Below are 57,671 nucleotides of genomic sequence, written 5' to 3'. Positions count from 1 at the left end.
CGGAGAAGCTGCCGTCGGCCGTGTAGCGGGCGATGAGCTTCTTGTACGGCTCGGTGCTGTCCGGCTTGATGTCGATTGCCTTGAGGTAGGCGTCCTGCGAGGCGGTGTCGTCGGAGTTCTGCGCGCCCTGCGCCATCCAGTAGTCGTAGTCGGTGTTCTGCGCGTGGTTGGCGAGCAGCAGCATGCCGCCGGAGAGCGCGAGGCACACGACCGAGGCGATCGCCGTGCCGAGGAAGCCGCGCCACTTGGTGAGCAGCGCGTTGCGGTGGGCGGTGTCCTCCTCGGTGTAGTGGCGCAGCGCGTACGCGAACTCGGCGCACGAGTCGTAGCGCTCGTTCGGATCCTTGCGCGTCGCCTTCGCGATCACGCGCTCCAGGCCCTCGCTCAGTTCCGGACGGATCTGGCGGATCGGCACGATGCCGTTCTTGCGCGGGTGCGAGCCGGTGAGCAGGTAGAACAGGGTCGCGCCGAGCGCGTAGATGTCGGTGCGCTGGTCGACGACGCCGTTCTCGTCGAACTGTTCGGGGGCGCCGAAGCCCGGCGTGCCGAGCTGGCGGTTGTCGCCGATGAGCGGACGCTCGCCCTTGCCGATCTCCAGCGCGATGCCGAAGTCGATGAGCTTGACGGAACCATCGGGCGTGAGCATCACGTTCGACGGCTTCATGTCGCGGAACACGACCGGCGGCTTGCGGCGGTGCAGGTAGTCGAGCACGTCGCACAGCTGGATGCCCCAGTCGACGACGTCCTCCTCCTTCTGCGGCCCCTCCTTCTTGAGCAGGCTCGACAGCGTCTGGCCTTCGACGAAGTCCATGACGACGAACAGCGAGCCCTTCTCCTCGATCAGGTCGACGATGCGCGGGATCGCCGGATGATCGAAACGCTTGATCATGTTCGCCTCGACCGTGAGGCTCTTGATCACCAGATCACGCTGGACGGGGTCGGAGACGTTCCTGATCTCCTTGATTGCCCACTGCTTGTTCAGCGACGAATCCAACGCCAGATAGACGGTCGACATGCCGCCCTTGCCGATCTGCGTCAGGATGCGGTAGCGCTTGCCGACAAGCGTGTTTTCAGCCACCATACGCGCGGCCCCTTCTCAACTTCTCATCTCTAAGTTGCTCGGTCTCCATATGCCTTCACGCCTTCGGCGGCGAGTACGAACAACATCCACGCATACCTCCGGCGACACTGAAGCCAACACTACCCCGGAAAACCGACAAATACGAGGGGCGTAAACGATTACGGACGGCCGCGGTGTCGTTTATGCGACATTCCGTAACACAACGGACCGTCTCGCGTAACGAAACGGGCCGAACCTTCGGACGATCTGTGGACCACCTCGGCCGGTCCGCGGACGGCCCGCCCGGCCCCGCGGACCACCCTCCGGCGCTACGCGCCACCTCCCGCCAGCGGGAGGAAACACCGCCCCCGCCGGCGGGGGCTGTCGGCGAAGCCGACTGGGGGTGGTCCACCACGGCACATAACGAAACAGGCCGGCCCCTCGGACGGTCCGCACCCGCGGACCACCCTCCGGCGCATAACGGAACGGGCCGGGCGGCACATGTGTTGCATGTGCCGCCCGGCCCGTGGGCGGGTTCTCTTATCCGATTCCTATAGGCCCTATATATAAGGACCTATATATAGGACTCGGTTACGAAGACCCGCTCTCAGACGATGGCGGTCGGATCGTCGTCGGCGCCGTTCGCGCCGTCGCCGTCCGCACCGTCGTCACCGGGGAGCTTCAGGTCCGGCAGGTCGACGGAGCCCGAGGCGTCCGCGTCGCCGCCGAAGTCGGCGGAGCCACCCTGATCGTTCAGGAAGTCGTCCGGGTTGAAGTCCTCGCCGAGCTTCAGGTCGCCGAAGTCGATGTTGGAGAAGTCCACATCGTTCATGTCGCCGTCGGTGAAGTCGAGGCCCTCGCCGTCCGCGTCGCCGCCCAGACCGAAGTTCGGGTAGATGGTGTCGCGGATCGCCTTGTCCGGCTCGACCACCGCGTTGCGGTAGCGGGCCAGGCCGGTGCCGGCCGGGATGAGCTTACCGATGATGACGTTCTCCTTGAGGCCCTTCAGGTCGTCGACCTTCTGGTTCAGGGCGGCGTCGGTGAGCACGCGGGTCGTCTCCTGGAAGGAGGCGGCGGACAGCCACGAATCGGTGGCCAGCGAGGCCTTCGTGATGCCCATGAGCTCCGGACGGCCGGAAGCCGGCTTCTTGCCCGCCTGCACGGCGGCCTTGTTGACCTCGCGGAAGCGCTGCTGGTCGACCAGCTCGCCGGGCAGCAGATCCGTCTCGCCGGAGTCGATCACGGTGATGCGACGGCTCATCTGGTGGACGATGACCTCGATGTGCTTGTCGTGGATGTCCACGCCCTGGGAGCGGTACACATTGTGCACCTCCTCCACGATGTTCATCTGGGCGGCGCGCTTGTTGAGGATACGCAGGATCTTCTTCGGATCGACGGAACCCTCGATGAGCTGCGTGCCGGTGGCGACGTGCTCGCCGTCCTTCACCAGCAGCGGGACGCGGCGCGACACGTTGTACGTGATCGGCTTGATCTCGCCGTCCTCGACCGGGGCGCCGGAGTCGGCGTCCGGGGTGAGGATGACCTGGCGGCCGCGGTCGCCGTCCACCACCTTGATGGTGCCGGCGAACTCGGCGATCGGGGACTCGCCCTTCGGCGTACGGGCTTCGAACAACTCGGTGACACGCGGCAGACCCTGCGTGATATCGGAGGCCGAGGCGACACCGCCGGAGTGGAAGGAACGCAGCGTCAGCTGGGTACCAGGCTCGCCGATGGACTGGGCCGCGACGATGCCGACGGTCTCGCCGACGTCGACCAGCTTGTTGGTGGCCATCGACCAGCCGTAGCACTTCGCGCACACGCCGCGCTTGGAGGCGCAGGAGAGCACGGAACGGCACTTGACGAACTCGACGCCGTGGGCGACGAGGTCGTTGAGCACGTCCATCGACAGGGCGTCGTCGCGCTTGTACAGCACGGTCTTGCCGTCGGCCGGGTCGATGACGTCGGCCGCGAGCAGACGGGAGTACGGGCCGCCGTCCGCGTTCTTGACGAGCACGAGGTTGCCGTCGGCATCGCGGTCGGCCACGCGGATGTCGATGCCCTGCTTGGTGCCGCAGTCCTCCTCGCGCACGATCACGTCCTGGGAGACGTCGACCAGACGACGGGTCAGGTAGCCCGACTCGGCGGTACGCAGTGCGGTATCGGCCAGACCCTTACGCGCGCCGTGCTGGGAGATGAAGTACTCCAGCACGGACAGGCCGTCGCGGTAGTTGGACTTCACCGGACGGGGGATGATCTCGCCCTTCGGGTTGGCCACGAGGCCACGCATACCAGCGATCTGGTTGATCTGCATCATGTTGCCTCGCGCGCCCGACTGGACGATGATGGCGAGGTTATTGAGCGGATCGAAGTCGTGCTCGACGGCCTTCGACACCTCGGCGGTGCACTTCGTCCACAGGTCGATGAGCTCCTGACGGCGCTCCTCCTCGGTCAGAAGACCCATCTCGAAGTTGTCGTTGACCTGGGCGGCCTCGTCCTCGTACTTGGCGACGAGGGTGTTGCGCTCGCCCGGCTCGACGACGTCGGAGAACGCGAAGGACACGCCGGACCACGGCGCGCGGGTGAAGCCGAGATCCTTCAGGGCGTCCAGCGAGGCGGCCACCTGGGCGGTCGAGTAGCGGGTCGCGATGTCGTCAACGATCTTCGCCAGACGCTTCTTGCCGACCTGCTCGTTGACGAACGGGTAGTCGACCGGCAGGGTCTGGTTGAACAGCACACGGCCGTAGGACGTGGCGAACAGGGCGGTGCCGTCGTGGAAACGCTCCTCCTTGACGACGGTCTCGCCGTTCTGGGCGTCCGGATCGGCGACCTTGAGCTCGCCCGGCTCCCAGCCGGCGGGCAGCACGAAGTCGGCGGGCACGCGGATGAGCACCTTGGCCTGCATGTCGATCTCGTGCAGATCGAGCGCCATCTCGGCCTCGGCCAGCGAGGAGAACACGCGGCCCTGGCCCTTGACGCCCTCCACCACGGTGGACAGGTAGTACAGGCCGAGGATCATGTCCTGGCTCGGCATGGTCACGGTGTGGCCGTCGGCCGGCTTCAGGATGTTGTCGGAGGCCATCATCAGCGAGCGGGCCTCGGCCTGGGCTTCGGCGGACAGCGGCAGGTGGACTGCCATCTGGTCGCCGTCGAAGTCGGCGTTGAACGCGGCGCAGGCGAGCGGCGGCAGGTGGATGGCCTTGCCTTCGACCAGGATCGGCTCGAACGCCTGGATGCCCAGACGGTGCAGCGTAGGCGCACGGTTGAGGAGCACCGGATGCTCGGAGATGACCTCCTCGAGCACGCCGTACACCTCGGTGTCGCCACGGTCGACCATGCGCTTCGCGCTCTTCATGTTCTGCGCGTAGTTCATGTCGACGAGACGCTTGATGACGAACGGCTTGAACAGCTCGAGCGCCATCGGCTTCGGCAGACCGCACTGGTGCATGCGCAGCGACGGGCCGACGACGATCACGGAACGACCGGAGTAGTCGACGCGCTTACCGAGCAGGTTCTGGCGGAAGCGGCCCTGCTTGCCCTTGAGCATGTCGGACAGGGACTTGAGCGGGCGGTTCGAGGCGCCGGTGACCGGACGGCCGCGACGACCGTTGTCGAACAGGGAGTCGACGGCCTCCTGGAGCATGCGCTTCTCGTTGTTGAGCATGATCTCCGGGGCGCCGAGCTCGATGAGGCGCTTGAGACGGTTGTTGCGGTTGATGACGCGACGGTACAGGTCGTTGAGGTCGGAGGTCGCGAAGCGGCCGCCGTCCAGCTGGACCATCGGGCGCAGGTCCGGCGGGATGACCGGGATCACGTCGAGCACCATGGCCTCCGGCTTGTTGCCGGTGGCCAGGAACGCGTTGACGACCTTGAGGCGCTTCAGGGCCTTGGTCTTGCGCTGCTCGGACGCGTCCTTGATCTCCTCGCGCAGCTCGGCGGCGATGGCCTCGAGGTCGAGGGACTGCAGGCGCTTCTTGACCGCCTCGGCGCCCATGGAGCCCTCGAAGTAGTCCTCGTAGCGGTCCTGCATCTCGCGCCACAGGTCCACGTCGTCGATGATGTCGCCGGGCTTAAGCTTCTTGAACTTGTCGAACACGGCGTTCAGACGCGCGATCTGGTCGTCGTAGCGCTGGCGGATGGCCGCCATGTCGCGCTCGGCGCCGTTGCGCAGCTTGGCCTTCGCGGCGCCCTTGGCCTCGCCGGCCTCCTCGAGCTCGTGCAGATCGGCCTCGACCTTCTTGGCACGGTCCTCGATCTCGACGTCGCGGCGCTTCTCAAAGTTCGCGATCTCGTGGTCGAACTCGTCCTGCAGGTCCGGCAGATCCTGATGACGCTGCTCCTCGTTCACGGCGGTGACCATGTAGGAGGCGAAGTAGATGACCTTCTCCAGGTCCTTCGGGGTCACGTTGAGCATGTAGCCCAGACGGGACGGGACGCCCTTGAAGAACCAGATGTGGGTGACGGGGGCGGCCAGCTCGATGTGGCCCATGCGCTCACGACGGACGCGGGAGCGGGTGACCTCCACGCCGCATCGCTCGCACACGATGCCCTTGAAGCGCACGCGCTTGTACTTGCCGCAGGCGCATTCCCAGTCGCGGGTCGGACCGAAGATCTGCTCGCCGAACAGACCGTCCTTCTCCGGCTTCAGGGTGCGGTAGTTGATGGTTTCGGGCTTCTTGACCTCGCCGTGGCTCCAGCCGCGAATGTCGTCCGCGGTGGCCAGGCCGATGCGAAGCTTGTCGAATGCGTTGACGTCCAGCACTGTTGTTTTCGTCCTTACTTACGCTTGCTTACTGTTCTCGGTTGCTTGCTCGGGGCGGTGCCCGCCGGTCCGTTGCCGGCGGACACCGTCACTGTCGATGCATGATGCGTGTGGCCTGAGCTCACTGGTACTCGGGCTGCGCGGCGGCCTGGTCTTCCTTCGCGGCCGCGTCGGGGCGGGCGCCGATGTTGAAGCCGAGGTCGTCGGAGGAACCGGCCGGATCGTCGTCCTCGTCCTTCATGTCGATGGCCTGGCCTTCGGCGTTCAGGACCTCGACGTTCAGGGACAGGGACTGCATTTCCTTGAGGAGCACCTTGAAGGATTCGGGGATGCCCGCCGGCGGCAGGTTCTCGCCCTTGACGATCGCGCCGTAGACGCGCACGCGGCCGTCCACGTCGTCGGACTTGGTGGTCATCATCTCGTGCAGCGTGTACGCGGCGCCGTAGGCCTCAAGGGCCCACACCTCCATCTCGCCGAAGCGCTGGCCGCCGAACTGCGCCTTGCCGCCCAGCGGCTGCTGGGTGATCATCGAGTACGGGCCGGTGGAACGGGCGTGGATCTTGTCGTCGACCAAGTGGTGGAGCTTGAGCATGTACATGTAGCCCACGGAGATCGGACGCGCGAACGGCTCGCCGGTGCGGCCGTCGAACAGCGTGGCCTTGCCGTCCGGGCCGACCAGACGGTCGCCGTCGCGGTTCGGCAGCGTGGTGGACAGCAGGCCCTTGAGCACGTCCGGCTTGACGCCGTCGAACACCGGGGTCGCGACCGGAGTGCCCGGCTCGGCCTTCTCGGCACCGGCGGGCACGAGCTTCTTCCACTCGGCCTCCATGTTCGGGTCGAGGGAGATGTCCCAGCCGGAGTGCGCGATCCAGCCGAGGTGCAGTTCGAGCACCTGGCCGAGGTTCATTCGGGACGGCACGCCGAGCGGGTTGAGCATGATGTCGACCGGGGTGCCGTCGGCGAGGAACGGCATGTCCTCCTCGGGCAGGATGCGGGAGATGCAGCCCTTGTTGCCGTGGCGGCCGGAGAGCTTGTCGCCCACCGTGATCTTGCGGTGCTGGGCGATGTAGACGCGGATCATCTGGTTCACGCCGTTGGGCAGCTCGTCGCCGTCCTCCTCGGCATCCTCGCGGGTGATCTCCTTGACGCCGATGACGGTGCCGGTCTCGCCGTGGGGCACACGCAGCGAGGTGTCGCGCACCTCGCGGGACTTCTCACCGAAGATGGCGCGCAGCAGGCGCTCCTCCGGGGTCAGCTCGGTCTCGCCCTTCGGCGTGACCTTGCCGACGAGGATGTCGCCGGCCTCGACCTCGGCGCCGATGCGGATGATGCCGCGCTCGTCGAGGTTCGCGACCGCGTCCTCGCCGACGTTCGGCAGGTCGCGGGTGATCTCCTCGGCGCCCAGCTTGGTCTCGCGGGCGTCGATCTCGTACTCCTCGATGTGGATGGAGGAGAGCGTGTCGTCCTGGACGAGACGCTGGGAGATGATCACGGCGTCCTCGTAGTTGTAGCCGTTCCACGGCATGAACGCGATGAGCAGGTTCTTGCCGAGGGCCAGCTCGCCCTTCTCGATCGCCGGGCCGTCGGCCATCACGGTGCCGGCCTCGACGCGCTCGCCGTCGTGGACGATCGGGCGCTGGTTGTAGCAGGTGGTCTGGTTGGAACGCTGGAACTTGGCCAGCTTGTAGGAGCTGGTCGTGCCGTCGTCGTTCATCACGCGAATCATGTCGGCGGAGACGTAGGTGACCACGCCGTCCTTCTCGGACTTGATGACGTCGCCGGAATCGTTGGCGGCGCGCCATTCGGAGCCGGTGCCGACGAGCGGACGCTCGGATTCGATCAGCGGGACGGCCTGGCGCTGCATGTTGGTGCCCATGAGCGCTCGGTGGCCCTCGTCGTGCTCGAGGAACGGGATCAGCGAGGCGCCGAGGGAGACCATCTGGCGCGGGGAGACGTCCATGTAGTCGACCTGGCTGACGGGCACATCGACCGCCTCCTCCTCGCCGACTCGGGCGAGGGCCTCGGACTTGACGAAGTTGCCGTTCTCGTCGAGCTCCTGGTTGGCCTGGGCGATCGTGTGGTCGAGATCGCGGTCGGCGGTCATGTACTCGACCTCGTCGGTCACATGGCCGTCGACGACCTTGCGGTACGGGGTCTCGATGAAGCCGAACGGGTTGACGCGGCCGAAGGTCGCCAGCGAGCCGATGAGGCCGATGTTCGGGCCTTCAGGGGACTCGATCGGGCACATGCGGCCGAAGTGGGACGGGTGCACGTCACGCACCTCCATGGAGGCGCGGTCGCGGGACAGGCCGCCGGGGCCCAGCGCGGAGAGACGACGCTTGTTCGTCACGCCGGACAGCGGGTTGTTCTGGTCCATGAACTGCGACAGCTGGGAGGTGCCGAAGAACTCCTTGATGGTGGCGTTCACCGGACGGATGTTGATCAGGGACTGCGGGGTGATCGCCTCGGCGTCCTGCGTGGTCATGCGTTCACGCACGACGCGCTCCATGCGGGACAGACCGGTGCGCAGCTGGTTCTGGATCAGCTCGCCGACCTGGCGGATACGGCGGTTGCCGAAGTGGTCGATGTCGTCGACGTCGACGCGCAGATCCACGTCCTGGCCGTCGCGCTTGCCCGGGAAGGTATCCTTGCCGTCATGCAGCGTGCACAGGTACTTGATCGTCGCGATGATGTCCTCGCGGTGCAGGGAACGGTCGTTGACCTCGTTCTCCAGACCCAGCTTGCGGTCGATCTTGTAGCGGCCGACGCGGGCCAGATCGTAGCGCTTCGTGTTGAAGTAGAAGGACTCGAGCAGGTTCTTGCCGGCGTCCGGGGTCGGGGTGTCGGCCGGACGGATCTTGCGGTACAGGTCGACGAGGGCCTCGTCCTGGGTCTGGAGGGTCTCCTTCTCCAGGGCGTCGAGCACCAGCGGGTAGTCCTTGAACGCCTCGCGGATCTCCGGCTTGGTCATGCCGATGGCCATGAGGAACACGATCGCGGACTGCTTGCGCTTGCGGTCCACGCGCACCTGCGGCTGGTCCTTCTTGTCGATCTCGAACTCAAGCCACGCGCCGCGCGACGGGATGATCTTCGCGCCGAAGACCTCCTTGTCGGAGGTGCGGTCCTGCTGGCGGTCGAAGTAGACGCCCGGGGAACGCACGAGCTGGGAGACGATGACGCGCTCGGTGCCGCCGATGATGAACGTGCCGTGCGCGGTCTGCAGCGGGAAGTCGCCCATGAACACGGTCTGGGACTTGATCTCGCCGGTCTCGCCGTTCTCGAACTCGGCGTTCACGTACAGCGGGGCGGAGTAGGTGTAGTCCTTCTCCTTGCACTCCTGGACCGTGTGACGCGGCTCCTCGAAGTACGGGTCGGAGAAGGTCAGGGACATGGTCTGCGCGAAGTTCTCGATCGGGGAGATCTCGTTGAAGACCTCGTCGAGGCCGGAGACGTGCGGCGTGGTGACCGTGCCGTTCTCCTCATCCTTCGCAACGCGCGCCTTCCAGCGGTCGTTGCCGATCAGCCAGTCGAAGCTGTCGGTCTGCACGCCCAGCAGGTAGGGCACGTCGATGGGTTCCTTGATGGAACCGAAGTTCACGCGGTCCGACGCCTTGTGCAGGTCGATGTCGTGCTGGTCGGCGCGTGCGGTGATGGTGGTGGTGTTCGTCGTAGCTTCAGTAGCCAATGGACGTTCCTTATCGCTCGCTATGTGTTCGTTTTCCCCGTGAAGCAAGCATGGCCACCATATGCCTATGCGAGCTTCGTCGTGTGGAGGCATGCCCGCAATATGACACACCATATGCAAATTACAAACAATAGCGGTATGTAAGGACTTTCACTGCACTTCGATATTGACCTTCTCACTGGTCACTTTCGGCGCGTTCTTGAGGCTCAGCTGCGCGGTGTACGCACCCCGCTCCACCTTCGGCAGATCGTCCTGGTTCTCCACGCACTCCGACCCCGTGCGGTTCGCCCCCCAGGTGAGCGTCTGCACGTCCTTGTCGCCCTTCGCCATGAGCAGCATCCTCGCGTCCACCGGGCAGGAGTCGGACGTCCACACGGTCTGCCCGTTCGACGTGATCGTGAGCACACGCCCCGAGTCGGACGCGTCGATCAGGCACGAATCCGCGCCCTCATGCGCAATCGTCGCGACGAACTCCATCGAGCCGCCGACCGGCACGGTCGCGGCCTGCGCGGTGAGCGTCAGACGCGTGTCCTTCGCGGAACAGTCCTTCACGCCGGTGCTGCGGTGCGGCGTGGGCGCGGTGTCGCGCTCCAGCGAGGAGCGGTTCACGGAACCGTACGTCGCACGCCACACCGCGCCGACGCCGCGCGAGACGCTGTACCCGCAGAACACGAGCAGCGCGAGCGCCAGCAGCAGCGCGATGCCGACGACGATGCGGCGGCGACGGTAGATCGCCCGCTGTCGTTTGCTCAACTTGCGCTTCGTTCCGCCCATGACATCCCTTCGCACGATGATCGACTGTGGTGAGTTGACGTCCGACGCGCCGATTCCGACGCGCCGCGATGATTTCAGTGTACGAACCCGTCTCCCCGAACATTCACCCCAGTGGCAGCCTGATCGCGCCGCCCGGAAGCATCTCGATGAGACCGTCCTCGTCAAGACTCGCCACGCACCGGTCGAGCTGCGCGCGATCCCTCCACAGCGCCTCGACGCTCGCGCGTTCCAGCACGGTGCCGCCGCTGCCGAACGCGCCACCACCGGCCGCACCGTCGCCGGCCGCACCGTCGCCGGACAGAACACCGCCGGCCACACCACTCCCATCAGGCGCGGCCGCCGCCCGGCGCAACGCGTCGAGGACGATGCCGCGCACCTGACGGTCCGTGCCTTGGAACCGCTGCCTCGGCCGCGTGCGCCGCTCCCCCAATCCGGGGCGGCCGGCGGCGAGAAACGCACAATCGTCGCGTACCGGGCAGTGGTCGCACAACGGATTCTTCGCCGTGCACACCACGGCACCCAACTCCATCACCGACTGGTTCCACGTCACGGAGGCGATGCGCGAGACATCATGTGGAACACCGCGTGAAACGTCACGTGAAACATCACCGGAATCCCGTGGAACATCATGTGAAACATTGCAAGGGGCATCGGCAGCGACGTCATCGCCGACGTCATCGCGCGGCAGGACGCCGCCGGCGAGCGCGCGTTCCGCAGCGCTCGCCGCGCCGCCGCGCGACTCCTCCCCCGCGAACACGCGCGATAGGACGCGACGGACGTTCGTGTCGACGACGGCGATCCTCTCGCCGTACGCGAAACTCATCACCGCGCTCGCCGTATAGTCGCCGACGCCGGGAAGCGCGACCAGCGCGTCGTACGTGCGCGGCAGCTCGTCGCCGTACTCTGCGGCGACGACGCGCGCGCACTCCTGCAGCCGCAGCGCGCGACGCGGATATCCGAGACGTCCCCACATCGCGATCACGTCGGATTTCGGTGCGGCGGCGAGCGCGGCCGCGTCCGGCCACCTCGTCATCCACGCGGTCCAGTACGGCACGACGCGACTCATCTGCGTCTGCTGGCTCATCACTTCGGACACGAGCACTCCCCACGGCGTCGCGCGACCGAACCGCCACGGCAGGTCGCGAGCGTTCGCCTCCCACCATGCGGCGAGGCGCAGGCGCACGCGGGACGCGCGGACGACGGCGGCGCGATCGGTATCGCTGCCGTCGGCGTGCGCGCCGGAGCGGACGGTGTAGGAGAGGCTGGTGCGGGGATTCGGGGTGTCGGTCATCGTCCATATTCTTAGCAGCTATGACGAACGAAGCAAACCAGACGCCGGAGGCCGGCAATCCGGAAGACAAAGTCGAGAAGATGTTCGAATACGGCTACCGCAAGTCGAACTACGGACCGGACGAGCTCGTGACCGACGCGCACGGCAATCCGATCTCCGTGGTCGACGCGATGCTCACCGCCGAGAAGGCGGCCGAGGCGGAGACCGTCACCCCGCACCTGTGCTACTACTCGCCGCGCATCCCCGGCAACACCGGTTCGGCGATCCGCCTGTGCGCGGTGACCGGCACGATCCTGCACCTGGTGGAACCGCTCGGTTTCAACCTGCGTGACACGAAGCTGCGCCGCGCGGGACTCGACTATCACGATATGGCGCACGTGGTATTGCACCCGAACTTCGAGAACCTCGTCGAATCGATGCCGAACTCGCGCATCATCGCGTTCACCGCGCACGCCACGAAGCTGTACACGGAGATCGAGTACAAGCCGACCGACATCCTGCTGTTCGGGCCGGAACCGGGCAACATCCCCGACCCGATGGACATCATGGCCGGCCCGCATGTGGCGGAGCAGGTCCGTCTGCCGATGCGCCCGTCGCTGCGGTCCCTCAACCTCACGAACTGCGCGTCGATCGCCATCTACGAGGCATGGCGCCAGCTGAACTTCGCCGGCGGACGGTAGGTGCCGCTGAGGCGCTGAGGTGCCGGGGCGCCGCTGAGGCGCCGGGGCGGCAGAGCGGCAGGCGGCAGGACGGCAGGGCGCGGCGCGGCAGGGCGGCAGGGCGCGGCGCGGAACCATGCCGGGCAATAGGAAAAGACCCAGGAATCCGGTTGCCCGGCAACAGGCCGTGCCGGACAACCAGGGATTGCCCCATTCAGGCGTTACCCGGCAAACACCCCTGCCACACAACCGGAAAATACCCCATTCAGGCATTGCCCGGCAAACAACACTGCCGGCCAACCGGGGATTGCCCCATTCAGGCGTTACCCGGCAGACAACCCTGCCACACAACCGGGAATCACCCCATCCAGGCACTGCCCGGCAACAGGCCGTGCCGGACAACCGGGGATTGCCCCATTCAGGCACTGGCCGGCAGACAACCCTGCCAGACAACCAGGAATCACCCCATTCAGGTGTTACCCGGCAGACAACCCTGCCGGACAACCAGGAATCACCCCATCCAAGCATTGCCCGGCAAACAACCCTGCCGGACAACCAGGAATCACCCCATTCAGGTGTTACCCGGCAGACAACCCTGCCGGACAACCAGGAATCACCCCATCCAAGCATTGCCCGGCAAACAACCCTGCCGGACAACCAGGAATCACCCCATTCAGGTGTTACCCGGCAGACAACCCTGCCGGACAACCGGGAATCACCCCGTTGAGGGCGAAGACGGCATATCGCGTATGCTGGAAATGGACAACATGCCGGACAGTGGGGTTTGGCTGTTGCGGTACGCCACGAACACGTCGAGGGAGACGGGAGACGGTTATGGACGGGGCACCCTGGCAGCGAACGCAGGCCGGCGAGACGCGGATGCGTCACGAGCCGGCGTCACGAACGGCATCGGCGTCACGCACGGCATCGGTGTCACGCACGGTGATGGCGATGCTGGCGGCCGTCATCATGGCTGCGGCGATGATGATCCTGCCGACAATCGCGCAGGCATCCGGACCGTTGTCGATGCGCATGATCGGCAACATCGATTTCCGGAACTACGAGAGCATCTATATCAGTCAGATGTCCGAGGACGGTTCCGTCGCCATCATCTCCGCCTCGACTTTCAATAGCGACCCCGGCACGGTCTTCATGGTGACGCCGCGGAACGCGTCGATCACCCCGTTGGACGGCCTGTCGAAAGACAACGCCCAGATAATCATCTCGGATGATGCCCAATATGTCTTCTACACCAGCGACGACCATTCGGTGACCATGATGAACGTCGCCTCGAAGCAAACCACCACGCTGCACGATCTGGACTATGATTCGCAGTACTTCTCCGACGACTCCGACGACTCTGCGGACAGCTCGAACGACTCGACCGATGACTCGACCGATTCCGATCACAATCCGTACCCGTACGCCGCGAACGGCGACAGTCTGGTCGTCGGCTACGCGAACGGCTTCTACAACACGTACGACATCGCGCAACAACGGCTGATCTCCACGGTGGATGTCGGCGATGCCGACGACGTGACCGTGGATCCCGATCTGTCGAAGATATACGCGATTCATCTCAAAACGATCGCCACCCCCGGCACGCTGAAGATCTACGATCTGGACAGCGGCATCTCGTCCGACTCGAAGAGCGTCGCCATCCCGCAGGATTCCCTGCCCTCCTCGCATGGCTCGTCAAGCCGAGTGACCCCGATGCTGTACGGCCTATACGGACATAGCCTCCTGATGGCGGTATACGTCACTGATGACCGCGTCGTTTCCGACGATTCGGCCCGTCTGTACCATCTGGATCCGTCGACCGGCGACGTAGGAGCCTTCTCGAAGCACAGCAGCTCCGCAATCTCCGGAAGCATCGACGGCTACCTGCTGCTCGCCGAGAAGGACTCCGGCAACGCCTGGGACCCGCTCCACCCATTCGCCGACGGCGAACGAGGCAAGGTCACCGCACTCTCCGTCAAAGACATCGATACGGGAACGACCATACGCAGCATCACGAACCAGACCACCATATGGCGGATCCTGCAGGAGGGCTCCGACGCCAACGCCATGATGAAGCTGTCAAGGGACGGCAAATACCTGTTTCACGCCTCGTTCTCGGCGATGAAGCGCTCCACGCTCTCCGTCACCGACATGGCGTCCGGGAATACATCCGATGTGACGCTGCCGGAGAGCGACAACGTCAACATCGGCAACAAGGGCTTCAGCGCCATGGAGTTCAGCCTCGACAACAGTACGATGATCGCGGTGACCGACATGTCGGGCAAGGAATCCGGCTCCGGTGAACGACTGATGGTGTACGACACCGGCATCAGCGGCAATCCGTGGGAATGGTCGAAGATGAAGGGAATCCTGGTCACCATCGCACTGGGCGCCGTGGTGGCGCTCATCGTGGTGGTGGTCGTGGTAGCAAAGCGCATCAAGCGACGTCGCGGCAAGGGGAAGGAAGGTGCCGAAGCTCCTGCCGGAGCGCCATCCAAGGCACCGACACCGGCTGGAGCACCGGCAGGTGTGCCGGCGAGCGCACCGGCTGGGGCACCGGCAGGTGTGCCGGCTCCGATGCCGGTGCCGCGTTTCCTGCCTCCGGTACCGCAACCGCCGTCACCGGGGCCATTCGCTCCGGCTTCGGAGGCGCCGACGCAACTGGCCCCGGGAGCACCGGCACGGCCGATGCAACCGAGACCACCAGCACCGGCACCAGCACTAGCACCGGCACCACCGGTACCCACACAACAGGCACCCGCGCAATGGTCGGTGCCGCCATCCGCGCCGGTTCCTCAGGCCGCGCAACGACCCCGGTTCTGCGAACAATGCGGCGCACCGCTGACCGCGACCAGCATACGGTTCTGCACCAACTGCGGCCAGCCGCTGTGGCACCGACCCTCGCTCAGTTCTTGAACGAGTGGATCGGCGCGGGGATGCGGCCGCCACGGGTGACGAACGCCTCGCACGAGGTCTGGTTCACCGGGATGATCGGCGCGTAGCCCATCAGGCCGCCGAAGTTCGCCATCTCGCCGACGCCCTTGCCTTCGACCGGGATGACGCGCACGGCGGTGGTCTTCTGGTTGACCATGCCGATGGCCGCCTCGTCGGCGATGATGCCGGAGATCGTCGCGGCGGACGTGTCACCGGGGATCGCGATCATGTCGAGGCCGACCGAGCACACGCAGGTCATCGCCTCGAGCTTCTCGATGGTGAGGCACCCGTTGCCGGCCGCGTCGATCATGTTCTTGTCCTCGGAGACCGGGATGAATGCGCCGGACAGGCCGCCGACGTAGGAGGACGCCATGATGCCGCCCTTCTTCACCTGGTCGTTGAGCATCGCGAGCGCGGCGGTCGTGCCGGGCGCGCCCACCTGCTCGAGGCCGATCTTCTCCAGCACCTCGCCGACCGAATCGCCCACGGCCGGGGTCGGCGCGAGCGACAGGTCGATGATGCCGAACGGAACGCCCAATCGGCGCGAAGCCTCCTGCGCGACCAGCTGACCCACACGCGTGATCTTGAATGCGGTGCGTTTGATCGTCTCGCACAGGAACTCGAAGTCCTTGCCCTTCGCGGCATCCAGGGCGCGCGAGACGACGCCGGGGCCGGAGACGCCCACGTTGATGACCGCGTCGCCCTCGGTCACGCCGTGGAAGCCGCCCGCCATGAACGGGTTGTCGTCGGGCACGTTGCAGAACGCGACGAACTTCACGCAGCCGTAGGAGTCGATGTCCGCGGTGGCGTGCGCGATGTCCTTGACGATGTGGCCGAGCAGCTCGACCGCGTTCATGTCGATGCCGGTCTTCGTGGAGCCGACGTTCACGGACGAGCAGACCACCTCGGTTTCGGAGAGCGCCTGCGGCAGGGAGCGGATGAGCAGCTCCTCGGCCGGCGTCATCGCCTTCGAGACGAGCGCCGAGTAGCCGCCGATCAGGTTGACGCCGACCTGCTTAGCGGCGCGGTCGAGCGCGTGGGCGATCTTGACGAAGTCCTCGCTCGTCTTGCAGCAGCTCGCGCCGACGAGCGAGATCGGGGTGACGGTGATGCGCTTGTTGACGATCGGGATGCCGTAGTCGCGTTCGATGCCTTCGCCGGTGGAGACGAGGTCCTTCGCGTAGGTGGTGATTTTGCGGTAGATGTTGTCGCAGGTCTCGTCCACGTCGTCCGTGGCGCAGTCGAGCAGCGAGATGCCCATCGTGATGGTGCGCACGTCGAGCTTCTCCTGCTCGATCATCTGGTTGGTCTCGTGGACCTCCATGATATTCAGCATGGTGTGTTCCTTCCGTCCCGGTCCGTCGAGATCAGATGCGGTGCATCTTGGTGAAGATCTCCTCGCGCTGGCAGCGGATGCGCACGCCGATGTCGTCGCCGAGGTCCTCGAGGTTGCCGACCATGGCGCTGAACTCCTTGTCGGAGTTCGCGTAGTCGACGATCATCATCATGTTGAAGTAGCCGTCGATGATGGTCTGGGAGATGTCGAGCACGTTGACGTTGTGCTGCGACAGGTACGTGCACACGCGTGCGATGATGCCGACCGTATCCTGGCCGACGACGGTGATGATTGCCTTGTTCATGGCGCTCCCTGAATGGTTGATGTCCGTTGGTGTCCGATTGGTCTTGGGTCCGGTGCCGCCGGTCCGGTCTGGGGAGCGGCATGCGGATACGAAAAACGGGTGTTCACCAGTATAGGTGAACACCCGTTGGCGTATGGCGGAACGTCCACGGCCACAGCCGGCCACAGCCGGTCACAGCCGGCTCCAGCCGGCTACAGCCAATCGTGAGCCGATCACGTCCGCGGCCGGCTACGCGGCGAGGTTCTCGCCCTTCGCGCCGATTCCCACGCCGGCGGCCTCGTCGACCTCGACCGGGGTCAGTTCCGGTTCGCGGCCCGCGCGTTCCTTCAGCGTGAGCGAGAACGCGACCACGACCACGATGAGCGCGATGCCGAACAGGTAGCCGAAGCGGGAGCCGTCCACGAAGCCCTGCGCCGGGTTCGAACCGCCGCCGTCCGTATACCGGGTCTGGCCGAGGCCGAGCAGGCAGGTGGCGACGGCGGTGGAGATGGCGCCGCACACCTGCTGCATCGTGTTGAGAATCGTGCTGCCGTCGGCGGCCATGCGGCCCGGCAGCGCCTTGAGCGCGGCGGACTGCGTGGACTGCTGGATGAACGGGATGCCGACCATCACGATGATGTGCGCGGCGAGGAACAGCAGGACCGACGAGCCGACGCCGATCGCGTAGAACAGCGCGCCGCCGACCACGGTCAGCCCTGCGCCGATCCACACGAGACGGCGTGCGCCGTGGCGGTCGAACAGGCGGCCTGCCGCCAGCGTGCACAGCGCGTTGACGACGCCGCCGGGCAGCATGAGCAGGCCCGCGACGGTGGAGCTCAGGCCGAGACCGCGCTGCAGCTCCTGCGGCACGAGGTACATGAACGCGAGCGTGCAGGCGAACGAGCAGGAGACCATGATGGCCGGCGTGCGGAATGCGGCGATGCCGAGCGCGCGCAGGTCGAGCAGCGGCGTGGCGATGGCGAGCTGGCGATGCGCGTAGAACGCGAGCACGACGACGCCGACGACGAGCAGTCCGATGACGGCCGGCGAGAAGCCCATGTCGCTCACGAGGCTCACGCCGGCGACGAGGCAGCCGAAGCCGAGCGCGGAGGCGATGATGGAGATCACATCGACGGCCGGACGCGTGCGCTCGATCGGGGTGACGAAGAACAGCGCGGTGCAGACGAGCGCGACGGCGGCAATCACGGCGAACAGCGCGAAGATCGCACGCCAGGAGATCGCGCCGATGAGCGCGCCGGCGACGGTCGGTCCGATGACCGGCGCGAACATGATGACGAGACCGGCCACGCCGTTGGCGGCACCGATTTTCGACGGCGGGAACACACGCATGATGGCCGCGTACAGGGTGGGCAGCACGATGCCGGTGCTCACGCCCTGCACGATGCGGCCGGCGAGCAGCACGGGGAACGTGGTCGCCACGGTGCACACGAGCGCGCCGACGAGGAAGCAGGCAAGCGCGAACATAACGAGCGTCTTCGCCTTGATCCACTTGAGCAGGAAGCCGACGCACGGCAGCACGACGCCGATGGCGAGCATGTAGCCGACGACCATCCACTGCGCAGTGCCGGAGGAGACGGAGAATTCGTCCATCAGATTGGGGATGGCGATGTTCATCGACGTTTCGGACAGCATGCCGAGGAATACGGCGAAGTACAGGCCGAGCATGACGCGGTGCGGATGCGCGAAGCGCGGGGCGGGCGCGCCGCCGGGCACAGGGGTCGCGACCTCGTAGGAGATGTGGTCGAGATGCGGCTGGGCCGCCACGGAACCGGCGGAACCGGCGGAACCGGCGTTGGAATCATTGATGGTTGTCTGATCGGACAACGGAAAACCTCTTCTTGTCTGTATCGATGCGCCGCCGCCGGGCGATCCCCACGCACGCTTCGCCTCCGAGTGTTTCACGGGAAACACACGGGGACGGCATCATCGGCGGGAAGTCGAGCGCCCCTAACGTCCGGGCCCCGACGGCAACGAAAAACCGCATGCCCCATGGCGGAGAATGCGCCGGAGGCATGCGGTTATCAAGTCGAGATGTGACCGTAGTACGTTTTTCGTTTTTTCGTAAGCGGGCCGGGCGTGTCGCGCACGGCCTGAGACGGGTCTCTTCCCCGGTCCGCTGTGCGGACAGCCCCTAGGACCTACCGCTGCGGGGTGCCGGCCTTGGCGGCTGCCGGGCTGACGCCCCGTTCCCGCGTGGTCTCGCGCATCTTGGGGTTCTCCGGGCCTTCGTTCGGCGGCAGCTGGCACAGCCACTCCCCCACGAGACCGACGATCATGTCCGCGAGGCAGATCACGCCGGTCACCGCGCATTCCGTCACCGCCTGCGCGTAGAACTCGGCCTCCATATGCCCGATGGACGGGATGATCTGGCCGAAATACCATCCGGCGAGCGCCGCCCCCGCCAATGCCAGCGCCTTGGCGAGCACGAGCGTGTGGAACGCGAGCGTCGGGTTGACGAACGTGCGCGGCCGTTTGCGCGGGTCGGTGGTCGCGTACTTGTGCACGTTGATGGCGAGCACGAGCACGAGTATGCCGATGGCGACGAGCAGCGCCGCGACGAACCAGGGCGCGCCGATCAGCGTGAGCCCGTACCGTTCGCCCAGTACGGCGACGCCCGCCCCGGCGGCGAGTCCCAGCGCCAGTCCGATCGCCGGCTGCCACCACGGTGTCCTATGCGCCTTCATCCCGTGTCCTTCCGTTCGTTTTCCGTCCGTTGCCGATGCGACACATCGGCTCCCGCAATCACCGCGGTCACCGCAATCACCGTGATTCGCGTATACCCCGCAGCCCCGGACGCTCCGTCATTTCGCGCCGATGATCCAGTTGTCGCTGAGCATGCCGACCATGCCCGCGTCGGGGGCCATGGCGAGCAGGAACGAGACCGGGTCGCCATCGAACGTGGCGTTCGGGTCCATGTCCATCCACGGCGCGAGCACGGAGGCGTGGGTCTTGGCCGACGGCCACGGCACGCGGCAGTCCGGTTCGTCCGCGGTCACGTGCTCCATGTCGACGAGATCGAGGTCGATCGCGCCGTCGTGCGCGTGTTCGATGTCGCCGAGCGCGGCGATCAGGGCGCGTGCGCCGAGTTTCGTTTCGATCTGGATGACGGCGCTCATCGCGTCGGGTCCGTCGAAGCTGCTCACGTGGTAGAGCGGCGAGATGCCGTCGACCTGGGTGCCGGGCAGTCCGTCGATGGCGACGATCGCCTCGCGGAACAGGCGTTCCGCGTCGGTGGAGGTCGAGTCCATCGAGATGACGGCCTTGAGCGGCACCCTCGCGCCGTCCGCGAGATCGTCCGCGACACCATCTCCGACACCATCTCCGACACCATTCACGGAATCGTCCGAGGCATTGCCTCCGTCGGCGGATGCGTCCGCCGTCACGTCGGGTGTCCCATCGGACACCGCCTTGCCAGTGGCCTGCCCTGCTTGCATCCCACAGGATGAGGCCGCGTCGGGTGTCCTATCGGACACCGCCTTGCCAGTGGGGGAGCCGACGCCCGCGCCGTCCGGCAGCACACCGCCGCTCATCCAGTCGTGCGCGACGAGTTCGATCGGCGGCTCGTCGCCGTCCGCTTCGGCGAGCAGTCCTTCGGCGAGCTCATTCACCGGCCCGCCGTGCAGGCCGGGCAGGTCCGCGTGCGGATCGAGAGCCGCCCACGGCACGAGTACGAACGCCCGCTGCCATGCGCGTGGATGCGGCAGTGTCAGGTCGGGTGCGTCGGATTCGACGCCGTCGTAGTCGATGATGTCGAGGTCGAGCGTGCGGCTCGACCAGTGGGTTTCGCGCATGCGGCCGTGGTCGGCTTCGATGTGCTGGAGCGCGTCGAGCAGCGTGCGCGCGTCGAGCGTGGTCGTCGCCTCGACCACCGCGTTGAGGAAGTCGGGGGTATTGTCCGCCATGCCCCACGCGGCGGTACGGTAGAGCGGCGAGACGCCGGTGACCTGCGTGCCGTCGAGCGCGTCGATGCGGCGCACCGCGTCGCGCATCGTCGCCGCGACGTCGCCCTGGTTGCCGCCGAGCGCGATGACGACGCGACGCGACGCGGCCGCGCCGGACGTCGAGGCGTCGGTGCCGGCGGCATCGCGCGAACGTGTGATGCTCACGGCGACGTCGTCGAACGGCACGGTGATCGGCGCGTGCGGTTTGTGCACGGTCACATCGACCGTGCGAATCGGGTCGATGGCGAGCAGCTCGTCGGCGATGCGCTGCGCGAGCCGTTCGATGAGGTCGACGTGATCGCCTTCGATGACGGCGACGATCGCCTTGGCTGCGCGGCCGTAGTCGACGGTGTCGCCGAGCGCGTCGGAACGCCCCGCGGCGGAAAGGTCGAGGTGGAGGGTCGCGTCGACGACGAACGGCTGCGCGCGCTCGTGCTCGAAGTCGAGCACGCCGTGCGTCCCGTTCGCCCGCACGCCGGTCAAAGTGATCGTATCCATGTCCGTTCCTTCCGGGCCTTCCGTCTACTTCGCGTATTCACGCCACGTATTGCCTACGGCGACGGCGGCGCGGCTGCGTGCGACGTCGTGGACGCGCACCGCCCACGCGCCGTGTTCCGCGCACAGGGCGCTGAACGCGGCGGTGGCGTCGTCGCGCGCGTCCATCGTGACGTCCGTGAATCCCGCCTCGTCGAGGGTTGCGGTGACGAAGCGTTTGCGCGACTGTCCGATGAGCACCGGATAGCCGGTCGCGCGGAACCGGTCGAGTCCGGCGAGCAACGGCAGGTTGTGCGCGATGCCGGGCTTGGAGAATCCGAGACCCGGATCGATGATGATGCGTTCGGGGGCGACGCCGGCGGCGAGCACCGCGTCGACCTGACGCATGAGCTCGTCGTGCACGTCCTGCAGTACGCCGTGCTCGTAGTGCGAGGTGTCGGCGTCGGGGGCGCCGGTCTTGGAGCCGGCGAGCCAGCCGCGCCAATGCTGCACGATGTACAGGCAGTCGTGGTCGGCGACGACGTGCGGCAGTTCCGTGTCGAGCGTGCCGCCGGACACGTCGTTGATGATCTGCGCGCCGCCGTCGAGCGCCGCGGCGGCGACCGAGGCGCGCGTCGTGTCGATGGACAGCGTCGCGCCGGCCGGGATGAGCGCCTCGACCGCGCCGGTGATGCGCTTGAGCTCGTCCTCCTCGCTGACGCGCTTCGCGCCGGGACGCGTCGATTCGGCGCCGACGTCGATGATGTCCGCGCCGGCGGCCATCATCGCGCGGCCGTGGTCGGCTGCGGCGCGAGGGTCGAGCCAGAGTCCGCCGTCCGAGAACGAGTCCTCGGTGATGTTGAGCACGCCCATGACGAGCGTGCGATCCGTGTCATGCAATGCCTTGAGATTGGTTTCCGTATCGGTTGCCATGTGATTACCCCCTCAGTCCCGCATCCGCGGGACGGCTCCCCTCAAAGGGGGAGCATGACTCACTTCTCTTGCTCCCCCTTGAGGGGGAGCTGGCGGCCGCAGGCCGACTGAGGGGGTGTACCCCCTCCCCAAGCCGCCTACCTGCTCATGATCAGGCTCATGGCCTCGGCGCGGGTGGCGGGGTTGCGCAGCAGGCCCCGCACCGCGGACGTGACCGTGCGCGCCTCGGACTTCTTCACACCGCGCATCGACATGCACAGGTGCTCGCATTCGGTGACGACGATCACGCCGCGCGCGCCCGCGTATTCGACGAGCGCGTCGGCGATCTGCTGGGTGAGACGCTCCTGCACCTGCGGCCGGCGCGCATACACTTCGACGAGCCGGGCGAGCTTGCTCAACCCCATGACCCCGTCCTTGGCGGGGATGTACCCGACGTGGGCGACGCCGTGGAACGGCAGCAGATGATGCTCGCACACGGAATACAGTTCGATGTTCTTGACGAGCACGAGCTCGTCGGTGTCCACGTCGAAATGCTTCTCAAGCACCTGTTCGGGCGAGGCGGAGAGTCCCGCGAACAGTTCGCGGCCGGCGCGGGCGATGCGGTCCGGCGTTTCGACGAGGCCTTCGCGGTCCGGATCCTCGCCGATCGCCTGAAGGAACAGGCGCACGGCCTTGCGCACGCCCTCCTCGTCGTAGGCGGGACGGTCGCCGCCGCGCGTCTGGCCGGCGGCAACGTGGCCGCGCGGCGACTGCGGCAGTGAGACCTGCAGGACGGAACCGTCCTGCGCGGCGCGGGACTGCGCCTGCGCGGGGGCGCCGGGACCGCCATGGCCGGCATGGTGCGGACGGGACTGCACCATGCCCGGCTTACGGGAGACGTCGCCGGCGTTCCTCGCGTCGGCGTTCTCGCGGACCAGCGACGGCGAGTCCGGCAGGGAGATGTTCTGCGCGTGTCGTGCCATCGGTCACTCCCCCGGTTTCATGCCGACCGAACGCTTGAGCGATTCGGGGATCTCGACGGGCGGCAGGTCGGAGTCGGGGCGCTTCTCGTCGGACAGCCACACGGGGCGGACCGGCGCCTTGCGGATCGGCGCGAAGATCGCGGCAAGCTCCTTCTCGTTCAGCGTCTCCTTGACGAGCAGCTGGCGCACGAGCTCGTCGAGGATGTCACGGTTCTCGTTGATGATGTTCCACGCCTCGGTGTGCGCGGTCTCGACGAGCTTGAGTACCTCCTCGTCGATGACCTCGGCGGTGCGGTCCGAGTAGTTGCGCGGGGCGAGAGCGCCCAGATCGCCGCTCTGGTCCTCGTCGTCGGCCCACTTGATCGCGCCGAGCTTCGCGGAGAAGCCGTACTGGGTGATCATCGTGCGGGCGATGTTCGTCGCCTTCTCGATGTCGTTGGACGCGCCGGTGGTCGGATCGTGGAACACGATCTCCTCGGCGGTGCGGCCGCCCATCGCGTACGCCATCTGATCGAGCAGCTGGTTGCGCGACTGCGAGTAGCGGTCGGAGGTGGGCATGACGGCGGTGTAGCCGAGCGCGCGGCCTCGCGGCAGGATCGTCACCTTGGTGACCGGGTCCGTGTTGTGCAGCGCGGCGGCGACGAGCGCATGGCCGCCCTCATGGTAGGCGGTGTTGCGCAGTTCGTCGAGGGCCATGCCCTTCGACTTGCGCTTCGGACCGGCCTGGACGCGGTCGATGGCCTCGTCGATGGCGCGGTTGTCGATGAGCTGGGCTCCGGCGCGGGCGCACAGCAGGGCCGCCTCGTTGAGCACGTTGGCCAGATCGGCGCCGGTGAAGCCCGGCGTGCGCACGGCCACCATGTGCAGATCGACGTCCGGCACGAACGGCTTGCCCTTCGCGTGCACCTTGAGGATCGCCTCGCGGCCTTCGAGATCCGGCGCGGCGACGCCCACCTGACGGTCGAAACGGCCCGGGCGCAGCAGTGCCGGGTCGAGCACGTCGGGACGGTTCGTCGCGGCGATGATGATGAGGTTCGTGTCGTTGTCGAAGCCGTCCATCTCGACGAGCAACTGGTTGAGCGTCTGCTCACGCTCGTCGTGGCCACCGGACATGCCGGAGCCGCGCTTGCGGCCGACGGCGTCGATCTCGTCGATGAAGATGATCGCCGGGGCGTTCTTCTTCGCCTCGTCGAACAGGTCGCGCACGCGGGAGGCGCCGAGACCGACGAACATCTCGACGAAGTCGGAGCCGGCCATCGCGTAGAACGGCACGCCCGCCTCGCCGGCGATGGCGCGTGCGAGCAGCGTCTTGCCGGTGCCGGGAGGGCCGTACAGGAGCACGCCGCGCGGGATGCGCGCGCCGAGCGCCTTGTATTTGGACGGGTCCTTGAGGAAGTCCTTGATCTCCTCGACCTCGGCGAGCGCCTCGTCCTCGCCGGCCACGTCGGAGAACTTCGTGGTCGGGGTCTGGCCTTCGAGCAACTTACCGTTGTTCTTCTTGCCGCCCATGCCAAGCATGCCGGAGGCACCGCCCATACGGCTCATCAGCCACCAGAACAGGGCGAAGAAGATGATGAACGGCAGAATCGAAGTGATGAGGTAGCTGAGCATGCTCGTCTGCTCGATGTCGGCGCTCCACCCCTTCGACGGCTCGGCCTTCTGCACGGCCTTGAGGATATCCTGCCCCTGGGCGAACGTGTAGTAGAACTGGACCTTGTCGCCGTAGTTGTGGTTCTTGCCGGTGTCCGGGTCCTTCTTGTTGTAGTCGGACTTGAGTTCGAGCGTGACCTTCTGCTTGTTGTCGACGATCTTCGCGTAGGTCACCTGGCCGTTGTCGAGCAGCTGCAGACCGTCCTTGGTGTCGATGGTCTGCGCGCCGGTGCCGGCGAACATCTGGAACATCATCGCGATGAGCACGACGACGACCGCGCCCCACAGCCACGGCGACTGCCAGAACGGCTTGTCGCCGCCGTTCTTGTCGCCCTTGCGGTTCGGCTTGCCGTTGTTGTTGCCGTTGCCGTTATTGCCGTTATTGCCGTCGCCGCGACGGAACGGATTGTTGAACGGGTTGCCGTTGCCGCCGTTGTTCGGCTGCCCGGGCCCCTGGGGGAAACTCATGCCTGTTCTCCTTGATACACTGCCGGCTTGAGCACGGCGATCGAGTCGAGGTTGCGGTACCGCTCGTCATAGTCCAGACCGAAGCCGACGACGAACTCGTCCGGAATCTCCAGCCCCTTGTACTTCACGTCCACGTCCACCTCACGGCGCGCGGGCTTCTCCAGCAGGGCGAAGATCTCCACCGAGGCGGCCCCGCGCCGCTTCAGCTCCTCGACCAGCCAAGCCAGCGTACGACCTGAATCCACGATATCCTCGACGATGAGAATGTGCCGACCGCGAACATCGGTCGACAGATCCTGGCGGATCGTCACGGTGCCGCTGGACACGGTACCCGAGCCGTAGCTGGACAGGCTCATGAAGTCGATCTGGCAGGGGATGGACAGGGCCTGCGAGAACGCGGCCAGCGTGTTCACCGCCCCCTTGAGCACGGCGACGAGCAACGGGTTCTTCCCCCGGTAGTCCTCGCTCGCCTGCGCCGCGGCGCGATCGATGATGGCATGGATCTTCTCTGTGCTGACCAGCTCGTGGTCGATGTCGTCTTGTACGTCAGCGATTCGCATGCACCCCATCTTGGCACACGCGAATGACGTGTTTCTTGGCGGAAACTGGGAGAATTCAGAGTTTCGTCAGTGAGGCCGCGAACGCGTCGAGCGCCTGGTTCGCCAAGGAGCCGTTCTCCGGATCGTTGACGATCGCGGCGAACGTGACCACGCCGCCGCCGGTACGCGACGCGTTGCCGGCGAGCGCGCGCACGTCGCTGAGCGCGCCGGTCTTGACGCGCAACAGCCCAAGCGCCGCGGCGTCGCCCACACGGTTCTTCACGGTGCCGACGAGACCGGGCAGCGCCAGCCCCTCGGACGCGGCGGCCGCGCCGCCGTCCGGATCGACGTACTTCGACTGCACCTGGGCGAGCGTCTTCACGGTGAGCGTCGTACCGGGCGCGAGACCGGAGCAGCTGGTCATGTGCAGGCCGTCGGTGGAGACGCCGTGCTCGGCGAGCACCTTGGCAACCGCCTTGGCATCCCCGTCGATCGAGTCGCCGGTGCCGAGCTTCAACGCGGTGAGCCGACCGAACAGTTCGGCGAGCGTGTTGTCGGAGTGGCGCATCATGAACGCCATCACCTCATTGAGCGGTGCCGAACTCACCGTGGCGAGCTTCACCCCCTGGTCGACGCCGCTCACATCGGTGGAATCCGTCACCTGGATGCCCTGCGCGGCGAGCAGCGCCTTGAACGTGGAGGCCACGTCGTCCGCCGTGCTCTGGGAGAGCATCGGATACTCGTCGAAATCGTCCGGGTCCTCCGCGTCCAGTCCGCTCCAGTCACGGCCTCCGTCGATCGCCATCGACGAGATCGGCGTGTAGTAGCGGTTCTCGTCGTTGGCCTCCTCGATGCGGGCCGGCGAACGGTCGTCGCCGAACATCGTATCGTCGGCGGCGAGCGCGACCGTCGTCACGCCTTTCGTCTTCAACGCGTCGGCGGTCTCGCGCGCGAGCGTCGCGAGACCCGCACGACCGTTGACGTGCGTCTCGTCGGACTCCCCCGCGCCGAGCAGCATGTCGCCGCCGCCCTTGAGGACGACGGTCGGAGCGTCGGATTCATGGGTGAGGTAGGTGACGGTGTCGAGCGTCGACCCCATTTCGAGCGTGCTCGCGGCGGCGAACGCGGTGAGCGTCTTCGTCGTCGACGCGGGCTGTCGGGGCGTCGACGCCTCGTGTTCGGCGATGATGTCGCCCTTCGCGTCGGCGATGACGACGGAGTAGTTGTCGCCGACGCCCTCGGCCTCGCCGAGCGTCCTGATGAGCGCCTCGGCCTGCGTCTTGTCGATCGCCTTGCCCGAGTCGACGTCGCCCGCGACCGTGCCGGCGGCGATCGTCGACACGGGATCGGGGTAGGTGCGCGTGGCGACGGACTTGAGCGTGAGCAGCCCGGGCGCGACGTCGGCCACATCGGCGGCCGTGTAGCCGACGCATGCGGCGAGCGTGAGCGTGACGCAGGTCGCGCACACGGCGACGCGGTGCGATCGGCGGACGGCAGCGGAGTTCGTGTTCATATCTCACCTTCTGTTGTCTTAACGGCTCTCCTCCGGCCCAGCAACCACGGACCGGCCTACGGCCGGCCCCAACATCACCTCGCGGCTCCCGCCGCTCGGCTGAGCCTAACAACAGTCCACAGGACTGTTGTCTTAACGGCTCTCCTCCGGCCCAGCAACCACGGACCGGCCAAAGCCGGCCCAACATCCCCTCGCGGCTCCCGCCGCTCGGCTGAGCCTAACAACAGTCCACAGGACTGTTGTCTTAACGGCTCTCCTCCGGCCCAGCAACCACGGACCGGCCTACGGCCGGCCCCAACATCACCTCGCGGCTCCCGCCGCTCGGCTGAGCCTAACAACAGTCCACAGGACTGTTGTCTTAACGGCTCAGCCCTTGTGTTCTATGGGTTTCCATTGGGCTTTGGAGAAGATGGCTTGGAAGGAGATGGGGACGTAGGAGAGCATGTAGATCGGGAACGCCAGCACGTAGGCGAACAGCTCCTTGTTCGTCGCGCCGATCTGGCCGCGTTCGGCCACGATCGTCAATCCGGCGAGCGCCATCATGCCGAGGATGGACAGGACGATGCCGTTCGACCAGCCGGTGAGCGCGCCGAGCTGGCTCTGCCAGGAGACGAAGCCGAACGCGGCGAACAGCACGCCGAGGATCATGCGCGCCACGCCGAGCACGGTGAACGGGCAGAGCAGCAGCGTGAAATCGACGGCGGAGAAGTCGCGTTCACGCACCGCACGGCGGATCAGCGATGGGCCATAGTAGCGGAACACCTGCAGGAAGCCCTTGCTCCAGCGCAGGCGTTGGCGCCAGCTCTGCGCGAACGTGACCGGCTGCTCGTCGTACAGGATCGCGGTGCCGCAGTAGCCGACGCGGTCGCCGTGCAGCACCGAGTCCATCGTGAATTCGAGATCCTCGGTGAGCAGGTGGAACTTCCAGCCCTTGTTGCGTTTCATGACCTCCTTGGAGAACATGAATCCGGTGCCGCCCACGTGACAGCTGGAACCGAACAGCATGCGCGAGTTGTTGAGGAAGCGCGATTCGCGGATGAACCACAGCGCGGAGCCGGAGGAGACCCAGTTGTCGTTGAGGTTCACCGAGTTGCGATACGAGGTGAGGATGCGGAAGCCCGACTGGAAGGCCTTGTTCATCTCCTCGAAGTAATGGCGGTCGAGCTTGTTGTCCGCGTCGAACACGAAGTACGCGTCATACGTGTCGGAAAGCCCCTCGTCAATCATGTGGTCGAGCAGGTAGGTCAGCGCGTACCCCTTGCCGATGAGCTGGTCGTTATGGCGTTCGACGACGTGGCAGCCCATGGCGCGCACCACGTCGGCCGTGTCGTCGGTGCAGTTGTCGGCGACGAGCCAGATGTCGATGAGGTCGCGCGGATACGTCTGCCCGTGGATGCAGTCGATGAGGTTGCCGATGACCTTCGACTCGTTGCGCGCGGAGATGAGCACCGCGTAGCGCTTGTCCATCGGCGCGTCGGGGAAGCGCACCGGCTTGGAGAACAGGGACATGACGATGCACGCGCCCTGATAGACCATGCCGGCGCCGCCGACGATGACGAGCAGGATATCGAGTACGGTGAGCAGGACCATCAGCGCCACCTCGCACGGGGATTGTCGGATTCGCCGGTGTCGCCGGCCTTCTTCGTCGTCGGCGTCCGTCGCGTCGTCTCAGACGTCGTCGTCACGTCGGTCACGTCAGTCGCGGCGGTCACGTCAGTCACGTCGTCGGATGTCGCCGTCGCGTCGGACGGTTCCGACGGGCCGTCGCCTCCGACGCCTTTGAGTCCCGCTGTGGCGTTGCGTTTCAGCACGCCCTGCGGAATCGCGACGGTCGCGGAGTCGTCCTCGTCGTCGCCGTGGATGCCGTCACGTGCATCATCGTGCGGGATGGCGTAGATCTCCTCCTGCAGGCGGCGGATCTCGTCGTTCATCGGCACTCGGCTCGTCGACCCCTTCGCGGCACGCGGCATGTGCTCGCCGATCGGGTGCAGCACATGCTCGTTGAACGCCTCGGACGCTTCGACCACCTTCGACTTGCGTCCGACCGGATCGTTCATCAACGGCGAATCGACGAGCTCGTAGCGTCGCGTGTACACGCGGAAGATCGTCTGCAGCGAGGCGGTAACCGGCAGCGCGAGGAACGCGCCGAGCGCGCCGAACAACGAGCCGAACGCGAGCACGGACAGGAACGCGATCGCCTCGTTGATGTCCATCGTACGGCGGGAGATGATCGGCGAGAGCAGCAGGTTCTCGATCTGCTGGTACACGATGATGAACACGAGCACCGCGACCGCATACACCCATCCACGATTGCCCCACGCGAACAGGACGGGCAGCGCGCCGCCGATATACGTGCCGACAGTCGGGATGAACTGGGAGACGACGCCGCAGAACAGGGCGAGCGGCAGCCAGTAGGGCACGTTGAGCACTTCAAGGAAAATCGCCGTGCACGTCGCGTTGATCAACGCGAGAATCGAACGGGAGAACAGGAACGACGAGATCTGATCCTGCGCGACCGTCCACACGAGCAGGAAACGCTTCTGCATGCCCGGCGCCATCCACTGGCAGAAGGAGCGACGGAGCTTCGGCCCCGCGGCGGAGATGTAGTAGGTGGTCATCACCACGGTGAGCAGCTGCAGCAGGAACGAGAACAGGCCGCCGACCGTGCTGATCGCGGTGCCGGCGAAATCACTCACCCACGAGGTCTGGAAGTTCTTGAGCAGATCGGATCTCATGAGCTCGGTACCGAGACTGTCCATGTCGGGGATCTCGACCGCGAACTGGGAGACGACGAACGAGCGGATCTGCTCGTAGGTGGCGGGGATGCCGTAGATCATGGCGATCATCTGCTGGAGGAACATGCTGCCGAACAGGGAGAGCAGCACGCCGATGACGAGCGCCACCGTGAGCAGGCCGGCGAGGGAGGCGAAACTGCGCTTCCAGCCGTGCCGCACCAGCGCGACGACCATCGGCTCGATGGCGAGCGCCAGGAAGAACGAGATGATGACGTCGAGCACCAGATAGGAGATCTTGCCCCACGAGCTCGTGCAGAAATTGAACACGATGATGGCGATGGCCACGTAGAGCAACGCACGGCTGAACCATTCCGGCGGTTTGCGGGGATCGCCCTTCGATGGGAACAGGGTGCCGAAGTCCCAACGCTGTTCGGCATCCTCTGCTGCGGTATGGTCACGCACGCTTTGATTCATGGCTCCCCATTGTAGCGACGGGGGTGATTGCCCGAATCGTTCACCTGATGTTCGCTTTCGGGCGGCGTGTACGACTCCGATCGGACGGCACCGTGTATGGCGGCGGCACTATCCTTGAATCCCATGCTGAACGTCTCGATCGTCATCCCGGCCTGGAACGAGGCCGAACGCATCGCCGACTGCCTGCTCAACACGATCCGGCAGACCGTGATGCCCCATGAAGTCATCGTCGTGGACAACCGTTCCACCGACAACACCTGCGAGATCGTCGAACGGTTCATCAACGAGCATCCCGAAGCGCCGATCCGGCTTCTGCACCAGGACGATGAGCAGGGGCTCATCCCCACGCGCGACTACGGTCTCAACCATGCGACCGGCGACGTGCTCGGCCGATTCGACGCGGACTGCATGATCAAACCCGACTGGGTGGAGGTCGTCGCCGGCATCTTCACCGAGGATCCGCAGGCCATGGGTGCCACCGGACCGGTCATGTACTACGACATGCCATCGCGTCATTTCGGGTTGAAAGGCGACAATTCGCTGCGCAAGCGCATCTACAAGGCGGACGGCGGCCAGCCGCTGCTGTTCGGCTCGAACATGGCCCTGCGCGCCTCGGCATGGCACGAGATCTCCGGCGAAGTGTGCCGCGACAAGGCGGACGTCATGCACGAGGACATCGACATCTCCCTGCACCTGATGGGCAAGGGGCTCAAGACCGTGTATTCGCCGCGCATGATCGCCGGCATGAGCGCGCGCCGCATGGACACGTCGCTCTCGTCGTTCCGCACCTACATGAAGCGGTTCCGCAACACGTTCGACGCGCATCCGCAGCACTGGCGCAAGCACAAGCCGGAGATCCTGCTCACCGCCATGTACCCCGCGATGCACCTGTTCTACCCGGTGTGGCAGAAGGTCCTGAACACGGCGGACATCAACCCGGCCGAGGCGGCGTGGATCAACGAGCAGATGGAAATCGCCGAGAAGGAGGGGCGGGAGTTCTACGACGAGACGCCCACCGACGAGGTCTGGGACGAGAAGCACGAGTGACTCCTCCCGCCGGTTCACGATTTTCCTCCCTTGGGAATCGTGAACTGGCACCTTGTGCGATCGAACATGACGAACCCCGGAATCAGGCCGAAACCGATTCCGGGCTTTGTTCGTTCCTGTTCGTTTCCGGTTCACGATTTCCCGAGGAGGAAAATCGTGAACCGCCCCACCTACATCAGGGACTTGTAGATGGCGAGGATGTCCTCCTCAGTGGCCTTGCGCGGGTTGCCCGGGGTGCACACGTCGTTGAACGCGTCGTGGGCGAGCGGGGCGAGGTCGGCCTCGGTGGCGCCGACCTCGGAGATCGTGGTCGGGTTCTTCAGGTCCACGGTGAGCTTGTGGACGGCCTGCACGGCCTCCTCGCGCACCTTCTCCAGATCGCCGGTGTAGGCGTCCTCGACGCCGAACGCGTCGGCGATGTCACGGTACTTCTCGCCCGTGTAGTCCTTGTTGTACTCCATGACCGGGGCCAGCAGGATGCCGTTGGCGACGCCGTGCGCCACACCCAGACGGCCGCCCAGCGGGTGGGCCATGCCGTGCACCAGGCCGAGACCGACGTTGGAGTAGGCCATGCCGGTGATGTAGGAGGCGTACGCCATCTGCTCGCCGGCCGGGATGTCGCCGTCGGCGGACTTGGCGAGGTTCTTCGCGATCATGCGGATCGTCTGCATCGACAGGCAGTCGGACAGGCTCCACGCACCCGGGGTGATGTAGCCCTCGATGGCGTGGGTCAGGGCGTCGAGGCCGGTGGCGACCTTGAGGCCGCGCGGCATCGAATCGGTCAGGTCCGGGTCGACGAACGCGACGATCGGAATGTCGTGCGGGTCGACGGCCACGAACTTGCGCTTGTTGGCCGTGTCGGTGATCACGTAGTTGATGGTGGTCTCGGAGGCGGTGCCGGCGGTGGTCGGCACGCCGAAGATCGGCACGGACGGGTTCTTCGTGTCGGCCACGCCCTCCAGGGACAGCACGTCGGAGAACTCCGGGTTGGCGGTGATGATGCCGATGCCCTTGCAGGTGTCCTGCGGCGAGCCACCGCCCAGACCGATCAGGAAGTCGGCGCCGGAGGCGGCGAACTTCTCGACGCCGTCCTTGATGCACTCGACTGGCGGGTTCGGCTTGACGTTGGAGAACACCTCGTACGGCAGGCCGGCCTCATCGAGGACCTTGGTGACCTTCTCGGCGGTGCCGGTCTCCAGCAGGACCGGATCGGTGACGATGAACGCCTTCGTGAAGCCGTGCTGCTTGGCAACGGCCGGAATCTCCTTGATCGCACCACGTCCGAAGTAGGCGGTCTGGTTGAAAATCATGCGATAGACCATAAGGCTCTCCTTTAAGCTATGCGTCTTGCCTTATTACCGTGTGGGCGTGCGCATGCGCTGCGCTGCCCTACGTTTCCCCAGTGTACTCGTTCATGTGAACGTTATCAGCCATCTTCGGCGGTTTTTTCGATTGCCCCGCCGACTCACCGGGAATTTCCGGGGAATCGGTATGACGGCCACCGCCGTATCCGGCGTTTCGTGCGCGGCGTCGCACACGTCCGCCGGCGCGGCGCTTCGATTCAGAACTGGATGTAGTCTACCTCGTCGTGTTCGCCAGTTTCGAGATATCGCGTCAGATCCTCGGGACCGTTGAACACCATCGTCACGGCCTGGGCGACCATCAGGTTCACGCGATCCATCGGCGTGAGCTCGTCGCGGTATCCGTACACCGGTTTGCCGAGCGCATAGGCGTATCCGATCTCGAACATCGTGCCGGCGTCCTCGTCCATGAGGTTCGCGATGACGGCGTCGGCCGCGTTGATGCCGGCGATGTCGTCGGCGAAGCAGCCCTCCGGCCCGACCTCCTCGATTTGACTGGCGAAGCGCGGCTTGAACAGGGTTTTGCCATGGCTTTCCAGCACCTGTTCAAGGCGTTCCATGCTGTGGGCCTGCTCCGGATCGAAGAACGGACCGGCTACGTAGAAGTCGACATGCTCGTTGTCGTTGTTCGTATCGTTCATGCCCACCATTGAAACGCGGGCATACCGGAACGACCACGATGCGGTTCACGTTTCGGACGAACGCCCGCGATATGGTCACTATGTGGAATCCGCCCCGCCCTGACAGCCTCCACCCCTGCACCGCGACGCCTCCCGCACCGCAGCCCTACCACTCCTCCCGCCGGCGGGGAGGAGTGGCCAGTCCGTAGATGCACCGCGGGGACAATTCGTGATCCCCCTCCCGCTGGCGGGAGGTGGCGCGTAGCGTCGGAGGGTGGTCGCAGGTCGGAAGTGCCGGCCTATGCGGTCGCGATGCCGTTTCCTCCCGCTGGCGGGAGGTGGCGCGTAGCGCCGGAGGGTGGTCGCGTGGTCGTGGCGCCGGGACGGTGGCGACCGATTCCCGTGTTCGTTCCCATCGCTCCGGTCCGCCATCGAAAAGGCCGGGCCCGAAGGCCCCATGGCGTTATGTGACGCGGGTCCGAACCGTGGGGAAGACGCAGAGGTACGGCGGCGGCCCACAACGGCGTATGGGAATCGCCCCGTGAGGGCGGTGATGCCCCACGATAGGGTACTGATCCGTGTCGTGGGGAAGTCGTGGAGGTGCGGGTGGTGCTCCACAACGTCGTGTGGGGATCGTGTTGTGGCACGGTGGTGCGCCACAACACGGCCATGGGAGGCGGTTCGTGGGAGTTGTGGCGCGTTATGGGGGTCCGTCTGCTCCACAACGCGCGGTGGGAACGATACCGGCTCCTGTTGTGGAGCGGTCCCGCTCCACAACAGGAGCGGAACCCGAGATTGCGGGGAGTTGTGGCGCATTTTACGGGCCGGGAACGCTGGAAACAGGGGTTTTCGCGGGGGTCGCTGCGGTATGCTGCTCCACAACAGGCTCTCCGGCATGTGTTGTGGAGCAGCCCCGTCCGGGACGCGGGGACGCAGGATACAGGGCACAACGCGGAGTATGGGGAACGGGGTGTGGGGAGCCGCACACTGCACGCGCCCGCCGCACGTACCCTGGAACGGCCGGCCCCACGCCTGGAAACGGCCCGCTACCCGCACTCTGGAAACCGTCCCCACGACCGAACCGACCGGCCTCATGCTGGCGGACGCATCGGATTGCGGGACACGACCATGCTCCGGAGCTGCGCGCCACCTCCCACCAGCGGGAGGGAAGAAGAACTGGCCCGCGCACACCCCGAAACGACCGGCCACACCCGAAACGACCGGCCCCGCACCGGGAATCCGCAGCATGCCACCCGCGACAGTCACCCGCGCAAGGTTGTGCGCCAACCGGCGACCCCGGAAGGGGAATCCCAGCATTCCCGCCACGCGATCACCGGTCTGGCATCACGACCACAGGGATCACGCTCCGGTGCTGCGCGCCACCTCCCGCCAGCGGGAGAAGGATGAAACCACAACTGCACGACCCATACACGCCACAATGCGAAGAGCCACTTATGCCCCCTTTTGCTATTGAATGTGCAGAGTACATGCAGACTTGAGGGTAGACGCAGGGCCGGTCGTCGGATATGCGAAACCCCGTAAGCCTTGCGATTGCTTGGCTCACGGGGTTTCCGTGGTGGCTCCGAACGGCGTCGATCCGTTGACCTAGCGATTTTCAGTCGCTCGCTCTACCAACTGAGCTACAGAGCCATTGGATAATCCTGAATCCGAAACCGAACTCTCAATCATCCTAGCGACCACGACCGGACTTGAACCGGCGACCTCCGCCGTGACAGGGCGGCGCTCTAACCAACTGAGCTACGCGGCCGTTGTTCTCTCGCGTTTCCGTGAGGCAACGAGTGAATATATTACTCGAATCGAAGCATCACGCAAATCACGGCGTGTCGCCTTATATTGCAACGATTTCAGCCACCCACACAGACGCGACCATCTCCCATCAAACGCGCGTGGGGCGCGCCCGACGAACGGACGCGCCCCACGCGACGGCGCCATACGGCCACAATCGACTCAGTCGGCCTGCTTCCAGTTCTCGACGTCGATGTGGTGCTCCGGGTTGGCCTGCCATGCACGCCACGCGGATTCGACGATGTCCTCCACGTCGTACTTGGCGTGCCAGCCCATCTCCTCGTTGATGCGCTTCGGGGAGCCGATGAGGTGCGGCGGATCGCCGGCGCGACGGCCCTGGACGTGCTCCTGGAACGGAAGGCCGGTGACCTTCTTGAGCTCGTCGACGATCTGGCGCACGGAGGTACCTTCGCCGGTGCCGACGTTGAAGGCGTCGTACTTGCGCTCGTCGCGGTCGAGGTACTTGAGGGCGGCGAGGTGCGCATCGGCCAGATCGGAGACGTGGATGTAGTCGCGCACGCAGGTGCCGTCCGGAGTCGGGTAGTCGTCGCCGAAGATCAGCGGCGCCTTGCCCTTCTTCAGACGATCGAGCAGCATCGGGATGAGGTTGAGGATCGCCGGGTCCTCAAGCTCGACGGGACCGCAGCCGGCCACGTTGAAGTAGCGCAGGGCGCAGAAGCGGATGCCGTAGGTGCCTTCGCAGGCGCGGGCCATCCACTCGCCGAACAGCTTGGTCTGGCCGTACGGGTTGATCGGGAGCATCGGGACGACATCCTCGGGCACCACGTCGACCGGCGGGACGCCGTAGGTGGCGGCGGAGGAGGAGAAGACGAGCTTCTTCGCCTTCTTGGACTTGGTCATGCCGGTAAGCACGTTGAGCATGCCGCCGATGTTCTGCTGGTAGTACCACAGCGGCTTCTCGACGGACTCGCCGACCTGCTTGCGGGCGGCGAAGTGGATGACGGCTTCGACGTCTTCGGCGTCGAGGATTTCGGCGAGACGATCGCCCGCGCCCGGCGCGGAGATATCCATGCCGTACAGGCGGGAGCCTTCGATACGGGTGGGCTTGCCGTAGCTCAGATCGTCGACGACGACGACCTTCTCTCCGGCCTCATGCAGAGCGTGGACGACATGGGCGCCGATGTAGCCGCACCCACCAGTGACGAGAACTGTCATATCTGGCCTTTCATTGCCATGTGGAGCCCGAAGAAGAAAGCGGTTCGACCACGCGAGCCGCTGTTCGCTTCTGCTCACATTTGTTATATTTCCGAACAATTTGAGTATAACACGTCACATGAACGAACACACGCGTTTCATCACACAGACGGAGACCAATCGTACGGAATCATGGTGAATAATGGAACAACGCAAGACGACACAGGAAGGACCTCACATGACGAACGACCGCGACGGCATCACGGAAGCCTCCGCGACCACCATCGACACGACCGACGGCACCGTCGCGACGGACGGCACGCACTCCCCCACCACGCCCGCCCCGGAAGCGACGCCGGAGACCGAGCCCCCATCGGCCCACCCGATGCACCGCGTGCTCTCGTTCGTGCGCCGCTCGGGCCGCCTCGACGCACGACTCCAGCGCGCATGGGACAACTACGCGGACGACTACCTGCTTGACGTGAACGCGGGCGAGGGCTCGCTCGACGTGCGCGATGGATTCACGTTCGACGCGGACTACGTGCGCAGCACGTGGGGCAACACGAACCCGCTCATCATCGAGATCGGCTCCGGTCAGGGCGAGAACATCGTCGCAGCCGCCGAAGCGCGACCGGACGTGAACTTCCTCGCGCTCGAGGTCTACGATCCCGGCGTCGCGCACACGCTGCTGCTCGCCGGCAAGCGCGGGCTCAAGAACATCCGCGTGGCGCAGGTAAACGCGCCGGAGCTCTTCAAAGCGGCCGCCGACGGCGTGGTCGCCGAGGTCTGGACGTTCTTCCCCGACCCGTGGCCGAAGAAGAAGCACCACAAGCGCCGCATCGTCCAGCCGGAACTGGCCGGCGAGGTGCGTCGCACGCTGGTCGACGGCGGCGTGTGGCGCATCGCCACAGACATCGAGGATTACGCGCTGCACGTGCACGAGGTGATGGACGGCCTCGACGGCTGGGAGAATGCGGGCGACATGACCGTGAGCCTGCCGACCGGCCACGTGGGCAAGGGCAACGCCGATCTCGCCGCCGACATGCCGCACGCCGACTTCACCGAGTCGGCGCGGTTCGACGGCCGCGTGCTCACCAACTTCGAGAAGAAGGGCCTCGCCGCCGGCCGTGTGATCCACGACTTCACCTACCGCAAGGCGTGACGACACGCCGAGTTTGCACTATGCGGACAACTTGCGTATTGTTACACGAGTTGCCACGCCCCCATCGTCTAACGGTTAGGACACCAGACTTTCAATCTGACAACGAGAGTTCGACTCTCTCTGGGGGTACTCGCCGGCTCCGGGTTCCACGAGGTATCGTGGCCCGGAGCCTTTTGTTTCCAACGGTTTCAGGCCGCCAGCTTGGCCTTCAGTTGCTCGCACAGGAAACCCGGCGGTGGCCACTGCCACCAAAGATGCACCTCCGTCACTGCTCATTCCGCGCATCATCTGCTCGTACATCGACGCATCCAGCAGGGAGAGCGGGGGGACGTTGAAGAATTCCGCCACTGCGGCGATATCCTGGATGGTCCAGGAGGTCTTGCCGGTCATCTTCGCGGACACGGCGCCCCTCTTCAGCCCCAGTGCCGCGCAAAGTGACTGCTGGGTCATCCCGCGGCCGGTCAGCTGCATGTTGACGTTCCAGATGAATACCCTCTGCAGGTAGTCGCCGAGTCCATTGGATTCGGACGACGGTTCGATTTTTGCCATATCAAGTCCTTTCAGATTGGAGTTGTCCAATATCGATGGACATAATCCTACAACAATGATTTGCTGCTGTGCAAGTTTCTTGATATATTGTCTATTGTGAATGGACTGACGGCAAAAATAATGGATTCTCCGATGCGTCGCTATATGACGGCGGCGGGCTGAGCTGCCGAGACCTCGCGAGGGAGATGGGTACGTCCAAATCCTCGGTCGCGGGAAAGGTCAACGGCTCGATACCGTGGCAGCAGTCCGACCTGATCTGGCTGGCCATTCACCGAAACCTGTCCCCTGGGTATGTGCTCGGCATCGACGCCTATCTCACGGATGGCGGGTGGAAACCCGAAACGAGAATCCCCGGACCGGCTGGAACCCGGCGCGGGGATTGAACGGCAACAACCATGGAGCCGCGGGCGCGCATATCCGCCAAGATCAGACGCCCGTCGTTCCGATTCCCCGAAGGAGGGTCATCGCCATGACCGATTCTACCAATACCGCCGGCATTCGCCCGGCATCCGTCTTCGAGCCTAATCGCCAGCGCGACGCCGCGCGGCGGACGACGCGGGCCGGCGGCAAAGTCGATCTGCGCATCGCGAAGGCGCATGTGCTGTCCATGCTCGCCCACCCGTCCCGGGGCTCGCGCCGCTGAGGCGCGCGTCCGCGGACCGTTTCCCCGATACCGGCCGAACCATGTGGTGGCTGGTCGTTGCCGCCGTGTGCGTGTCCGGCGGCGTTCTCTCGTATGCGTTGTGCCGCGCCGCCCGTCTGGGCGACGACATCGGCGCGAGGCTGCGCGAACGCCGCGAAGCGGACCCGGAGCATGACGGCGGGAAGGTCGAACGATGAGCAGCAGAGCCGAGAACTGGGCATGGGAGCGCGACGACGTCAAGGGCATCACCAAGTTCGTGCTGGTGTATCTGGCCCGCCGCGCCTACTACGACGATGGCGCCGCCGCGTGGCCGAGCGTGGAGACCATCGCGTTCAACTGCGGGTGCTGTGAGCGCACCGTGATCCGTTCGTTGCAGGAGTTGGAGCGCAAGGGCTACATCAGGCCCGGCGACCAGGAGATGTCGGCGCGCAACCCGCGCACGCGCAAGCCGATCGCCAAGGGACACCGCTCGCGCGTGTGGGACGTCGTCATGGACGGCGACCACGCCGCCGAGAACATCGAGGAGAAGCCCCGGAACCTGGACGCGCTGGCGGAAGGCGACGGCAAATCGAATCCAGACAAGGACAATTTGTCACCCGACGGATTGTCACCCGAACCGAAGGGCGTGGAGCCGAGGACAAATTGTCCCGGAATCTTGGACAGAAAGTCACCCAATAGACAAGTGATAAACAATTCTCCCCTCATCCCCTTCGGGGATGCTCCCCTCAACGCCGAACAAGCCCCCACGAAGACCGAACCCGTTCCGGCGACCGATTGGGGCAAGGCCCTGCCTCCCAAGGGCTGCAGGAACCCGCTATGGGTGCCCGAACCCGGCAAGCTGCCCGAGCCGGTCACGGAACGCGCCGGCCAGGAGGTGCGCGTGCTCGACGGCATCCGCCGGCGCATGCTCGCCGTGGACCAGAGGTTCGACGTTCCGGCGACCATGGCCGACCGCAAGGCCGTCCACTCGCTGCTGATCGATCGCCCGTACGGCGAGATCGTCGCGACGATGGACTGGGCGTACCGCAACCGCTACTGGCTTCCCCGGCTCACCAGCGGCGCCAGGTTCGCCGCGAACTACGTGCAGCTGCGACTGGAAATGCTCACCCATCCCGATCCGACGGGAAAGCGGGCGCCAGACGCCCCGCTGCCGGTCGTCAAGGACCCCAACCGGGCGATACCGGTCAGCTCGTCGTCCGCAAGCCGTGTGCCGATCTACGGGGCGGCGCTGCTGCGCACCTCGCTGTGTCAGGAACACATCGAAGGCGCCATCTCGCAGGAGGCGTGCCCGGTATGCGCGTACGACAAACGCAACCACGCCACCCACGACGTCGCCGGGCGCCGCAAGGCGAAAGCCGTTGCGCCGGCGGAGGCGGTGCGGCCATGAGCGGGGACGGGCAGCGTCTTGAGGCGTGGAAGAAGGCCGGCGAATGCCGCGACTTCCCGCAACCATGGTCCGACTACCTGTGGTCGCTGGAGTTCGAGCACCGTCCCGGCGACGCGAAGGCGTTCCACTCGGTCGCCAAGGCCGTGTGCGAACGATGCCCGGTACGCGCCGAATGCCTGGCCTACGCGGCCAGCGGCGGACTCGAATGGGGCGTGTACGGCGGCAAGGTGTGCACCGACCGGCGCAGGATCGCGCGCATGGCCGAAGCCGACGGAGTCCCTTGCCGGGACCGCGGCCTGCCGTGGCCGCAACGCTGGCGGCTGCTCACGGACTGGATACGCGCCCATCGGAACGTGTTCGACGAAGCCACCGACGAGGCCAGCGCCGAACGCCAGCAACGACGCCTGCGCGCACGGGGCAGGACGGCCGATTGCCCCGACCCGCATGAGCCGTCAGGCAATCAAACATTCAAACAAGCAGGAATCCAAGCAATCAGACAAGCAGACAATCAGGCGTCCGACTGATCAGGTTCGCGTGATCGCCGGCAGTCGCAAAGGAGAAGAACGAATGCGCATCGCCATAGCCAACGCCAAGGGCGGGGTCGCGAAGACCACGTCCAGCATCTACATCGCCTCGGTCATCGTTTCCAGGGGCGGCAGTGCCGTCGTGTACGACGCGGACCCGCAGTCTAGCGCGAGCCTGTGGGCCGCCGCCGCTGAACAGACCGCGGACCCGCTGACGTTCGACGTGCTTCCGGCCAACCAGGCCACGCTCCGTCAGCTCGCCGCGGGAGCGGACCCGGACGAATGGGCGATCATCGACGCGCCGCCGCAGGGGCCGACCCTGGACATGGCCATCAAGGCCGCCGATTTCGTGATCGTGCCGGCGTCGGACTCGCCCATGGACCTCCAGCAGGCATGGAGCACCCTCGACATGGCCAGGATGAGCACGCCAGCCGCGCTGCTGCTGGTCAAGGCCGAACGCAACACGAAGGCGTTCCGCGACACCATGGACGCACTCAACGCCATGGACACGCCCCGGTTCGACACGATCGTGCCGAAGGCCCAGTACTACAAGCGTTCGCTCGGCACCAACCCGCACCAGCTGGGCGAATACCGGGACCTCGTCACCGAACTCCAGCAGATCGCCGGAAAGCAGGAGTGAGACCATGCAGGGCAACTACCAGCCACTGGCACGGCCGGTGCCGTTCGACGACGTGCTGCGTCAGCAGAGCAAGACCTCCAAGACCACGGGCGAACCGCTGGTCATGCTTTCATTGCGCATACCCGTGTCGCTCAAGACCCGGCTCAAGACCACGGCCGCCGCGCACGGACTGCCCATGCAGCAGCTCCTGCGCGACGCCATCGAACGCGAGCTCGACCGGCTCGACGGCGACGATGAGCCATAACCCGTCAGACAATCAAGCAATCCAACAAGTCAGCACCCAAACATTCAGGCAGTCAAACATGCGGACGCGATCCCGAAAGCCGATGCGTCTGCGGAAAGGAGACACTATGGACTATTCGATGGAGGTCTCCGTGCTCGGCGACCGGATCAGCATCGGAGAGGAGGCTCACGTCATCACCCTCGGCGTGAACACGGGATTCCCCGCGGGCTCCACGGCGGGAATGGCGTACACGCTCTCGCCGTTGCAGGCCCGCGTGTTCGGCGCGCAGATGCGCGCGGCCGCGGACGCCGCCGAGGGGCATCCGGGCATGCCGTCCGACGAGGAGGTGAACGCGGCGGCGAAGGTGTTCTGCGGCGGCGTGTGGAACGGGTTCGACCCCGCCAGCATGATGCCGACCGAACAGTTCGACCGGTTCTGGAACGACGGCGAGGGACACCAGCTCTACCTGGCGATCGCGCGCCACGCGCTCATCGCCGCACGCATGTCCATCCTCGCCGGGCAAAACGAAAGCTGACAAGCAGACAAGCCCACATGCAGACAATCAAACAATCCAACAATCAAACTTGCTTGCATACAGGCAAGCGAACATGCAAGCAATCAAGCAAGCCAACAAGCAGGAAAGCAAACAATCCAACAATCAGGAACGGAGCAGAACCATGAACGACAGCCACAACGAAGACGAAGCGCCCTTCGACGGCACGAGCGGAGATTCCACTCTCGAAGACCAGATGAGCGCGCATATCGCTGCCATCGCCGCCAGCGGCGTCGCCGCCGAAGCCGAAGCCCTGGCCAACCGACAGGCCGACATGGCAGCCAAGGAACGCCGCGAAACCAAGCTCGCCATCCTTGCGTCCATTGCCATCATTGGAGCCTTCGTCGTTTATGCCATCACCCGTATCGGCCGCAGCTAAAACGAGTGCGTCATCGCATATCATGGACAAATTCCATGCTGTGCGATGACGGCCAGACATAGGTCCGCAATCACGATTCATATCCGCAAGCCAGAGAGTTTTAGGGCCGCCAAATGCGTTCCTAAAACTCTTTCTGGCGGCTGATGACCTATTGTAGTTCGCCTGCTAGGTATGGTTCCACGAATGCGAGGTTGCTGCCACGTTCGAGCGAGTGGAAGTCCTGCATGGCGTATTGCCAGGATTCCTCCCAAGTGGCCGGGTTGCCATGTATGCGTCGCAGGGATTGAAGGGTCGTCGAGAACAGGTTCGGGTTCTGCGTGAAGCGGTCGGCCAGTTTGATGGCGCCGCTCTGCTTGTGCTGCGCGTCCAGATTGTCGGTCCTACCGCGGAAGGCGTGTTCGAGGTTGCGGCTGACATAGAACAGACGGTATGGAATCAAGACGGTGCGGCCGCCCTGCTTCTTCCTGAATCCGTCGAGTTTGAGCAGGGAGTCCACGCCGTTTCGCTTGGTCGTCCGGTCTGCGATCAGAGCGTCGCGGTTCGTGGTGATGATGTCGGTCGTCGAATACAGGGTTTCTTCCGCTGACGGGTCCTCCCGCACTTGGTCGTCGGGCGTGAACGCCCCGTCGAGGTCGCAGATCTGGATGACATGACCGAGCTGGCCCCATGTGCGATCATGGTCCTTGAGATAATACTCGACGAGTTCGCGCACCGTTTGCGAGGGTTTGTCCGCGGGATAGAACCCGTTGCGCCGGTGGAATTCCTCACGGTGATTCGGCGCGGTCAGCACGTCGCAATGGAATTCCTGACCTTGGAACAGGCGGTTCTCGATCAACGCCGAGAACGCCGGCACGAGCAGGCTGGCGTCACTTGCGCCCTCCACGACCAGCAGGACGATCTTGCGTTTAGCCACGGTTCGCCTCCGTTCCGACGGCGTTGAGTGCTGCCAGATCGTCGTCGATGTCGTCGTCCTCGTCGGGGTGGCCGGCGGCGTAGAGGCTGTTGCCGAACATGCGCGGGATGGGCGAATCGTAGATGTCGGGACCGCTCCATCCGAGTTCGCTGGCCGTCAGGTACCGTTTGCGCTGGTTGTTTGTGGAGGACTTGCGCGGGATGGTCGCGAACCGATTCTTGGGATCGGTCACCGTCGTGCGGATGCAGCTGTTCGGCAGCACCTCCAATGCCCGCAGGTTATGGGCGGTGAACACCAGTTGTCCCGCGCACCCGTCCGCCAGCTGGCTCAGCATGTCGCCGAGCAGTAGCTCGAACACGCCGGAGTCGAACTCGTCCACGGCGACCAGCGCGTTCTCGTCGTTGTATGCGTGCTTGAGATAGCCGAGCAGCGCGGTGATACGTATGATGCCCTCGCTCTCGCAGCGGAAGGGCACCGTGACATCGCCTCGACGCGAGAACAGCTCCGCGGTGACCCGGTCCTCGCCGTCCTTGCCGGAAGGCGCGGTGCCGGTCTTCAACAGGACGTGCAGGCCGGGCACGATGGTGGGCAGGATGCGGTCGAAGGACTCCACGGTCTGCCCGAGCCGCTTCGCCTGGCCGGGGGTCAATGGATTGGGCTGCAGCAGGTCGAACGCGAACTCCGTGTTGCGACCTTCCGGGTTCTCCTCCATGATCGGGATGATCGCGAACGCGGCGTAGGAGCCACGACGGGTGGTGGACACGAAGATGTCGTTGGTCGCATAGCCGCACAGGGCCTCGCGCAGGCGAACGAACTCGCCGAAGCGTTCGTTGATGTACGTCAACGATCTGGAGGACACGCCGTTCGCCTCCCGCACGCGGGCCACAGCCCAGTCGATCAGGAACTCGGCGTCCGGCCGGTCGTCGAGCGTGGCGCACCGGGAGAACAGGAACGAACGCCCCTCCATGTACGCGCGGTCCGCGGTGCGCGAGACCACGGTCTTCACCGAAGCGACCGCCTCGATGGAACGCCACACGTAGACCGGGGTCGACACGAACCCGTCCGCCTCGGAATCCTCCATCCGATGCCCCAACACCTCACGGCCCAAGCGCGAGGGATCGTCGCCGATGCGCACCGATTCGGCGACGACGCGCGCCCGCGTCGAATCCGGGTTCGCCTTGCGCATGGACACCCTGTACTCAAGATAGCTCGGCTTCTGCTTATCGCCGACGAGGAACGTCGCCGTCACGGTCGCCGAACCGGCGCTGGCGCTGACGACATCACCGGCGGTATCCGGCAGCATATTCCCGGACAACAGCGCGCGCAGTATCCCGATGGCGTCGATGACGGTGGTCTTGCCGGACCCGTTCTGTCCGTAAATACCCGTGACGCTGCCGCCGGTGGGCAGATCATCGAAATCCAGGACGCCATGCGATATGTTCCTCATGTCGTCCAGAACAAGTCTTTTCAAACGAATCATCGCATTGCCATTCTCTAAAACTCACAATAATCAATTTTTAATTGAAATACATGACTATTATACAGCGTAACCTGTGTGCATACCGCCGCGTTTCGCAATCAGATCATAACCTGAGCGACACAACAGCCCAGATCCACGATGAGGTGGTTCGACCGGGACAACGTCTGTCCGCCGCAAGACCACCTGGAGCAGGGTGATGCTGATGGTGCGTTCGGGGTCCGACGGCCGGCCGTCGGGCTTGCGGGCGTGCTTTTCTTCCAGGGACCCGGGAGGAGGCGGGTTCTGGAGTCCCCGTCTCCCCCCCCTTCCCGGAGAGGGGCTTGTGATCGCATGTGGGAAAGGATTTCGTATGAGGTTCGGGAAGAAAGGCACCGGCGCGGTGGCGTCGATCACTGCCGCCGCGGCGTTGCTGGCCTGTCTGGTTCCGGTCGCGTTGGCCGATAACGGTGGCGGTGGTTCCGGCGAGGATGGCGGCGGTTCGGGCGGTGGTCCGACGCAGACGGCCGATGTGCATTGGATCTACAAGGATTCGTGGCCGGCCACGCTGGATGGCATGAAGACGGCGTTGAGTGATGCGAAGGTGCGTCTGTCGTCCGATCTGGCGAACGGGCAGAACCAGTTCGTGAACATGAACAAGACTTTGAGCGACGCGATCGATGAGTGCCAACGCTCCTATACGGGTGAGGGGAACGCGGACTGCCGTCTGGTGGCGGTGGGCTACGTGCGCTTGGCGGATGGTTCGTTCAACGGCAGCTACGTGAGCTCGAACGCGAAGAACCGTTGGGAGGCGCAGTGGAAGGCCGAGGCGAAGGGCGACTACACGTATCAGGGACAGAAGTACTCGACCTCGACCACGTGGAAGGACAAGCTCGGCACGCGCAGCGTTGACTCGCTGGCACAGGAGTCGATCAACTCCAACCCGAACGCCTCGTTCCGCGTGATCGTGCTGGCGCAGAACCAGCCACCGGTCGATTACAAGCTGAACGTGACCACCAGCCACAAGCAGAAGACCGACATGCAGGTCGGCTCCACCGACCCGATCGGCGACGTCATCCACGCAGACAACGGCGGTTCCGCGATCAAGGAGACGTTGAACGGCACCGCGATCATCCATTACGAGAACGGCCCCTACATGCCCGCGAAGAGCGTGAGCAAGCCGATTAGCTTCTCCAGCAATGGAGACACCCAGCTCGACAATCTCGCCTCGCCGAAGGATTTCGGCATGAAATACTGGGCCGAGGGCTCGTACTGGATCGACATTCAGGTGCCCAAGCAGGGCCGCATGCAGGCGGCCGTGGACACCGCGGACCGCGATCCGGCCGAATCCTGGAAGGTGAGCTCGGTGCCGCCCGAGCCCCCGGTCAAGAAAATCGAGGACGGCGTGAGCGCCGACCGGATGACGAACCGCACCACCATCACGTACGGCACCGGCCGTGGCGGCTACGAGATGCGTTTCCGCGATGTGATCGAACCCAACGGCGTCGAATACTCCGTGGACAACTACAGGCTCATCGACAGGACCGACGGCAACCGCGACGTTTCCGGCGAGTTCGAGATCAACTGGGACAAGGCGTCGAACACGGTGTCGGCCGCTCGTTCGGCGGACAAGGGCGAGATGCCCATGGACCATGTCTACGAATTCAGCTTCGACGTGACCGTGTCGAAGCCCTCCGATTTCCAGCAGGTCAGGGACCATGCGTGGGGCCAGTGGAACCACGAGCCCGAGGCCGACGCCGGAACGAAACAGTTCGATACGTGGCGGCCGAATCCCGACAAGAGCTGGATCCGCCTGAACGCGAAGGGCCAGTGGGAGGCGGTCATCGATCCGAAGGAGACCAACCAGACCGGCGCCGACGATATGACGCTTCTGGACGGGGACCGGGTCGCCTCGGTGGTCAACGGCACCATCGCCAAAAACCTCATCCAAGCCCCGGAGGCTCTGACGCTCACGGACGACTGGTCGGCCGCCGACTACCTGTTCGACGCCGACGACAAGTCGAAGATCAAGGTGTACGAGGCTGATGCCGGCACCGATCGCGAATCCAGCGTCACCGACATCGCCAACCACGGCAGGGACGTCACCGACCAGTGGACGATCACGATGGAAGGCACCACGGTGACCGCCACCGCAGGCCAGACCTACCGTGATGGATTGAAGGGGCTGAAGACCGCGAAGCAGGTCACGCTGCTCATTCCCGGCAAGGCGTCCTATGCCAACGGCAAGGGCGCGGGCCAGGTGCGCGACGACTTCGGCAAGCAGTCGAGCGACGAACTGTCGTTCTGCACCACGCCGGACGGCAAGGCGCTGACGAACAAGGGATCCCAGACCGTCAACACGCACACCATCCCCACGAACGAACCGAAGATCTGCGGCTACATACCGCCCGTCGTCAAGGACGTGGTCGGCGAATCCTCGCAGGGAGGCGACCAGGCGTCCGTGGACGGCAGGGTCGTCTACCCGGGCCAGCGCGTGGAATACCGTCTGGAGACGCAGCCCCACCTGCCCGGCAATCTCGCGTACTCCGTCAGCGAGGTGGCGGTCACCGACACCTACGACGAACATCTTGAAGTGGACAAGCAGACCCTGGAGGTCACCGACCTGTCCACCGGCAGGTTCATCCCGAAAACCGAGTACGAGACCCAGTGGAACGACTCGCAGCACGCGGTGCGCCTCGTGTTCTCCGACGGGTACGTAAAGACCAACTGGCGCAACGGCGCGAACCCGCGCATCATCGTCCGCTTCGAGGGCACGGTCGCCAAGGACGCGCCCACGGACACCAAGATCGGCAACCAGTGGGCATTGACACTGAACAACATGGTCACCCCGAGCAACAGGGTGTGGAACGAGCCTCCCGACTTCACGCCGGTGAAGAAGGACACCCAGGCCGACCCGTCCATCAGCATCGACGGCAAGACCGCTCTGCTGGGCGACCGGATCTACTACCGCGTGACCATCGACGCCAAGCAGACCAACCAGGCCTACAAGGTCTGGAGGCTCGGCATGACCGACGACTGGGACGACGAATACCTCTCCCTTGACGCCAAGCGCATCGAGGTCACCGATACCGCGACCGGCAAGGACGTGACCGCGAAGTTCAACATCGCGGCGATCGACGGCGTCGCCTACGTGTACGCCAAGACCGCGGACACGAAGGTGCCGGCCACCGGCGAGACCATCAAGGGCGACCCCCAGCCCAAGAACCTCAAGGAATACGCCGAAAAGAAGGACCACGACCCGTTGAAGGAGCCGGCCATCGACCAGTCGATGCTGGGCACGAGCTACAAGGTGATCCTGCCGATGACCGTCATCAAGGTCACCGACGGACATATCGTGAAGAACAAGGCCACGCAGGTCGTCAACGACACCCGCAAGGACACCAACGAGGTCGCCAACCCCCTCAAACCCGTCAACCCGTCCAAGGACGTGGTCGTGAAGGTGGACGGCGAATCCATCGACAAGCGGAGCGTGTACCTCAACAGCCTGTTCCTCTACCGTCTCGACAGCTCCGTGCTGCCCGCGCACCGCGCCTACCAGAAGGTCACCGACTGGAGCATCGCCGACCCGCTCGACACCGAGCACGACCAGTACACCGGCCAATGGGCCGTGTACGCCATGCGCGACCTGACCGAACAGGGCAAGGTGATCGCCCATAAAGGCATGAAGATCGCCGGCAGCGGCTTCGACGCCGGCGCATACGGCGGCGAACTGTTCACCCTCGCGCAGGACGACAAGGGCGTGGTCACCGTTACCGCGACCCAGCGCATGCTCGACCTCGTCAGCGGCAACGACGAAAGCGAGCAGGCATGGACCGCGTTCATCCAGTGCAAGCGCGTCAAGACCGGCGAACACATCGCCAACCGGTTCGACGAAACCCTCAACGGCACCAAACGGCCTTCCAACCAGGTCGAGACGCACACGCCCGACATGACCCCGAGCCTGAAGATCGAGAAATGGGACGAGGCCTCCGGCTGGCCGGCCGGCGACCGCGACCAGGTCAAGGACGCGCTGGCCATGCAGGGCGACACGCGCATCGTGTTCACCATCACCAACACCAGCACCACCGACCCCGACACCAAGCAGGGCGCATGGTACCGAACCAAGGACCTGAACCTCAAGGACCAACTGGTCGCCGGCGACAGCCGGGTGACCGATCTCGAATACCCCGCCGATTGGGACAGCCGCATCCTCAAGCCCGGCGAGAGCGTCGAGGTCAAGGGCGTCCTCAAGGGCGTGACCGACCATCACACCGACCGCGCCACGGTCACCGGCACGCCTCTGATCGAATGCGTCGTCTCCGACCCGGATCCGTTCGACGGCAAGGACGAGACGTCCGCACCTGATGACGCGGTCACGATCGACGGCAGGCTCGTCTGCCCCGACACCGAGGTGGTCAGCAACACCGACGACTGGAACGGCTACCGGACCGGGCTCGCCCACACCGGCGCCGCCATCCAGGGCGTGATCGCCGCGGCGATCACCCTGCTCGCCGTCGGCGTGGGACTGGTCGCCGCCCGCAGGTTCAGGCGCGGGAACAACGCCGCCGGCCGTCACTCCGGCACGATGCAACCCGTCGATGCCGAGGACGCCGACGCGGATGCCGTCGAAACCGCCGATCCGGTTCCCGGCGGGCAATCCGTGGTCTGACCGAAGCGGCAGGGACCGCTCTCTGCCGCGATGATTCTTCCGGCCGGACGACAATCCGGCCGGAACCCCGCCGGTTCTCTTCCTTCTTCTCTCCCCGGCGGGCATGGCAACGGCCCGGCGCCAACGGTTCAAACCGTTAGCGCCGGGCCGTTCCCTTGCTGCCTTGATTACTTACTGCTTGTCGGGTTCCTCGGAGGCGAGTCGTTCTTCGAGCTGTTCGACGATGTGATCGTGCATGTTCTCGTCGATCTTGACGGTCAGGAGGAAGACGACGAGGCTGGCGACGATGCCGGCGAGCGGCAGGTAGTAGGCGCAGGTCTTGAACGTGCGGATGTTCGCGGCGGTCATGTCGGCGGCGGTGGCGTTGCCGACCATGCCGGCGGCGACGGCCACGAAGCCCACGATGCCGTTGGACAGGGCGCCGGCGATCTTGTCGAGCATCGGGCGCACGGAGAGGGTGACGGCCTCGTTGCGCTTGCCGGTCTTGAGCTGTCCGTATTCGATGGAGTCGGTCATGCTCAGGATGGCGGTCATCTGGATGGTCTGCGCGGGCAGGTAGAAGAGGACGAGCGCGACGATGACGACGGGCAGGTTCATGGGCGCGATGATGAACAGCGTGTAGCCGGCGATCATGAACGCCATGCCGGCGGTGTACAGCCAGCGGCGCGGGATGCGGCGGTTGAGCACCGGGTAGAGGGGCGTGGTGACCAGTCCGGTGATGACCGGGATGACGCCGGCGATGGAGAAGCTGTCCGGCGCGCCGAGCACGTATTTGAACTGGTAGAAGAGCACGCCGGTGGTGGCGACGTTGGCCACGGAGTACAGCAGGTAGCTCAGGGCGACCCACAGGAGCTGGTCGTTCTGGGCGATGGCCTTGAACGCCTCGATGGGGTTGCCGTTGGCCTCGGCCTTGGCGCGCAGCTCGCCCTGGTTCTCGCGGGTGCCGAACGCGACGCTCCACGCGGTCAGCAGGCCGAGCACGGCGATGATGATGGCGAACGCGGCCCAGCCGGTGCGGCCCTGCTCCCATTGGCCGGTGAACTTCCAGGTGAACCAGCTGACGACGGGCACGACGATGACGGTGACGCCGTTGTAGCCGATGGATCCGGTGAACGCGCCGAGCGCGGTGTACGTGCTGCGTTCGTGCGAGTCGGAGGAGATCGCGGGGATCATGCCCCAGTAGGAGATGTCGCGCAGCGAGTAGATCACGTCCAGCAGGATGAACACGATGACGAACAGGACCATGAACACGCCGGTGTTCACGTCCACGAGGCCGAACAGGCCGGTGAACACCATGATCAGCAGGATGCCGGGCACGAGTCCGCCGATGAACTGCCAGGGGCGGAACCGGCCCCAGCGGGTGTTCGTGTTGTCCACGAGGTTGCCGAGCAGCGGGTCGAGGAAGATCTCCGCGATGCGGATGACCACCACGAGTCCGGTGATCACCGCGATGAGGCGCGCGGCCAGCGTCTTGTCCACGTCGACGAACAGCGCGGTGGTCACGAACGTGATGAAGAACGTGCTCATCGTGTTGTAGAACGCGGCCTGTCCCAGATTGCCGAACGCGTATGCGATCTTCTGTCCCATGTTCCTCGCGGGCGCTGCCTGCGGCTGTCCGGGCGTCGCCGTGCGCTGTGTGGTGGATCCGCTCATGGTGTGGTGGCCTCCTTGCGACCTGTAAAGAATCCGTGCGCGGGAACAGCTCCGATCCCGCAAGACGCGAGTATAGAACTTTCTCAAAAAAGTAAAAAACTTTACCGCGTGTCGCAAGCAATGCCAACGAATCGCATTCGTCGATTCGACGCGACGCGCAGGGAAAAGACATCGCAGCAGCCGAATTATCGTTGCAATCAATAGATTTGCACAGGTTCTCGCAGTCGCCGTCGAGGCATGCGCAAGAAGTTGCGTAAATTAGTAAATATCTTTATCATCGTTGTGCAAGGAGTCACATTCGAAGGCTCCCGCACTGCGGCGGCAACGACGCGACGCAATCCGATGCGAAAGCGAGGACATCATGAACACAACCGACGATCAGCGGAAGAACGGCGATCCGATCGTCTCCCCGTCCATGCCGACGACGGCATGGCTCGCCGACCCGCGCGTGTACGCGGTCCACCGGCTCGACGCCCATTCCGACCATACGTGCTGGTCGCACGCCCCCTCCGGCGGCGAGGGCACGGATCTCACGCAGAGCCTTGACGGCGAATGGCGGGTCCGCGTCGAGACGGCGCCGGCGAACAGCTTCCCCGACGGGACGAGCGACGGACCGGATTGGATCAGCGACGTGTCGCCGCTGTTCGCCGCGCCGGGCTTCGACGACTCGTCGTTCCCCCGCGTGCGGGTGCCCTCGCATCTGGAGACCGCGGGACTGCTAGACCCGCAGTATGTGAACGTGCAGTACCCGTGGGACGGCCACGAGGACCCAAAGGCCCCGGCCATCCCCGAGCATGGCCATGTGGCGGTCTACCGACGCAAGTTCGCCGCGGAGGGCGCGGTCGCCCAGGCCATCCGCGAGGGCCGCACGGTGACGCTCACCTTCCAGGGCGCGGCCACCGCCATCTACGTGTGGCTCAACGGCGCGTTCGTCGGCTACGCCGAGGACTCCTTCACGCCCAGCGAGTTCGACGTGACGGACGCCGTCAGGAAGGACGGCAACGTGCTGGCGGTCGCCTGCTACGAGTATTCGAGCGCGAGCTGGCTGGAGGACCAGGACTTCTGGCGGCTGCACGGCCTGTTCCGCTCCGTCGAGCTCAACGCGAGACCCGCCGCCCACGTCTCCGACATCCACGCCGAAGCCGATTGGGAGCCTGCCACGTCGATCGGATCGCTCTCGCTGGACGTGCTGATCGACGGCGCCACGAACGCCGCGACGGCCGACCTCGCGCTGCGAGACAAGAACGGCACCATCGTCTGGCGCACCGCCACGGAAGCGGCCGGAACGCTGCACGCCGAAGCCGAGATCGACGACGCCGCACCCTGGAGCGCCGAACGCCCGGACCTGTACGAACTGTCCGTCACCCTGCTCGACGCGGACGGCAAGGTTCTGGAGACCGCGCGCACCCGCATCGGCTTCCGGCATGTGGCCATCGAGGACGGCATCCTCAAGCTCAACGGCAAGCGCCTCGTGTTCCGCGGCGTGGACCGCCACGAGTTCGACTGCCGGCGCGGCCGTGCCGTCACCGAAGAGGACATGCTGTGGGACATCCGCTTCATGAAGCGCCACAACATCAACGCGGTGCGCACCTCGCACTACCCGAACCAGTCACGCTGGTACGAGCTGTGCGACGAATACGGCATCTATCTGATCGACGAGACCAACCTGGAGACCCACGGCAGCTGGAACAGCCCCGGCGACATCCCCGTGGGCACCTCCGTCCCCGGTGACGACGAGGCCTGGCTGGGCGCATGCATCGACCGGCTGGACAGCATGATCATGCGTGACCGCAACCATCCCAGCGTACTCGTCTGGTCGCTGGGCAACGAATCCTACGCGGGCGAAGTCCTCAAGGCCATGAGCATGCACGCGCATCGGCTCGACCCGGGCCGTCCCGTCCACTACGAAGGCGTCAATTGGAACCACGCCTATGATGGGATCAGCGATTTCGAAAGCCGTATGTACGCCAAGCCGGACGAGATCCGCGACTGGCTCGAACACGGCGACGAGCGTGGCGCGGCGAACAAGCCGTTCGTCAGCTGCGAGTACATGCACGCCATGGGCAACTCGTGCGGCGGCCTGAGCGAGTTCATCGACCTCGAACAGTACGAGCGCTACTCCGGCGGGTTCATCTGGGACTACATCGACCAGGGGCTCGTCCAGCGCCTGCCCGACGGGAGCGAACGACTCAGCGTCGGCGGAGAATGGGGCGACCGGCCGACCGACTACGAATTCGTGGGCAACGGCATCGTGTTCGCCGACCGCACGCCCAGCCCCAAGGCGCAGGAGGTCAAGCAGCTGTATTCGCCGATCAAGCTCACCCCCGACGGGCACGGCGTGACCATCGAGAACCGCAACCTGTTCATCGGCACCGACGGCTACGTGTTCGCCGCACGGCTCCTCGAAGACGGGCGCGAGATCTGGCACGCCGACTACCGGTTCGACGTGGCCGCCGGAGACACCCAACGCCATGACATCGCCTTCCCGGACATCGACACGGACGGGAACACGCGCGAGGTCACCTACGAGGTCGATCTCCTGCTCGCCGAATCCACCGCATGGGCGCCGGCCGGCTACGAGCTCGCGTTCGGCCAGCTTACCGGCACCCTCAACCCCGAACGGGACATCACCGAGACCGATTATGACGACGACGGCCGCGCGACGGTCACGCTCGGCCGGTGGAACACGGGCATCCGCCGCGACGACGAGGAAATCCTCCTGTCGCGCACCCAGGGAGGCATCGTCTCCTGGACGCGGGACGGACGGGAAATGGTCATCCGTCGCCCTGAACTCGTCACCTTCCGCCCTCTGACCGACAACGACCGCGGTAACCGTTCCGGATTCGACCGTGCAGCATGGTTCGCGGCCGGCCGCTACGCCATCGTGACCGATACGAGCATCACGCAATCCGACGACGGAGGACTCACGGCCGAATACCGGTACGAGCTCGCCGACCCGGGCCACACGCCCGTGACGGTCGCCTACCGCATCACGTCCGACATGCACATGCGACTGACCGTCGAATACCCCGGCGGTGTCACCAACGCCGCCAGCCTGCCCGCGTTCGGTGTCGAATGGGAACTGCCCGGCGAATACACGCAGCTGCGCTACTACGGGCCCGGCCCCGAGGAAACCTACCGCGACCGCAAGCAGGGCGGCAAGCTCGGCATCTGGGACACCACCTCAGAGGCAAGCATGGCGCCGTATCTCATGGTGCAGGAAACCGGAAGCCACGAGGACGTCCGCTGGCTCGAAGCCACCGACATCCAAGGCCACGGATTGCGCGTCAGCCAGCGCGGCGACCGTCACTTCACGGCCAGCCTGCTGCCATGGAACACCTACATGATCGAAGCCGCGCGCCGCCATGAGGACCTGCCCGCCCCGCGCCACAACTACCTGCGTCTGCTCGCGGCGCAGATGGGCGTCGGCGGAGACGACTCCTGGGGAGCCCCCGTCCACACGGCCTACCAGCTGCCCGCAGGCAGGCCGCTCACCCTCGACGTGAACCTCGAACTCATCTGACCGGCAACGGGCGGCGGCATGCACCACCATGCCGCCGCCTGTGCATATTCCCCAAAACACACCCACAGAAAAGAGGCAATCAATCATGGCTGAAGTGATCATCATCAAGAACGAGAAGGAGGCCGGCGAGATCTACGGCCGTTGCGTGGCGGACCTCATCAAGGCCAAGCCGGACGCGGTGCTGGGACTCGCCACGGGCTCCAGCCCGCTGGCCGCCTACCAGGCCCTCGCCAAGATCGTGCACGAGGAGCACATCGACGTCTCCAAGGTGCGCGGCTTCGCGCTCGACGAGTACCTGGGCCTGCCGCTCGACCACCCGCAGTCCTACCACTCCACCATCCACCGCACGGTCGTCGAGCCCCTGGGCCTCGACCCTGCCAAGGTCCACGTGCCCGGCGACGTGCTGAACGGCGCCCCGCTCGAGGACGGCGACAAGATCGCCGCCGCCGGCCCGGCCTACGACGCGGCCATCGAGGCCGCGGGCGGCATCGACGTGCAGATCCTCGGCATCGGCACCGACGGCCACATCGGCTTCAACGAGCCCGGCTCCTCCCTCGCATCCGGCACGCGCGTGAAGACCCTGGCCGAGCAGACCCGCATCGACAACGCCCGCTTCTTCGACAACGACATCAAACAGGTGCCGACCCACTGCATCACGCAGGGCATCGGCACGGTCCTCAAGGCCCGCCACCTCGTGCTGCTCGCGTTCGGCGCGGGCAAGGCCGAGGCCATCGAGGAGACCGTCGAGGGCGGCGTGAGCGCGTTCTGCCCGGCCTCCGCGCTGCAGCTGCACCCGCACGCCACGATCATCATCGACGAGGAGGCCGCCAGCCGCCTGCGCCACAAGGACTACTACCGCTACGCCTTCGCCCACAAGCCGGCCTGGCAGGGCATCTGATCGGCAATCGAACGGTTCGGGCTCCTTCTTTCTCCGCAAAGAAGGAGCCCGAACGCATACAGGAAGGAAATCATGACGCAGGACAGAAACGAGATCGTCGCGCGCGTGACCGCGGCGTTGGAAGGCGAGGCCAAGCCGGTCGCGATCCGCGGGGCGCGCAAGGTGGATGCCCGCGGCGAGCAAAGCGGATATTGGGTGGTCTCGGACGCGCGCGGCGTGATCGTGGGCACGGGCGCCGCGACGGCGGACGGCAGCGGCGAGGAGGCGTTCGAGCATGCCTGCCGCACGGTCGGCATCGACCCGGCCGCTCCATCGGGATCGGACGGTGCGGTTATTGACGCGGCCGGGCGGATTTTGACTCCTGGTTATGTGGACATCCATTCGCACGGCGCCTGGGAGAAGAGCTTCGACGACGGCCCCGACGGCATCGACATGGCCCGCGCCGGCCACGCGGTCCACGGCACCACCCGCCAGGTGCTCTCGCTCATCACCAACCCGATGGACGTGATCTGCCGCAACATCCGCACCGTGCGCGAGAAGATGGCCACCCGCCCCGACATCCTTGGCTGTCACCTCGAAGGCCCGTTCCTCGCCCTGAAACGCAAGGGCGCGCACGATCCGAACTGCCTCAAGGACCCGGTGCCCGAACTCGTGGGAACCATGCTCGACGCCTCGGGCGCCGACCCCGCCGCCGGCAAGATCGGCTGCATCCGCCAGATCACCATCGCGCCGGAGCTTGAGCACGGCATCGGCGCCATCCGCCAGTTCGCGGCCGCCGGCGTGGTGCCCGCGGTCGGCCACTGCGACGCCGACTACGCCACCGCCCAGGCCGGCTTCAACGCGGGCGCCGGCATCATGACCCACATGTTCAACGCGATGAACGGCCTGCACCATCGCGAACCCGGCCCCATCCCGGCCGCCGTGGAGGACCCGCGCGTCACCATCGAGCTGATTAATGACGGCTTCCACGTCCAGAACCCGATGGTCAAACTCGGCTTCGGACTGGCGCCCCACCGCATCGCGTTCGTCACCGACGCGATGGCCGCCACCGACTGCCCCGACGGCGCGTACAAGCTCGGCGAACTCGACGTGAACGTCATCGACGGCCACGCTCGCCTCGTGTCCAACGGCGCCATCGCCGGCTCCACGCTCACCCTGGAGGTCGCGGTCCAGCGCGCGGTCAACGAACTCGGCTTCAGCCCCGTCGCCGCCGTCGAGGCCGCCACCCTCACCCCGGCACGCGCCTTCGGATTCGACCGGGTCAACCCCGTCACCGGCGCTCCGCTCGGCCTCATCGCCCCCGGATACGCCGCCGACCTCAACCTCCTCGACCCCGCCGACTGGACCGCCCAGCACGTCTGGTGCGCCGGCCGCCAGGTGAAGTAAATTACCTCCTTCGCAAAATCGTCCATGTTGACTCCAAAAAGAAAGCAAATTTTTTTCAACATATTTAAATCGGGTTCATTAACATCTCTCTCCCAATTCGATAGTGCCTGCCGGGTAACATTCAATTCCCCGGCTAGTTCTTCCTGTGTCATTCCCAATTGTGTTCGCAGATGACGTATTTGCTTTCCTGTTGTAATATTCGTCTGTTCCTGGTTCAAAATAGTTTCTCCTCTCTGATACTGATTTTATCAATGATATTTCGCAATAGCCAGCAATGAACGCTTGCATTGCGCAAGACGTTACATTATCTTCTGAAACATATAGCGCACCTTGTCCAGGCGGCTGTTTGGACGGCGGGGCTGGATGACTGGCTTGCCGACAGCGGCCTGATACCCTTTCAGTTCTGTAAGGCATACGCTCTGCCCGTTGGTGTAAAAGGCCAGATCAGTACGGTATGCCTGTATACAGCGGGCGGGAATCTCGCCAGTAAAGACAACTTCATCCTTTTTTACGAGGCTTCTGCTGTTTTCGTGGGTTAGGTTCTTGGTCGAGGCAGGTGTATGTCGAGTCCGCCGCATCGGAGCATGACGAGCGCGATGAGGTTGTTGACGTGGTGGAAGCCGTAGGCCATGC

At 65.3% G+C, this 57,671-nt stretch carries 40 protein-coding genes, 3 tRNA genes and 3 pseudogenes (1 of these 46 running past the window's edge); 17 read left to right on the top strand and 29 right to left on the bottom strand.

Annotated features, from left to right (window positions below):
- The 5 genes from AC1AYR_RS06890 to AC1AYR_RS06870 all read right to left on the bottom strand — a co-directional run.
- On the bottom strand, positions 1–1,081 hold the 5' portion of the coding sequence (locus tag AC1AYR_RS06890) for a serine/threonine protein kinase (protein WP_476512060.1). Its footprint begins 638 nt before the window's first position; only the first 1,081 of its 1,719 coding nucleotides appear in the window; the start codon lies at positions 1,079–1,081; the stop codon falls past the left edge of the window.
- 586 nt (positions 1,082–1,667) lie between these two features.
- The gene (locus AC1AYR_RS06885; RefSeq protein ID WP_476512059.1) at positions 1,668–5,819 is read right to left on the bottom strand and encodes a DNA-directed RNA polymerase subunit beta'; all 4,152 of its coding nucleotides are present in this window, start codon (positions 5,817–5,819) and stop codon (positions 1,668–1,670) included.
- A gap of 121 nt (positions 5,820–5,940) precedes the next feature.
- A complete protein-coding gene (gene rpoB, locus AC1AYR_RS06880; RefSeq protein WP_476512058.1) occupies positions 5,941–9,504 on the bottom strand; it encodes a DNA-directed RNA polymerase subunit beta in 3,564 nt (1,187 codons plus the stop codon).
- A 150-nt stretch (positions 9,505–9,654) separates the two neighbouring features.
- Positions 9,655–10,278, bottom strand: coding sequence for a hypothetical protein (locus AC1AYR_RS06875; protein WP_476512057.1), 624 nt, complete (start codon positions 10,276–10,278; stop codon positions 9,655–9,657).
- Positions 10,279–10,381: 103 nt separating this feature from the next.
- On the bottom strand, positions 10,382–11,569 hold the full coding sequence (locus tag AC1AYR_RS06870) for an HhH-GPD family protein (RefSeq protein ID WP_476512056.1): 1,188 nt from the start codon (positions 11,567–11,569) through the stop codon (positions 10,382–10,384).
- A gap of 20 nt (positions 11,570–11,589) precedes the next feature.
- On the opposite strand from AC1AYR_RS06870, the gene AC1AYR_RS06865 reads away from it, so the two are divergent.
- On the top strand, positions 11,590–12,249 hold the full coding sequence (locus tag AC1AYR_RS06865) for a tRNA (cytidine(34)-2'-O)-methyltransferase (RefSeq protein WP_476512055.1): 660 nt from the start codon (positions 11,590–11,592) through the stop codon (positions 12,247–12,249).
- Between the two features lie 863 nt (positions 12,250–13,112).
- Here the strand turns inward: AC1AYR_RS06865 and AC1AYR_RS06860 are convergent.
- Positions 13,113–13,262: a hypothetical protein gene (locus AC1AYR_RS06860; protein WP_476512054.1), complete on the bottom strand. Its 150-nt coding sequence runs from the start codon at positions 13,260–13,262 to the stop codon at positions 13,113–13,115.
- Here AC1AYR_RS06860 and AC1AYR_RS06855 point away from each other — a divergent pair.
- Complete coding sequence (locus AC1AYR_RS06855; protein WP_476512053.1) at positions 13,261–15,144, top strand: hypothetical protein; 1,884 nt, start codon at positions 13,261–13,263, stop codon at positions 15,142–15,144. The genes AC1AYR_RS06860 and AC1AYR_RS06855 overlap by 2 nt on opposite strands.
- Here AC1AYR_RS06855 and AC1AYR_RS06850 read toward each other — a convergent pair.
- The 12 genes from AC1AYR_RS06850 to AC1AYR_RS06795 all read right to left on the bottom strand — a co-directional run bounded on the left by AC1AYR_RS06850 (position 15,134) and on the right by AC1AYR_RS06795 (position 30,491).
- Positions 15,134–16,498, bottom strand: a complete 1,365-nt coding sequence (locus AC1AYR_RS06850; protein ID WP_476512052.1) for a DUF711 family protein — start codon at positions 16,496–16,498, stop codon at positions 15,134–15,136. The two genes, AC1AYR_RS06855 and AC1AYR_RS06850, sit on opposite strands and share 11 nt — an antisense overlap.
- A gap of 31 nt (positions 16,499–16,529) precedes the next feature.
- On the bottom strand, positions 16,530–16,802 hold the full coding sequence (locus AC1AYR_RS06845) for an ACT domain-containing protein (protein WP_034525826.1): 273 nt from the start codon (positions 16,800–16,802) through the stop codon (positions 16,530–16,532).
- Between the two features lie 228 nt (positions 16,803–17,030).
- Positions 17,031–18,515: a DHA2 family efflux MFS transporter permease subunit gene (locus tag AC1AYR_RS06840; RefSeq protein WP_476512093.1), complete on the bottom strand. Its 1,485-nt coding sequence runs from the start codon at positions 18,513–18,515 to the stop codon at positions 17,031–17,033.
- Positions 18,516–18,940: 425 nt separating this feature from the next.
- Positions 18,941–19,486, bottom strand: a complete 546-nt coding sequence (locus AC1AYR_RS06835; RefSeq protein WP_476512051.1) for a DUF3180 domain-containing protein — start codon at positions 19,484–19,486, stop codon at positions 18,941–18,943.
- Between the two features lie 117 nt (positions 19,487–19,603).
- Positions 19,604–21,241 carry a 2-amino-4-hydroxy-6-hydroxymethyldihydropteridine diphosphokinase gene (folK, locus tag AC1AYR_RS06830; RefSeq protein ID WP_476512050.1) on the bottom strand — a complete coding sequence of 546 codons (1,638 nt, stop codon included), beginning with the start codon at positions 21,239–21,241 and terminating at the stop codon, positions 19,604–19,606.
- A gap of 24 nt (positions 21,242–21,265) precedes the next feature.
- Positions 21,266–22,150 carry a dihydropteroate synthase gene (folP, locus tag AC1AYR_RS06825; RefSeq protein ID WP_476512049.1) on the bottom strand — a complete coding sequence of 295 codons (885 nt, stop codon included), beginning with the start codon at positions 22,148–22,150 and terminating at the stop codon, positions 21,266–21,268.
- Positions 22,151–22,287: 137 nt separating this feature from the next.
- Entirely contained in the window at positions 22,288–22,908 is a 621-nt protein-coding gene (gene folE, locus AC1AYR_RS06820) for a GTP cyclohydrolase I FolE (RefSeq protein WP_476512092.1), read from the bottom strand.
- Between the two features lie 207 nt (positions 22,909–23,115).
- On the bottom strand, positions 23,116–25,230 hold the full coding sequence (gene ftsH / locus AC1AYR_RS06815) for an ATP-dependent zinc metalloprotease FtsH (RefSeq protein ID WP_476512048.1): 2,115 nt from the start codon (positions 25,228–25,230) through the stop codon (positions 23,116–23,118).
- Positions 25,227–25,790: a hypoxanthine phosphoribosyltransferase gene (hpt, locus tag AC1AYR_RS06810; RefSeq protein ID WP_476512047.1), complete on the bottom strand. Its 564-nt coding sequence runs from the start codon at positions 25,788–25,790 to the stop codon at positions 25,227–25,229. Before hpt ends, ftsH begins: the two co-directional genes overlap by 4 nt.
- A 55-nt stretch (positions 25,791–25,845) precedes the next feature.
- Entirely contained in the window at positions 25,846–27,282 is a 1,437-nt protein-coding gene (locus AC1AYR_RS06805) for a D-alanyl-D-alanine carboxypeptidase/D-alanyl-D-alanine-endopeptidase (protein ID WP_476512046.1), read from the bottom strand.
- 366 nt (positions 27,283–27,648) lie between these two features.
- Positions 27,649–28,872, bottom strand: a complete 1,224-nt coding sequence (locus AC1AYR_RS06800) for a glycosyltransferase family 2 protein (RefSeq protein WP_476512045.1) — start codon at positions 28,870–28,872, stop codon at positions 27,649–27,651.
- A complete protein-coding gene (locus AC1AYR_RS06795; RefSeq protein ID WP_476512044.1) occupies positions 28,872–30,491 on the bottom strand; it encodes an AI-2E family transporter in 1,620 nt (539 codons plus the stop codon). Before AC1AYR_RS06795 ends, AC1AYR_RS06800 begins: the two co-directional genes overlap by 1 nt.
- A gap of 123 nt (positions 30,492–30,614) precedes the next feature.
- Here AC1AYR_RS06795 and AC1AYR_RS06790 point away from each other — a divergent pair, with 123 nt between their 5' ends.
- Positions 30,615–31,538 (top strand): glycosyltransferase family 2 protein, encoded by a 924-nt coding sequence (locus tag AC1AYR_RS06790; RefSeq protein WP_476512043.1) that lies wholly within the window; start codon positions 30,615–30,617, stop codon positions 31,536–31,538.
- A 170-nt stretch (positions 31,539–31,708) separates the two neighbouring features.
- On the opposite strand, the gene fucO is transcribed toward AC1AYR_RS06790, so the two are convergent.
- From fucO to galE, 5 genes are all read right to left on the bottom strand, one after another.
- On the bottom strand, positions 31,709–32,860 hold the full coding sequence (fucO, locus tag AC1AYR_RS06785) for a lactaldehyde reductase (RefSeq protein WP_476512042.1): 1,152 nt from the start codon (positions 32,858–32,860) through the stop codon (positions 31,709–31,711).
- 239 nt (positions 32,861–33,099) lie between these two features.
- Positions 33,100–33,540 carry a nucleoside 2-deoxyribosyltransferase gene (locus AC1AYR_RS06780; protein ID WP_476512041.1) on the bottom strand — a complete coding sequence of 147 codons (441 nt, stop codon included), beginning with the start codon at positions 33,538–33,540 and terminating at the stop codon, positions 33,100–33,102.
- 1,553 nt (positions 33,541–35,093) lie between these two features.
- Positions 35,094–35,169: transfer RNA gene (locus tag AC1AYR_RS06775), tRNA-Phe, on the bottom strand.
- A gap of 44 nt (positions 35,170–35,213) precedes the next feature.
- Positions 35,214–35,287, bottom strand: a tRNA-Asp gene (locus AC1AYR_RS06770).
- 200 nt (positions 35,288–35,487) lie between these two features.
- Positions 35,488–36,501 carry a UDP-glucose 4-epimerase GalE gene (galE, locus tag AC1AYR_RS06765; protein ID WP_476512040.1) on the bottom strand — a complete coding sequence of 338 codons (1,014 nt, stop codon included), beginning with the start codon at positions 36,499–36,501 and terminating at the stop codon, positions 35,488–35,490.
- 238 nt (positions 36,502–36,739) lie between these two features.
- Between galE and trmB the strand changes: the two genes are divergently transcribed.
- Complete coding sequence (gene trmB / locus AC1AYR_RS06760) at positions 36,740–37,642, top strand: tRNA (guanosine(46)-N7)-methyltransferase TrmB (RefSeq protein WP_476512091.1); 903 nt, start codon at positions 36,740–36,742, stop codon at positions 37,640–37,642.
- 57 nt (positions 37,643–37,699) lie between these two features.
- Positions 37,700–37,771: transfer RNA gene (locus tag AC1AYR_RS06755), tRNA-Glu, on the top strand.
- Positions 37,772–37,930: 159 nt separating this feature from the next.
- Here AC1AYR_RS06755 and AC1AYR_RS06750 read toward each other — a convergent pair.
- Positions 37,931–38,191 (bottom strand): annotated as a pseudogene (locus tag AC1AYR_RS06750) (helix-turn-helix domain-containing protein); the annotation flags it as partial.
- A gap of 469 nt (positions 38,192–38,660) precedes the next feature.
- Here AC1AYR_RS06750 and AC1AYR_RS06745 point away from each other — a divergent pair.
- From AC1AYR_RS06745 to AC1AYR_RS06710, 8 genes are all read left to right on the top strand, one after another.
- Entirely contained in the window at positions 38,661–38,834 is a 174-nt protein-coding gene (locus AC1AYR_RS06745) for a hypothetical protein (protein WP_165775776.1), read from the top strand.
- 41 nt (positions 38,835–38,875) lie between these two features.
- Positions 38,876–39,031, top strand: a complete 156-nt coding sequence (locus AC1AYR_RS06740; RefSeq protein WP_164514792.1) for a hypothetical protein — start codon at positions 38,876–38,878, stop codon at positions 39,029–39,031.
- Positions 39,028–40,221, top strand: a complete 1,194-nt coding sequence (locus tag AC1AYR_RS06735) for a helix-turn-helix domain-containing protein (protein WP_101626207.1) — start codon at positions 39,028–39,030, stop codon at positions 40,219–40,221. Before AC1AYR_RS06740 ends, AC1AYR_RS06735 begins: the two co-directional genes overlap by 4 nt.
- On the top strand, positions 40,218–40,745 hold the full coding sequence (locus AC1AYR_RS06730; RefSeq protein ID WP_101626208.1) for a WhiB family transcriptional regulator: 528 nt from the start codon (positions 40,218–40,220) through the stop codon (positions 40,743–40,745). Before AC1AYR_RS06735 ends, AC1AYR_RS06730 begins: the two co-directional genes overlap by 4 nt.
- Before the next feature lie 43 nt (positions 40,746–40,788).
- Positions 40,789–41,385, top strand: coding sequence for a ParA family protein (locus AC1AYR_RS06725; protein WP_165781966.1), 597 nt, complete (start codon positions 40,789–40,791; stop codon positions 41,383–41,385).
- 4 nt (positions 41,386–41,389) lie between these two features.
- A complete protein-coding gene (locus AC1AYR_RS06720) occupies positions 41,390–41,629 on the top strand; it encodes a hypothetical protein (protein WP_165781967.1) in 240 nt (79 codons plus the stop codon).
- A 106-nt stretch (positions 41,630–41,735) separates the two neighbouring features.
- A complete protein-coding gene (locus tag AC1AYR_RS06715) occupies positions 41,736–42,143 on the top strand; it encodes a transcriptional regulator (protein ID WP_101626209.1) in 408 nt (135 codons plus the stop codon).
- Between the two features lie 73 nt (positions 42,144–42,216).
- Positions 42,217–42,540, top strand: coding sequence for a hypothetical protein (locus AC1AYR_RS06710; RefSeq protein WP_101626210.1), 324 nt, complete (start codon positions 42,217–42,219; stop codon positions 42,538–42,540).
- A gap of 148 nt (positions 42,541–42,688) precedes the next feature.
- On the opposite strand, the gene AC1AYR_RS06705 is transcribed toward AC1AYR_RS06710, so the two are convergent.
- Both AC1AYR_RS06705 and AC1AYR_RS06700 read right to left on the bottom strand, forming a co-directional pair.
- On the bottom strand, positions 42,689–43,453 hold the full coding sequence (locus tag AC1AYR_RS06705; RefSeq protein WP_101626211.1) for a hypothetical protein: 765 nt from the start codon (positions 43,451–43,453) through the stop codon (positions 42,689–42,691).
- Complete coding sequence (locus AC1AYR_RS06700; RefSeq protein ID WP_163231248.1) at positions 43,446–44,933, bottom strand: AAA family ATPase; 1,488 nt, start codon at positions 44,931–44,933, stop codon at positions 43,446–43,448. Before AC1AYR_RS06700 ends, AC1AYR_RS06705 begins: the two co-directional genes overlap by 8 nt.
- A 349-nt stretch (positions 44,934–45,282) precedes the next feature.
- On the opposite strand from AC1AYR_RS06700, the gene AC1AYR_RS06695 reads away from it, so the two are divergent.
- Positions 45,283–49,578: an LPXTG cell wall anchor domain-containing protein gene (locus AC1AYR_RS06695; protein ID WP_476512039.1), complete on the top strand. Its 4,296-nt coding sequence runs from the start codon at positions 45,283–45,285 to the stop codon at positions 49,576–49,578.
- Between the two features lie 171 nt (positions 49,579–49,749).
- On the opposite strand, the gene AC1AYR_RS06690 is transcribed toward AC1AYR_RS06695, so the two are convergent.
- A complete protein-coding gene (locus AC1AYR_RS06690; protein WP_163231253.1) occupies positions 49,750–51,231 on the bottom strand; it encodes a glycoside-pentoside-hexuronide (GPH):cation symporter in 1,482 nt (493 codons plus the stop codon).
- A 361-nt stretch (positions 51,232–51,592) separates the two neighbouring features.
- Here AC1AYR_RS06690 and lacZ point away from each other — a divergent pair, with 361 nt between their 5' ends.
- The 3 genes from lacZ (at position 51,593) to nagA (ending at position 57,038) form a co-directional block, all read left to right on the top strand.
- The gene (lacZ, locus tag AC1AYR_RS06685; RefSeq protein ID WP_109057772.1) at positions 51,593–54,754 is read left to right on the top strand and encodes a beta-galactosidase, LacZ type; all 3,162 of its coding nucleotides are present in this window, start codon (positions 51,593–51,595) and stop codon (positions 54,752–54,754) included.
- Between the two features lie 85 nt (positions 54,755–54,839).
- A complete protein-coding gene (nagB, locus tag AC1AYR_RS06680; protein WP_109057771.1) occupies positions 54,840–55,652 on the top strand; it encodes a glucosamine-6-phosphate deaminase in 813 nt (270 codons plus the stop codon).
- 72 nt (positions 55,653–55,724) lie between these two features.
- Positions 55,725–57,038 carry an N-acetylglucosamine-6-phosphate deacetylase gene (nagA, locus tag AC1AYR_RS06675; protein ID WP_163231255.1) on the top strand — a complete coding sequence of 438 codons (1,314 nt, stop codon included), beginning with the start codon at positions 55,725–55,727 and terminating at the stop codon, positions 57,036–57,038.
- A gap of 26 nt (positions 57,039–57,064) precedes the next feature.
- Here nagA and AC1AYR_RS06670 read toward each other — a convergent pair.
- Together AC1AYR_RS06670 and AC1AYR_RS06665 are read right to left on the bottom strand one after the other, a co-directional pair.
- Positions 57,065–57,256: pseudogene (locus tag AC1AYR_RS06670) on the bottom strand (helix-turn-helix domain-containing protein); the annotation flags it as partial.
- 81 nt (positions 57,257–57,337) lie between these two features.
- Positions 57,338–57,550 (bottom strand): annotated as a pseudogene (locus AC1AYR_RS06665) (tetracycline resistance protein); the annotation flags it as partial.
- Between the last annotated feature and the right edge of the window lie 121 nt (positions 57,551–57,671).

It is taken from the genome of Bifidobacterium sp. LH_417 (assembly GCF_056357035.1).
The sequence above is the reverse complement of the archived record's forward strand: the minus strand, read 5'-3'. Positions and strand labels throughout refer to the sequence as shown.

Coding starts and splice junctions, on each gene's coding strand:
- AC1AYR_RS06875 (WP_476512057.1), bottom strand. CDS start 10,278: ATGGGCGGAACGAAGCGCAAGTTGAGCAAACGACAGCGGGCGATCTAC.
- AC1AYR_RS06870 (WP_476512056.1), bottom strand. CDS start 11,569: ATGACCGACACCCCGAATCCCCGCACCAGCCTCTCCTACACCGTCCGC.
- AC1AYR_RS06865 (WP_476512055.1), top strand. CDS start 11,590: ATGACGAACGAAGCAAACCAGACGCCGGAGGCCGGCAATCCGGAAGAC.
- AC1AYR_RS06855 (WP_476512053.1), top strand. CDS start 13,261: ATGATCGGCAACATCGATTTCCGGAACTACGAGAGCATCTATATCAGT.
- AC1AYR_RS06860 (WP_476512054.1), bottom strand. CDS start 13,262: ATGCGCATCGACAACGGTCCGGATGCCTGCGCGATTGTCGGCAGGATC.
- AC1AYR_RS06850 (WP_476512052.1), bottom strand. CDS start 16,498: ATGCTGAATATCATGGAGGTCCACGAGACCAACCAGATGATCGAGCAG.
- AC1AYR_RS06845 (WP_034525826.1), bottom strand. CDS start 16,802: ATGAACAAGGCAATCATCACCGTCGTCGGCCAGGATACGGTCGGCATC.
- AC1AYR_RS06835 (WP_476512051.1), bottom strand. CDS start 19,486: ATGAAGGCGCATAGGACACCGTGGTGGCAGCCGGCGATCGGACTGGCG.
- folK (WP_476512050.1), bottom strand. CDS start 21,241: ATGGATACGATCACTTTGACCGGCGTGCGGGCGAACGGGACGCACGGC.
- folP (WP_476512049.1), bottom strand. CDS start 22,150: ATGGCAACCGATACGGAAACCAATCTCAAGGCATTGCATGACACGGAT.
- ftsH (WP_476512048.1), bottom strand. CDS start 25,230: ATGAGTTTCCCCCAGGGGCCCGGGCAGCCGAACAACGGCGGCAACGGC.
- hpt (WP_476512047.1), bottom strand. CDS start 25,790: ATGCGAATCGCTGACGTACAAGACGACATCGACCACGAGCTGGTCAGC.
- AC1AYR_RS06805 (WP_476512046.1), bottom strand. CDS start 27,282: ATGAACACGAACTCCGCTGCCGTCCGCCGATCGCACCGCGTCGCCGTG.
- AC1AYR_RS06800 (WP_476512045.1), bottom strand. CDS start 28,872: ATGGTCCTGCTCACCGTACTCGATATCCTGCTCGTCATCGTCGGCGGC.
- AC1AYR_RS06795 (WP_476512044.1), bottom strand. CDS start 30,491: ATGAATCAAAGCGTGCGTGACCATACCGCAGCAGAGGATGCCGAACAG.
- AC1AYR_RS06790 (WP_476512043.1), top strand. CDS start 30,615: ATGCTGAACGTCTCGATCGTCATCCCGGCCTGGAACGAGGCCGAACGC.
- fucO (WP_476512042.1), bottom strand. CDS start 32,860: ATGGTCTATCGCATGATTTTCAACCAGACCGCCTACTTCGGACGTGGT.
- AC1AYR_RS06780 (WP_476512041.1), bottom strand. CDS start 33,540: ATGAACGATACGAACAACGACAACGAGCATGTCGACTTCTACGTAGCC.
- galE (WP_476512040.1), bottom strand. CDS start 36,501: ATGACAGTTCTCGTCACTGGTGGGTGCGGCTACATCGGCGCCCATGTC.
- AC1AYR_RS06745 (WP_165775776.1), top strand. CDS start 38,661: ATGACCGATTCTACCAATACCGCCGGCATTCGCCCGGCATCCGTCTTC.
- AC1AYR_RS06740 (WP_164514792.1), top strand. CDS start 38,876: ATGTGGTGGCTGGTCGTTGCCGCCGTGTGCGTGTCCGGCGGCGTTCTC.
- AC1AYR_RS06735 (WP_101626207.1), top strand. CDS start 39,028: ATGAGCAGCAGAGCCGAGAACTGGGCATGGGAGCGCGACGACGTCAAG.
- AC1AYR_RS06730 (WP_101626208.1), top strand. CDS start 40,218: ATGAGCGGGGACGGGCAGCGTCTTGAGGCGTGGAAGAAGGCCGGCGAA.
- AC1AYR_RS06725 (WP_165781966.1), top strand. CDS start 40,789: ATGCGCATCGCCATAGCCAACGCCAAGGGCGGGGTCGCGAAGACCACG.
- AC1AYR_RS06720 (WP_165781967.1), top strand. CDS start 41,390: ATGCAGGGCAACTACCAGCCACTGGCACGGCCGGTGCCGTTCGACGAC.
- AC1AYR_RS06715 (WP_101626209.1), top strand. CDS start 41,736: ATGGACTATTCGATGGAGGTCTCCGTGCTCGGCGACCGGATCAGCATC.
- AC1AYR_RS06710 (WP_101626210.1), top strand. CDS start 42,217: ATGCAAGCAATCAAGCAAGCCAACAAGCAGGAAAGCAAACAATCCAAC.
- AC1AYR_RS06700 (WP_163231248.1), bottom strand. CDS start 44,933: ATGATTCGTTTGAAAAGACTTGTTCTGGACGACATGAGGAACATATCG.
- AC1AYR_RS06695 (WP_476512039.1), top strand. CDS start 45,283: ATGAGGTTCGGGAAGAAAGGCACCGGCGCGGTGGCGTCGATCACTGCC.
- AC1AYR_RS06690 (WP_163231253.1), bottom strand. CDS start 51,231: ATGAGCGGATCCACCACACAGCGCACGGCGACGCCCGGACAGCCGCAG.
- lacZ (WP_109057772.1), top strand. CDS start 51,593: ATGAACACAACCGACGATCAGCGGAAGAACGGCGATCCGATCGTCTCC.
- nagB (WP_109057771.1), top strand. CDS start 54,840: ATGGCTGAAGTGATCATCATCAAGAACGAGAAGGAGGCCGGCGAGATC.
- nagA (WP_163231255.1), top strand. CDS start 55,725: ATGACGCAGGACAGAAACGAGATCGTCGCGCGCGTGACCGCGGCGTTG.